Here is a 51,027-nt window from a genome sequence, read left to right as displayed (position 1 = left end):
TTCGACGCCGTGGAGGGCTTCGCCGCGCACTTCCCCTTCCGCGTCCTGGCCGAGGTCATCGGCCTGCCGGCCGACCTGGCCCGGGACTTCGATCGCGACTGGGGCAAGGTCGTCCAGCCCGTCGGCCCGAGCGACCCGCAGCGGCCCCGCTACGAGGGCCGGCTGCGCGCCCTGCAGACGTACATCAAGCGCGTCACGGACACCAAGCGCCGGGAGCCCGGCGACGACCTCCTCAGCACGCTCGTCGCCGCGCACGACGCGGGGTCGCTGACGACCGAGGAGACCGACTCGATCGTCTTCCAGCTGCTGGTCGCCGGGCAGGAGCCGGTCACCAACCAGATCACCACGGCCCTCGTGGCGCTGCTGCGCAACCCCGAGCAGCTGGAGCGGCTGCGGAAGTCCCTGGTCGAGGAGGACGGCGACCCGAACCTGCTCGTCCGCGCCGTCGAGGAACTGCTGCGCTACGACAGCGCCTTCGAGCTGACGACCTGGCGCTTCTTCGCCGAGGACACCTCGTTCCACGGCGAGACCGTGCCCGCCGGGGACTCCGTCATCGTCTCCCTCAGCGCGGCCAACCGGGACCCGCGGCGGTTCCCGGACCCGGACACCCTGGACCTGGACCGCAAGCCGAACCCGCACCTCGCGTTCGGCCACGGCATCCACTTCTGCCCGGGCGCGGCCCTCGCCCGCATCGAGCTGCAGACCGCGCTGCGGACGCTGCTGACCCGCCTCCCGAACCTCCGGCTGGAGGCCGGCTCGGGCGACGAGCTCCCGTGGGTGCACGCCGTGCTCGCCCGCGGCGTGAACCGGCTGCCGCTCAGCTACGCCCCGGACGAGGCACCGCGCTGCCCCTTCGGGCACTGACCACCACGAAGAACCACCACGCGAACCACCACGAAGAACCGACTCGGAGAAGCACCGAGAAGAACCACCACCCGCACCACCGAGCGACCCACCCAGGGCCCGAGACGGCGACCCCGCCCCGGGCCGATCATTCATCAGGAAGCGAGACCACCCATGCCCGCCACCACGTCGTCGGCGACCGCGTCCCTCACCGAGACCGCACATGCCGTCCTGTCCCTGCTCCTGCCGCACCGGCGGACCATCGAGGCGGACCCGGAGAACGACACCACCCACGACTTCCCGCATCAGATACGCCAGATATCCCACCACCTGGAACGTCAGCAGCCGATCCTCTTCAGCCTGCCCGGCTTCCCGTGCAAGTCGCCGAACACCGCCAAGGTGATCAGCCACCTGCCCGACGAGGGCGAGCGGCTGGCGCTGCACTTCCTTCAGGACCTCTGCACCCGTATCGAGAAGATCTATTCGCCCGGCGCGCGGGTCCTCATCTGCTCGGACGGCCACATCTTCGGTGACGTCATCGGTGTTCCGGACGAGCACATCGACGCCTACGGCGACACCCTGCGCACGATGATCGAGGAGGAGGGGCTGGACCACCTGGGCACCTTCGACCTGCGGGACGTGTACGGGCCGGACCTGGACTACGACGAGAAGCGCCGCCTGACGGCCGAGCGGTACGCGCCCACCGTCGAGCAGCTGCGCGCGGAGGTCAAGACCGACGACTCCACCCTCCGCATGTACCGCGGCATCACCCGCTTCCTCGTCGAGGACACCCCGGACTGGACGGGCAGCAAGGCCGCCCTCCAGCGCCAGTCCCGCCAGCGCGCCTACCACGTCATCGCCCGCAGCCGGGCCTGGGCCAGCCTGATCGCGGACTACCACCAGGACACCGTCCGGCTGTCCATCCACCCGCAGAACCGCAACGAGGCCAAGTACGGCATCAAGTTCCTCGACACCAACAACCCCTGGACCACCCCCTGGCACGCCACGCTCGTCGAGCACCCGGACGGGTACCAGCTGCTGCCCCACACCCGGGCCGCGGAGCTGGGCGAGCCGGTGACGGACAAGGGCCGGGTCACCCACTACCGCAGCAGCCTGCCGATGGCGGAGGCGTCGGAGGCGTAACAGGACCGTCCGCCGGGAACTCCGACCGCGGAGAGATCCGTGGCCGGAGTTCTCCGTGGTCGGAGTTCTCCGTGGGCCGGGCGCTACTTGCGCGCGTAGAGCCGCATCGTGACCGGCCCGAAGACCAGCACGAACAGGGCCGACCAGCCCAGCGTCCAGCCGATGTGCGCCGACGGCGTGGTGCCCTCCGTCAGGCCGCGCACCGCGCTGCACAGGTGCGTCAGCGGGCTGTTGTTGACGAACGCCTGGAGCCATCCGGGCATGGTGCGCGGTTCGACGAAGACGTTGCTCAGGAAGGTCAGCGGGAAGATCACCGCCATCGAGACGGCGATCACCGCCTTCTCGGTGCGGAGCAGCAGGCCGAACATCGTCCACAGCCAGGAGAAGCAGAAGCTGAACAGGAGGAGCAGCGCCACTCCCCCGATGACGCCGCCGGCCCCGCCGTGCGGCCGGTAGCCCATCACCAGGCCGATCGCCAGCATCATCACCGAGGCGAGGACGTACCGCAGCATGTCGCCCAGCAGGTAGCCCACCATGACGGAGGGCCGCCACACGGGCAGGCTGCGGAAGCGGTCCAGGACGCCCTTGGAGATGTCGGTGTTGACGGCCATCCCGGTGTACATGGTGATCATCACGACGGACGTCACCATGATGCCGGGCAGCAGGTACTGGAGGTACTCGCCGGTCGAGCCGGCCAGCGCGCCGCCGAACAGATAGGTGTACATCAGCACCAGCATCACGGGGAACGCCGTGACGTCGAAGAGCTGCTCGGGCACGTGCTTGATCCGCAGCATCGCCCGCCAGCCGAAGGCCAGCGACGTCGTCAACGCGTTGGGCCGCGGCGGGCGTTCGCCCGCGACGAGCGCGCCGATGAGCGCGTTCGGGTTCGTCGCGGGGCCGGGCGCGGCGGTCCCTTCCGGTCCGGTGCCCGCGCCGGATTCCGACCCCGTCCCGGGGCCCGTCACCGTGGTCATACCCCCACCTTCCCCGCCGCCCGGTCCGCGCCGGAGCCGTCGTCCGTCAGGGCCAGGAACACCTCGTCCAGGCTGGGCTGGCCGAGGGAGAAGGACTCCACGCCGATGCCCGCCCGGGCGAGTTCCGCCAGGGCCGTGGCGGCCTGTCCGGCCGCGGCGGCGCCGCCACCGCCCAGCCGTACGGTGAGGGCGACCGGGTCGTCCTCCCGCTGTGTGACGCCCGCGAGGCAGGCGTCCAGGACGCCGGCGGCCCGTTCCCGGCTCGCGGGGTCCTCCAGGCGGACGTGCACCGAGCCGGCGCCGACCGACGCCTTCAGCTCCGCCTTCGTCCCCTCGGCGATCACCCGGCCGCGGTCGATCACCGCGATGCGCGACGCCAGCCGGTCGGCCTCGTCCAGGTACTGCGTGGTGAGCAGCACGGTGGTGCCCTGGGCCACCACCGCGCGGACCATCTCCCAGACGTGGTTGCGGCTGCGGGGGTCGAGGCCGGTGGTGGGCTCGTCGAGGAACAGCAGGTCCGGGCGGCTCACCAGGGAGGCGGCGATGTCCAGCCGGCGCCGCATGCCGCCCGAGTACCCCTTGACCTGACGGCCGCCGGCCTCGCTCAGGCCGAAACCCTCCAACAGCGCCGCCGCCCGCTGCCGCGCTCCGCGGCCGCCGTAGCCGAGCAGCTTCCCCAGCAGCACGAGGTTCTCCGCGCCGGTCAGATCGTCGTCGAGCGAGGCGAACTGGCCGGTCAGCGCGACGCGGGCACGGACCCCTTCGGCGTCCTCCACCACATCACGCCCGAACACCCGTACCCGGCCGCCGTCCGGCCGGAGCAGGGTCGCCAGGATTCTCACGAACGTGGTCTTGCCGGCCCCGTTGGGGCCCAGCACCCCGTAGACGCCCCCCGTGGGGACCACGAGGTCGACGCCGTCCACGGCCCGCACCCCGCCCCCGAACACCTTTGTCAATCCCGCTACTTCGACCGCCGCACCGCTGCCGGTCATCATCGCGGCCACCCCCCTTCCGTGTGCAGTAACCGTCCCGAATCCCTCGCTCCGCGCAGGTCCATCCCCATCCTTCCGGCCGGGCCCTCCGAGGATCCGGCTCGCCCAAACTGCCCTTCGCCGCCCGCCAAATCAAGTGTTCGGGACGCGGTCAACGTGCCGGGGCGGAGAGGTGGTTCACGGGAAGTCCACCAGGAACCGACGTGCGCCGCACCCTACACCCCCACTCTGTCAATATGTTGGCTGGAAATACATAGCACACCGACAAGTCCCCTGAGTAGCCTGTCTACTTATGAGGCAGAACGCTGTACGGGGACATCTCGACGGGCTGCTGCTCGCCGTGCTGGAGACCGGCCCGCTGCACGGGTACGCGGTCATCACGGCGGTACAGCAGCGCAGCAACGGCATGCTGGAGCTCCGCACCGGCACGATCTATCCGGCGCTCAACCGCCTGGAGCGGCTGGGGTTCCTGCGGAGCACCTGGGAGGCCGACGGCGAGCGGCGGCGGCGCCGCTACGAGCTGACGGACGCCGGCCGGCACACGCTGGCCGCCGAACGGACCGCCTGGCGCGAGTTCACCACGGCGATCGGCTCCGTCCTCAACCCGGCCGCGCGCCCGGGGCTCGCCTCATGATCGCCGACGACCCGCGGCCCTCCCCCGGCGGCGGCGCGCCCACCGCCCTCGACACGCCCCGCGACCCCGTCGAGGACCACCTCGCCGCCCTCGGCGCGGCGCTCCACGGCCCGCCCGCCGCCAAGGCGCGGCTGCTGGAGGAGCTGCGCGGCGGCCTGCAGGACTCCGTCGCGGCCTACGTCCAGGCGGGCGTGGACCGGGACCTGGCGGCGGAGCTCGCCGTCCGCGACTGCGGCGCGGTGGACGACCTCCTCCCCTCCTGCCAGCACGAGCTGACGATCGCCCAGGTCCGGCAGACCGCCCGCGCCACCGCGACGGCCACCCCGCTCCTGTTCGGCGCCTGGTACCTCCTCCACACCACGGCCCCCTCCGGAGCCTGGCACCTCACGCACACGGCGCACCTGTTGGCCACCCGGCTCACCACCTTCACCGCGCTGGCCGCGCTCCTGGCCTTCGCCGTGATCGCCCTGACCGGCACCCTGGCCCGCTGGATACCGACCCCGTCCCGGCTCCCCCGGACGGTGGCCTGGACGAGCACGGTGGTCACGGCGTCCATGGCGGTGTGCACCCTGGTCCTCGCCACCACCATGCCCCTCACCGACCACTGGCCCCTCACCACTCTGGCCACCCTCCTCACCGCCGCCTCCCACGCCGTCACCGCGGGCCCCGCCCGCGCCAGCCGCCTCTGCGCCCGCCTGCCGGTCCCGGCGCTGCGGCCCTGAAATCCGCCGCGCCGGCGGCCGGGACGGGACTGGGACGGTGAGCGCGAGCCGCCGCCGACCACCGCTCCGGCCCGCCGGCGCGGCGCGCGGGCCACGGCTGACGCGATCACCGTGGAGCGGGCCCGCGGACTCGGGCCGAGGGACTCAGAAGTTGGGCAACACCTTGATCAAGCCCACGTTGACGCCGGCCGGCTTGGACACCGCCCAACTCACGCAGTCGGCCACGTCATCGGCGCTGAGCGGCTGAATCTCCCCATACGCCTCTTCGGCCTTCTTCGCGTCACCGCCGAACCGCACGAGGTTGAATTCCGTGCGCACCAGGCCGGGGGCGATCTCGGTGACCTGAATCGGCGTACCCTCCATCTCCTTGCGGAGGGTATCGGCGACCGCCACTTGACCGTACTTCGCCGACGCGTAGCCCGCGGCGCCGGGATACGTCTGGTACCCGGTCAGCGAGGTCATCACGATGATCCTGCCGTCACCGCTCGCCATCAAGGCGGGAAGCAGCTTCTGCGTGACACGGATCGTGCCCAGGACATTGGTCTCGTACATGCGGAGACAGGCTTCCGGATCGAGATCGGCAATCCGGTCCACGCCCAGTGAACACCCTGCGTTATTCACCAGCACTTTACAGTCGGGCACCGACTCGGTGAACTCCGCGACGGACCGGGCATCCGTGACGTCCAGTCTGACCGCTCGCCCCCCGATCTCCTCCGCCAAGGCTTCGAGTCTGTCAACTCGGCGTGCGGCGACGACGACCTCGAATCCGTCCGAAGCCAGACGGCGCGCGGAAGCAAGCCCAATTCCACTACTGGCACCGGTAACAACAGCTATGGGTTTGGCCATGCCCGTAGATCCTGCCCTACGCATCCGGCATGGCGCCACGGGTCGCCGGCCTCTCCTTAGGTGAAGGGACCGAGCGTCGGGATAAATGGTGGCTTTCCGCGCAGCATGTGGTTTCACCCACCGCAAGAGGCCGCCCTGACCACTTCCATGGACAAGTTCCGGCCACTTGCTTCCCCGGATGCCGGCCTCTTCGGCCACCGGTCCGTCGGCATCCTCACCGCGGGAGCACCGGATCCAACCGGTTGACATTCGGACAAGGCATGACGATACGTGAACCACAGGCGGCCGGTCGGCCACGGAGTGCGGCGGCTCCGCCGTGGCCGGAAACCGACGGGATCTTCTCCCTCGATCCGCAGAAGGACGCAAAAACCGGCCCATCCCGGCCACGACGATCACTGTTGACGACGGTCGTGCGGGATACGTAGGCTCCCGACGGCAAAGCAATGCGTTTCCGCCACACGAAAGGGCTTTCGTGTCAGTGCGTGCAGTTGCTCCGCGGGACCCCTTTCCCATGGCGGCCGGGTCTGGCCGCTGATGGGACCTCGGGGGCGTTTCTCAGTATTTCGTGACCGTGATTTCTCCGTCTTCTTCGCCGGCTACGTCACGTCCAATATCGGCACTTCCATGGCGTCCGTGGCGCTTGCATTCGCGGTTCTGCACAATAGGGGATCCCCCACGGACCTGAGTCTCGTACTCGCCGCCCGCATCGTCCCGATGGTGCTGTTCCTGCTGGGCGGCGGCGTGCTCGGCGACCGGCTGCCGCGACGCGTGGTGATGCTGGTGGCCGACTCCGTCCGCGCCCTCAGCCAGGGGACCCTGGCAGTGCTGTTCTCGGTCGGGTCCGTGCCGTTGTGGGCGGTTCTCGCGCTCGCCGCCTGCGGTGGGCTCGGCGAGGCCCTGTTCCGGCCCTCGTTCGACGGCCTGGTCCCGCAGCTCGCCCCCAAGGACCGGCTGCCGGAGGCCAACTCGCTCCTCGGGATGGCCCAGTCGGCCGCGAGCGTGGGGGGGCCGGCTCTCGCGGGCGTACTCGTCGCGGTGACGTCGGCGGCCACCGTACTGCTGGTCGACACCCTCAGTTACGTGGTCAGCATCGGCGCCTTGCTCCTGTTGCGCGTCGGCGACCGCGCCCCCGGCCTCGGCAACAGCTCCATGGCGGCCGAACTGCGGGCCGGCTGGCGGGCCTTCACGGCCCACACGTGGCTGTGGACTGTCACGCTCCAGTTCACCCTGTTCAACCTGCTCGTCTGGGCGCCCTACCTGGTCCTCGGCCCCGTCTCGGCGGACCGCCACTACGGGGGACCCGAGGCCTGGGGCTTGATCGTCGGCACGTTCGGCGGCGGTTCCCTGCTCGGCGGCCTGTTGCTGCTCGGCCGGCGGCCGTCCCGTCCACTGGTCGTCACCACCCTGATCACCTTCCTGTGGGCGGCGCCCTCGGCTGCCCTCGCGGCCCGCGCGCCGCTGTGGACGGTGTGTGCCGCGGCGCTCTTGGCCGGTGTGTCGAGCGCGGTGTTCAACAGCCTCTGGATGACGACGATCCAGCAGCACGTCCCCGCGGACAGCCTGTCCCGGGTGATGTCGTACGTGACCTTCGGCGCCTACTCGGTGGGGCCGATCGGGCTCGCCCTCGCCGGCCCGCTCGCGGAATCCAGCGGCATCGGGGTGGTACTCGCCGTCGGGGTCGGCTGGCAGGTTCTCGCCAATACGGCCGTCCTGACCCTTCCGGCCGTACGGAACCTGCGTGCGCCGGATCCGGATCCCGATGCGGGCATCGCGGCGAATCCGACCGAATCCGCCGCGTCCGGCACACCGGCGACCTGACCCATCCCTTCTCCTTCCTTCCGCCGCAGCTTTCCGAAACGGGGGATCACGGTGACCGCACAGAGTCCTCTTTGTCATGCCCATTCAAATAAAACGGTGTGGGATCTGATACGTCAGACGAGTGCGCACCAGCCCGACGCGGTAGCCCTGACCGACGGAACGCGCCGGTTCACCTACGCGGAACTGATCGCGGCGGCCGCCCGCGCCGCACGGCTCCTGCGTGACGCGGGCATCCGGCCGGGAGACACCGTGGCGCTGTGCTCGGCCCGTTCCGCGGACCAGGTGCCGGCCCTGGTCGGCATCCTCGCGGCCGGAGCCGCCGTGGCGCCCTTCGACGTGCGCCAGGCCGCCGCGGCCGTACGCGAGAACGTGGCGCGGCTCGCGCCCGCCGCCGTCCTCGCCGACGCCGAGGGAGCGGCGTTGTTCCCTGACGCGCTCCGCCTCGACGGCCTGTCGTCCGCGGACCGGGGCCCGGATCCGGCGGAACCGCCGGGCCCTGGGCCCGAGGACCTCGCGTACGTGCTGCACACCTCCGGTTCCTCGGGACGGCCGAAGCCGGTGCAGGTGCCGCACAGTGCTGTGCAGAATCGTTTCTTGTGGGGGCAGTCGCGCTACCCCATCGGCCCCGACGACACCGTCGTCCACTGGGGATCGCTGGTTTTCGACTGCTCGTTCTGGGTGGTGCTCGCCCCCCTCTGCTTCGGCGCCACCCTGCTCGTCGCCCCGGAAGGCGCCGAGGCCGACCCCCGGGAACTGGCGGCCTTGATGGACCGCCACCGGGTCACCGTGATGCACTCCGTCCCCTCCCTGCTGCGGGAGTTCACGGCCGAGGGCGGGGCCGGCGCCCTGGCGTCGCTCCGCTACCTGCTGATCGCGGGCGAGCGGCTGCCCGGCGACCTGATCCGCCGGGTCCTGGAGCTGACGGGTGCCAGGATCTTCAACCAGTACGGCCCCACCGAGACCTGCATCGACGTCCTCACCCACGAGATCGGCCCCGGGGACGAGGCGCTGGACGCCATGCCCATCGGCCGCCCCCTCGACGGTGTGCACGCCGTGATCGCCGACGAGACCGGCGTTCCGGTCCCGGTCGGTACCCCGGGTGAGCTCCTGATGGGCGGTGCCTGCGTGGCCTGGGGGTACGCGGGAGCGGCCGCCGCGACCGCCGAGCGCTTCGTGCCCGACCCCTACGGTTCCCCGGGCGGCCGGCTCTACCGGACCGGCGACCTGGTGCGTGAACGGCCGGACGGAGCACTTGAGTTCCTCGGCCGAGTGGATCACCAGGTCAAGATCCGGGGGGTCCGGGTGGAGCCCTCCGACGTCGAGCACGCCCTGCTGCTGCACCCCGAGGTCGACCAGGCGGCCGTGGTCGCGGTGGAGGACCCGCGGCGCGGCGGTGTCCGCCTCGCCGCCCACCTGGTGACCGGCGAGCGGACGCCCGACGACGCCGCGCTGCGCCGCTTCCTCGCACAGCGCCTGGTCTCCGCCGCCATCCCCGAGACCTACCGGCGGCACCGGTCGCTCCCCCGGCTGACCAGCGGGAAGATCGACCGTCTGGAGCTGGCCCGGCAGGCCGCCCAGGATCCGCCGGCCCCGGACGGGGAGCCGCCGTACCAGGCCCCGCGCACCGAGACCGAGCGGGCCGTCGCCCGGATCTGGCAGGACCTGCTCCGGGTGGAACGCGTCGGGCGTGACTCCGACTTCCTGTCGCTGGGGGGACAGTCACTGCTCGCCATGCGGATGATCGCGCGGGTCCGGGCCGGGTTCCGGGTACGGCTGTCGGCCCGGACGGTGTTCGACGCGCCGACCGTGGCCCGGTTCGCCGCCGTCGTGGACGCGGCGGTCACCGAGCGGGACGGGGCCGGTGTTGGCTGAGCGACAGGAGCTTCGGATCCCGGCCCGGTACAACGGGCCACCGGACTCCGGGCACGGCGGGTACGTGTCCGGCCGGTTCGCCGCTCTCGCGGCCGCACACCAGGGCGCGACCGCCACCGTGACCCTGGCCGAACCCGTCCCGCTGGAGGAGCCGCTGGCCTTCCGCTCCGGCACCCGCCGGTCGACGGTGACGCACGGCACCCGGCTGATCGCCACGGTCGCGCCCGGCCGCACCCCCGCCGATCCGCCGCCCGCCGTCGACCCGGCCACCGCGCGGCGCGCCTCGGCCCGCTTCACCGGCCGGGCCGGCCACCCGTTCCCCACCTGCTTCGCGTGCGGGGACGGCCGACCCGACCGGGACGGCCTGGGACTGACCCCGGGGCCGGTGGACGGGCTGCCGGGAACCGTGGCCACCCCCTGGACCCCGGCCGACGAGGAGGGGGCCGACGGCGGCCCGGTCCCGGCCGAGCTCGTGTGGAGTGCGCTCGACTGCCCCGGCGGCTGGACGGACGACCCGCTGTCCCGCCCCCGGCTGCTGAGCCGCATGACCGCCGTCGTCCTGCGCCCGCCGCGGGCCGGTGAACCGTGCGTGGTGGTGGCCAGGCGCGGCGCCGCCGACGGTCGGCTGCTCCGGGTGGACAGCGCCCTCTACACCGCCGCGGCGGAGCTGCTGGCGAGCGCGACCGCCACGTGGACCGCGCTCGCCCGCCCCGGCACCGACGTCTCGAACCCGCCAGGAAAGGACACGGCATGAACCAGCACCACGGCCCCGCGGTCCGGGACGACGGCCGGGCCACCGTGCACGGCCGCTTCACGGCCCAGGCTCGCGCGACCCCCCGGGCTCCGGCGCTCAGCTGCGCCGGCACCGTGCTGACGTACGCGCGGCTGGACGCCGCGGCCGACGCGCTGGCCGCCCGGCTCCGCAGCCTCGGCGCCGGACCGGCCCAGCCGGTGGGCGTCCGGCTGGAGCGCTCGCCGGAGCTGGTCGTCGCGCTGCTCGCGGTGTTGAAGACCGGCGGCTTTTACGTGGCGCTGGACCCCGGCGAGCCCGCCGTACGGGCGGCGGCGCTGCTGCGGGACTCCGGTGCCGGATTGCTGCTCACCCGGCCGGAGGCGCCAGCCGAACTGCTCGCCGAGGCGAAGCCGGTGTACGTGGATTCCCTCGACGCCGCGGACCCGCCGGTCGGCACCGCCGCCGTGCCGGCGCCGGTCCCCCCGGGCGGTGACCGGGACCCGGCGTACCTCGCCTACACCTCGGGCACCACCGGGGAGCCCAAAGGCGTGCTGGTGCCGCACGGCGCGGTGCTGCGCCTGGTCCGGGACAGCGACGTGCTGCCGGTCGGGCCCGGGGACGTGGTGCTGCACCTGGCGCCCGCCGCGTTCGACGCGTCGACGCTGGAACTGTGGGCGCCGCTGCTCAACGGCGCGCGGCTGGCGGTGTTCCCGGCCGGCGAGGTGACCCCGGAACGGCTCGCCGAGGTGGTCGAGGCGGAGGGGGTCACCGCGCTGTGGCTGACCGCCGGGCTGTTCCACCTGGTGGCGGAACGTCCCGACCCCCGGCTGGCGGGGGTCCGCAGGCTGCTCGCGGGCGGCGACGTCCTGTCGCCCCGGCACGTGGACGCGATGCTCGCGGCCTTCCCCGGGATGACGCTGGTGAACGGTTACGGCCCCACCGAGAACACGACGTTCACCTGCTGCCACGCCATGACGGAGGCGGTCTCCCCCGGCCCGGTGCCCATCGGACGCCCGATCCCCGGTACCGAGGTGCACCTGCTCGACGAGCGGCTGCGCCCCGTGGCCGACGGCACGGTGGGCGAGCTGTACGCGGGCGGCTCCGGTGTGGCCCACGGCTATCTGGGCCGGCCGGCGGCCACCGCCGTACGGTTCGTCCCGGACCCCTTCTCGGACGTCCCGGGCGCCCGCCTGTACCGCACCGGCGACCTGGCGCTGCGGCGGCCGGACGGGGTACTGGAGTTCCACGGACGGGTGGACGAGCAGGTCAAGATCCGGGGATTCAGGGTGGAACCCGGCGAGGTGGAGGCGGCCCTGCGCGCGCTGCCCGGCGTCGGTGACGCCGCCGTCGTCGCCCGGGCCCGGTCGACCGGAGAGCGCGCCCTCGTCGCCTACCTGACGGGGGACCGGCCGCTGCACCTTCCCGGCGTACGACGCGCCCTGGCCGAACGGCTGCCCGCCCACCTGGTGCCCGGCTCCTTCGTCCGGTTGGACGAGCTGCCGCTCGGCGCGAACGGCAAGGTGGACCGGCGGGCCCTGGCCGCGCGCGAGGAGCGCGCCAGGCCCGAGACCGACACGCCGCTGCGCCTGCCCGAGAGCGAGCTGGAGCAGTGGCTGGCGCAGCTCTGGTGCGACGTGCTGGAGATCGATCAGGTCGGGGTGGACGACGACTTCTTCGACCTGGGCGGGCATTCCCTCGTCGCCGCCGCGATCACCGGGGAGATCGGCAGCGCCCAGGGCGTGTTCGTCACCGCCCGGTCCTTCTACGAGAACCCCACCGTCGCCGAACTGGCCGCACTGATCGAGGAGTTGGGAGAGGTGACCCGATGAGGATCGGCCGACCCGGACACACCGCGGACGTCGAGCTGGACACCGTCGACCTGGCCGACCCCGAGTTGTACGCCTCGGGTGACCCGCACCGCCTCTGGCACGCGCTGCGCGAGCGGGACCCGGTCCACCGGCAGACCCTGCCCGACGGCCGGTCCTTCTGGTCGGTGACCTCGTACCACGACGTCAACGACGTGCTGCGCGACCACACCCGGTACACCTCACAGCGCGGCACGCTGCTGTCCATCCTGGGATCCGCGGACCCGGCCGGCGGCCTGATGATGGCGGCCAGCGACCCGCCCGTGCACACCGCGTTGCGCGAGCCGATGGGCAAGGCGCTGTCGGCCCGCGCCCTCGCGCACTGGGAACCGCGCATCCGCGAGGTGGTGCTGCGGCTGCTGGCGCCGCTGGCCGACGGCGTGCTGGACCTGGCGCAGGCCGGCACGGCCTTTCCCATGGCGTTCACGGGCGCGCTGATGGGCCTGCCCGAGGAGGACTGGGCCCGGCTCGCCCGGCTGACCACGATGGCGATCGCTCCCGAGGACCCGGCGTTCCAGGAGGGCGGCGGGCACACGACCCTGCTCTCCGCCCACCACGAGCTGTTCGAGTACTTCGCGCGGCGGGTGCGCGCCGTCTCGGCCGCGCCCGGTGACGACCTCACCGGTTTCCTGCTCCGGATGAAGGCGGACGGGCGCCCGCTCAGCCAGGCCGAACTGGTCTACAACTGCTACAGCCTGCTGCTGGGGGCGAACGTCACCACCCCGCACGCCCTGGCGGCGACCGTGGTCGCCTTGATGGACCACCCTGACCAGTACCGTCGGCTGCGGTCCGAGCCGGCGCTGGTGCCCAGCGCGGTGGAGGAGGGGCTGCGCTGGTCCTCGCCCGCCAACCACTTCATGCGGTACGCCGTCGCGGACACCGAGCAGAACGGCGTACGCATCGCCCGCGGCGACGCCGTGGTGGCCTGGCTGGGTTCGGCGAACCGGGACGCCTCGGTCTTCCCCGACCCGTACCGCTTCGCCGTCGACCGCAGCCCGAACCGGCACGTGGCCTTCGGCTTCGGGCCGCACTACTGCATCGGGGCACCGCTGGCCCGTATCGCCCTGCGCGTGATGTTCGAGGAGATCGTCCGGCACGTGGCCGAGTTCCGGCCCGCCGGGCCGGTCCGGCACCTGAAGTCCAACTTCGTGGCCGGGATCAGCTCCCTGCCCGTGACGGCCGTCCTGTGCGACGGCGCGGGAGAAGCCCTGGCGGCCCACGCGCCGCTGCCCCGTCCGGAGGTACTCGCATGACCGCGCGGCAGAGCCCGCCGAAGAAGAGGAAGTGGCTGCTGCGCACGCCGAGCGCGGACGCCCCGGCCCGGCTGTTCTGCTTCCCGTACTCCGGGGTCGGCGCGTCGATGTACAACCGGTGGCCCGACCGGGTGGGGCCGGCCGAGGTCTGCCGCATCCAGTTGCCGGGCCGCGAGAACCGGGTGCGGGACGAGCACTTCGGCACCTACGAGGCGCTGGCCGACGGGCTCGCCCAGGCCCTGCTGCCCCACCTGGACCGGCCGTTCGGCTTCTTCGGCCACTGTGGCGGGGCCCTCGCGGCGTTCGCGACGGCGCACCGGCTGGCCGAACTCGGCATGCCTGTCCCCGACCTGCTCTTCGTCTCCTCCCAGGTGGCTCCGCACGAGGGCCCGTACGGCCGCTACCTCACGATGGACGAGGCGGAGCTGCGGATCGAACTGGAGCGCCTCACCCGGATCATGGGCTCGGAGCCGGTGCCGGATCTGATCGATCTGGGACTGGGCGTCATGGTGGCGGACCTCGCGGCGAACCGCGCGTACCGGACCCCCGAGCCGGTCGTCCTGCCCACCCGTATCCGCCTGCTCGGCTGGCGCGACGACCAGGAGGTCGAACCGGAGCGCATGACCGGCTGGGCGGCGTGTGCCCCGGCCGGGCAGTGCGAGCGGACGGTGCTGCCGGGAGACCACCACGCGTTCCTGAGCGCCCCCGGCCCCCTGGTCGACGAGCTCGCCGACGGCATGGCCGGCGCGGTCGCCGCGGCGGCGTCCCACTGAGCACCGAGAGAGCCAGAAGAGAGGAACCCGTGGCTTCCGACCCCTATGTGTCCGGCTCGCTCAAGGAGACCGGCGACCCCGATCCCTACGCCAACTACGCCTGGCTGCGCGAAAACGCCCCGGTCAGCGAGATCTACACCCCGCACCGTGCGGGAACGACCTGGCTGGTCACCACGTACGAGCTGGCCCGTGCCTGCCTGACGGACCCGCGGCTCAGCAACGACGACCGCAACTCGGCGCTCCCCCCGTCCGCGTTCGGCAGCGGCGAGTGGGATCCCGCGCGCGGCCTGCTCGACCTGGACCGGCCCGAACACGCCCGGCTGCGGCGGCTGGTGGCGGGCGCGTTCAGCGCGGGGGCGGTCGAGCGGATGCGGGAGATGATGGCCCGCGTCACCCATGAGGCCGTCGACACCATGGCCGGCCTGGACGGCTGCGACCTCGTGGAGCGCTTCTCGCTGCCGGTCCCGGTGGCGATCATTCACGAGGTGCTGGGGATCCCGCCGGAACAGCGCGAGTCCCCGGCACACTGTCTGGACCTCTTCTACCACACGGGCCTGACCGACCCGCTGGACGTGGACAAGCTGGCCGAGCTGCTGGAGTACACGGCGAGGCTGGCCGCGTACAAGCGGACCCATCCGGGGCCCGACGTCGGCACCCACCTGGTCCGGGGCCTGGAGTCGGGGGAGTTGCGCGACGAGAACGAGCTCGCGGCGATGATCCTGTCCGTGCTGGGCGCCGGGCATGTGACGACCGTGCAGTTCCTGGGTACGGCGGTCTACCGGTTGCTCCAGCACCCGGACCAGCTGGCGGCGATCCGCGCGGGAAGGATCGGCTGGCAGTCCGCCGTGAACGAGCTGCTGCGCTACGACGCCCCGGTCCAGTCCACGGTGTACCGCTACGCCAAGGAGGAGATGGACATCGGCGGCGTGCGGATCGGCAAGGGGGACGCGCTGCTGGTGTCGCTGGCCGCGGCCAACCGCGACCCGGCCCGCTTCACCGATCCGGACGTCTTCCGCGCGGACCGCGAGGGGCCGGGCCACCTCGGCTTCGGCCACGGGGCGCACCTGTGCCTGGGCGCTCATCTGGCCCGGCTGGAGGGCGAGATCGCCCTGGACATCCTCTTCCGCCGGCTCGACGGGATCGAGTTGGCCGTCCCCTTCGACGACGTGGTGTGGACGTACGGGCCCATGCTCCGTGGACCGCGTGCGCTGCCGGTGCTGCTGCCCACCACCACGGCTCGCTGACCCCCCACAACGACGAGATCAAGATCTGGAGTGCGCCATGGCAGGAGAGCAGCAGGCGGCCCCGGGCCGGACGGCCCGGACGGTGCTGGAAGGCTTCGACGTCTGGGCCGCCAAGGCCCCGGACGAGCCCGCCGTCGTCTCGGGTGGCACCACGCTCAGCTACCGGGAGCTGGACGAGGCGGCCGAGTCGCTGGCACGTGACCTCCGGGCGCTGGGGGCCGGGCCCGAGACCGTGGTCGGGCTGTGCGTCCAGCGCGGGACCGGGCTGGCCGTCGCGGTGCTGGGGGTGGTCAAGGCGGGCGCGGCGTACCTGCCGCTGGACCCCGCGCACCCGGCGGAGCGGTCCCGGGCGGTGCTGGCCGACGCGGGGGCGCGGCTGGTGGTGACGGACCGGTCGGTGTCGGCCGGTACGGACGCCGAAGGCTGGGGAGGGGCCCTGGTGTACGAGCTGGACGGCGAGCGTCCGGCGCCGGCCGCCGCGGCCCCGGGCGGTCCGGACGACGCCGGGCCGGCGGGCGAGGCCGACCGGCTGCTGTACGTCATCTACACCTCGGGGTCCACCGGGCGGCCCAAGGGCATCGCCATGCAGTGCGGGCCGCAGATCACCCTGCTCGACTGGTGCCGGGAGCACTACGCCGAGCGCCCGGTCGCCCTCCAGTACTTCCCCGTCACCGCCGACGTGGCATTCCTGGAGCTCATGTCCACCTGGTGGCTGGGCGGTTGCGCGGTGATCGCCACCGAGCTGGAGCGCTACGACGTCGAAGCGCTGGCCGGTCTGGTCGAACGGCACGCCGTGACCAAGGTCCTGCTGCCGGTGGTCGCGCTGGACGAGCTCGCCCGGTACGGCGGGACCGCCCCCGACCGGCTGGCCACGCTCCGCGAGTTGATCACCACCGGCGACCGGCAGGTGATCACTCCGGCCATCCGCGAACTGTGCGACCGGTCCCCCGGGATGTTCCTCGACAACCACTACGGCTCGACCGAGGTGAACGTGGTCACCGCGCCCAGGCTGACGGCGCCGGCCGCCGAGTGGCCCGACCACCCGCTGACGGGACGGCCCATGTCCGCCGCACGGATCTACGTACTCGACGCGAACCTCTCGCCCGTACCGCCGAACGTGCCGGGGGAGATCTACGTCGGCGGGGGGCCGCCGGCCCGGGGGTACGCGGGCCGGCCGGGCCTGACGGCCGCCGCGTTCCTGCCCGACCCGTACGCGGGGGTGCCCGGCGCCCGGATGTACCGCACCGGGGACCTGGGGCGGTGGCGGCCCGGTGGGGTGCTGGAGTACCTGGGCCGGGCCGACTTCCAGATCAAGCTGCACGGCTACCGCATCGAGCCCGGAGAGATCGAGGCCCTGCTGCGCGACCGCCCGGATGTGGAACGGGCCGTCGTGCTCCGGATCGGTGAGGGCCGGGACGCCTACCTGGCGGCGTATCTGATCGCCGACGGAGAACCGCCGGCCCCGAGCGAGTTGCGGGAGTACCTCGGGCTACGGCTGCCCGCGCCGATGGTGCCGAGCGGCTACGTCTTCCTCCCGGAGTTCCCGCTGACCGACACCGGAAAGGTGGACCGCAAGGCGCTGCCGCTCCCGGACGGCGGCGGGCCGCGATGGGTCGCGCCGCGTGACGAGACCGAACGGACCGCCGCGGAGGTGCTGGCCCAGGCCCTGGGCCGGGACCGGATCGGCGTCACCGACGACTTCTTCCGGTTGGGCGGGCATTCGCTGCTGGTCACCCAGGTGGTCCACCGGCTGCGCGCCGCGCTCGGGGTACAGCTCCCGCTCCGGGCGGTCTTCGAGCGCCCGACCGCCGCGGCACTGGCGGAGGAAGTGCGCCGGCTGCGCGAGGAGCGCGGATGACCACGACGGCGGCCGGCGAGCCGGCCGGGCAGCCCGTGCTGTCCTTCGCCCAGGAGCGGCTCTGGTTCCTGGACCAGCTCTCCCCCGGCGAGTCCGGATACCTGACACCCTTCAGCCGCCGGCTGGACGGCCCCGTCGACGCGGACCTGCTGGAGCGTGCGCTGCGGGCCGTGGCGGAGCGGCATCCGGTGCTGCGGTCGCGGATCGACGCCACGGGCGGCCGACCGGTCCCCGTGGCCGAGCCCGCCACGGCGGTGCGGCTGGAGCGTGTCGACCTGAGCGTTGAGCCGGAGCCGGAGCGGGCCGCCGAGGAGGCCGTACGGGCGATGCTGGACACGCCCATGGACCTGCGGGTGGCACCGTGGCTGCGGGCCGCGCTCTTCCGGCTGGGCGAGGGCCGCTTCCTCTTCCACGTCCAGGTGCACCACATCGCCTTCGACGGGGTCTCCCGGGGCATCTTCGAACGGGAGCTCTCGGCGCGGTACCGGGCGCTCGCGGGTGGCCGCCCGGCACCGGCGCTCGCGCCCGGCCCGGACTACGCCACTCACGCGGCCCGGCAGCGGGCCTCGCTCGGGCCCGCCGAGCGGGAGCGGCTGCTGGCCCACTGGCGGGACGCGCTGGACGGTGCGCCGCACGTGCTGGAACTGCCGTCGGACCGTCCGCGCCCGGCCCGGCCCGGCCCTCGGGCGGGGCTGGTGGACTTCCGGATCCCCGAGGAGGTCACCGCCGCCCTGTACCGCGTCGCGGAGGCGCACCGGACCACCCTGTTCTGTGTCGGTCTCGCCGCCTACCAGCACCTGCTGGGCCGGTACGCCGATGTCCGGGACGTCCTGGTGGGAGTGCCGTTCGCGGGCCGTGAGGACCCGGCGGTGGAGCAGGTCATCGGGTTCTTCACGCACTCCGTGCCGCTGCGCGGGGAGTTCGGCGGGTCGACGTCGCTCGACGACCTGAGCCGGCAGGTCAGGGACCGGGTGCTGGAGGCGCTGGACCATCAGGAACTGCCGCTGGACCGGCTCGTGGACGGGCTCGGCGTGACCCGCGAGGCCAACCGCAACCCGTTGTTCCAGCACTGGTTCGACCTGGCGGATCCGGAACTGGACCGGCCGGCGCTGATCCTGCCCGGTGTCCGGGTCCGGCAGGTCCCCGTCACCGAGACCACCACCCGCTTCGACACCGAACTCCATCTGCGGCCCTCCGGGGAGGGGCTGGCGGGGCGGCTGCTGTACGCGGCGGACCTGTTCGACGAGGAGACGGCCGAGAGGCTGGCAGGGCACTACGCCGCGCTGCTCGCCGCGGCGGCCGCGGAGCCGGGCCGGCCGCTGGACTCGATCCCGCTCACCGGGGCCGGGCCCGAGCGCGCGCGGCTGCTGGACCTGGGCACCGGACCCGCCGTGCGGCGCGGTCCGGCGACGGTGGACGCGTACGTGGACCGGACGGTGGCCCGGTTCCCGGACGAGGTGGCCGTCAGCCACGACGGACGACAGCTGACATATCGTCAGCTCGACCGGTGGTCGCGGCGGATCGCCCGCGTGCTCGGGGAGCGCGGGGCCGGGCCCGAGAAGGTGGTCGCGGTCTGTCTGCCGCGCGGGCCCGAGTTGGTCTGCGCCCTGCTGGGCGTCGTCCGGTCGGGGGCGGCCTACCTGCCGGTGGATCCGGACCTTCCGGCCGAGCGGGTCGCGTATCTGCTGCGCGACTCCGGAGCGACGACGGTGCTCGGGGACGCCGTGGCCGAGAAGCTGACGGGGATGGCCGGGGACCGCCTGGTCCGCGTCGACGAACTCCTGGGCGGGGACGGTCCGGGCGGCGGGCCCGAGGGCGGGGCGGTGGAACCGGCGGCCGGACCCGTGGCCGGGGACCCGGCCGCGGCACTCGATCCCGACCGGCTGCTGTACGTCGTCTACACCTCCGGCTCGACCGGACTGCCGAAGGGCGTCGGCGTCACCCACCGGACCTTCACCCGGCTCCTCGACTGGCATCTGGACCGGTACCCGGTGGCCGCGGGCGTGGCCACGGCGCAGACGGCCGGTGTCTCCTTCGACGCCGCGGCCTGGGAGATCTGGCCGGCCCTGGCGAGCGGTTCGCGGCTGGAGGTGTGCTCGGCGGAGGAGGTGCGCACTCCGTCCCGTCTGCTCGACCGGCTGGCCGGCTCGGGCACCGGCACGGCCTTCGTCCCCACCGCGCTGGCGGAATCGCTGATCCGGGAGCCGCTCGACCGGCGGACCCCGCTGCGGCGGCTGCTGACCGGCGGCGACGTGTTCCGGCCGCGCGCCGGCGACTCCCCGGGCGTCCCGGTGTTCAACCACTACGGCCCGACCGAGAACACCGTCGTCGCCACCGCCACGGACGCGCTCGCGCGGCCTTGGCCGGACCGCTCCATCGGCCGTCCGATCGCGGGGGTGCGGGCCTACGTACTCGACGGCCGTCTGAACCTGGTGCCCCGCGGAGTGCGCGGCGAGCTCTGGCTCGGCGGTGCCCTGGTGTCGCGCGGTTACCCGGGACGGGCCGGGCTGACCGCCGAACGGTTCGTGCCCGATCCGTTCGCCACGGAGCCCGGAGCACGGATGTACCGCACCGGGGACCTGGTGCGGTGGTCCGCCGACGGCACGCTGGAGTTCCGGGGCCGGGCGGACGGGCAGCTGAAGATCAGCGGCTACCGGGTGGAGCCGGCGGAGGTGGAGGTCGTGCTCCTGCGCTGCCCGGGGGTCCGGGAGGCGGTGGTGACCGCGGCGGCGGGCCCCGACGGAACCCCGGTACTGGCGGCCTACGTGGTGTGCGGGTCCCCCGGTCCGAGCGACGCGGAGCTGCGCTCCCGGCTGCGCCGGGAGGTGCCCTCGTACCTGGTGCCCTCCGTCTTCGTCCGGCTGGACGGCCTGCCGATGACGGTCGGCGGCAAGGTCGACCGGAGGGCGCTGCCCGCGCCGCCGGCGGCCGGAGTCCGTCCTGCGGTGGCCCCGCGGACCGCGGCCGAGTCGACGGTCCACGGCCTGTGGCGGGAGGTGCTGCCCGGGCGCGCCCCCGGCGTCGAGGACGACTTCTTCGCCTCGGGCGGCACCTCGCTGTCGGCGGCCCGGCTGTCGGTACGGGTCCGGGAGGTCTTCGGGATCGCCTTCCCAGTCCGTGCGGTATTCGATTTCCGCACGGTCGCCGAGCAATGCGCCGCAATCGAGGAACTCGTACTCGAATCGATTTCCCATATGACCGAGAGCGAAATAGACGCCGCCCTGAACCCCTGACACGGCCACCGAAAGAAACCGCCGCGACATCATGTCGCGGCGGTCTCCGGAATGCCTCGGCAATTAATTCAAGAGGCAGTCTTCGCGTACTTCGCCCGCACGCTCAGCGGGGTGATGTCAGTCCAGGTCCGGTCAATGTGGGCAAGGCACTCCGCCCTGCTTCCGGAGACGCCGACAGCCGTCCAACCTGCCGGAATGTCCATCTGAGTGTCCCAGATCGAGTACTGCTCCTCGTGATTGACGACAACCTGGTAGACGCGATCGTCGGCCATTTCGGAACCTCCAGGGCAAGTGACACGGGTGCTTTATCGGCGATGCAGCATAATCAGCCGGCCGATCATTTGTCGAGGGGTATCGAAATCCCTTGTGCTGCTTGTTCGAGCAGAGTACCGTCCGGCATGCCGAATCATCGATCAAAACGGGAGAAGAATGTGACGGGCAATCTCTCGGACGCCGCCCGTGTACTCATGGAGCGGCGGCTGGCCGGGCTCTCGGCGCCCATCCGCGAGGCGCCGGCCCCACGCCCCGAGCGTCCGCCGCTCGCACCGGCCCAGCGCCGGCTGTGGTTCATCCACCAGCTCACCCAGGGCGGTCTGGCCTACAACGTGCCGACCGCGTACCGGCTGCGCGGCCCGCTGGACACCGAGGCGCTGGAACGCGCGGTCCACCTCGTGGTGCGGCGGCACGAGGTGCTGCGCACCTGCTACCCGGCCGACGAGGAGGGCGAGCCGTTCCAGCGCGTGCTGGACGCCGATGCCGACGCCCGCGGCCGGACGCCGGTGGCCCGGCACGACCTCGGCTCGGCGCCCGACCCGGTCGCCGCGGCCCTCCGGCTCGCCGGCGAGGAAGCCGACCACCGGTTCCGGCTCGACACGGAGGGCCCGCTGCGGGTGTGGCTGGCCCGGCTGGGGCCGGACGACCACGTGCTGGGCATCGTGGTGCACCACATCGCGTTCGACCGGGAGTCCCTGGCGATCCTGGCCGGTGAGCTCTCCGCGGCCTACCGGGCCGGGACCGGTGCCGGGGCCCCCGAACTGCCCCCGCTCGAAGCCCAGTACGCGGACTTCGCCCTCTGGCAGAACGGGCTGGCCGGCACCGCGGAGTACGAGCGGGAGCTCGGCTTCTGGCGGGAGGCCCTGGACCGCGTGGCGCCCGTACTGGAGCTGCCCGCGGATCACGAGCGGCCGAAGGAGCCGACGTACCGGGCGGGTGAGGCGGCGATCCTCGTCGACGCGGAGACCGCGGACCGGCTGCGGGCCCTGTCCGCCGAGCGCGGCGCCTCCCTCTTCATGACGTGCCTGGCCGCCTTCCAGGGACTGCTGTCCCGCTACACCGGGGTGACCGGCCTCGCGGTCGGCTGCCCGGTCAACGGCCGGATGAAGGTGGCGTACGAGGGACTCATAGGGTTCTTCGCCAACTCCCTGCCGATCGGCGTCCGGCTCGATGACGACCCGGCGTTCGGCACGATGGTGGACCGGGCGCGGGAGGCGCTGCTGTCGGCCCACGCGCACCAGAACGTGCCGTTCGACCGGATCGTGCGGGAGCTGTCGCCCGTCCGCGACCTCAGCCGCAATCCGCTGGTCCAGGTCTGGTTCGACCTGGACGCGGGCGCCACCGGCACCGCGGCGGACCTCCTCGACCTGCCGGGGGTGAGCGCCGAGTACTTCGCCGAGGGGCGGGTGCGGACCAGGTTCGACGCCGAGACGCACCTGGGGGAACGGGCCGACGGGACGGTCGCGGGCCGACTGCTGTACGCGCGGGACCTGTTCGAGGCGGCGACGGCGGAGGCGTTCTGCGAGCACTACACGAACTTCCTGGCGGCGGTGGCCGCCGACCCGGAGCTCCGGCTGTCACGCGTGCCGATCTTCTCCGCGCGCCAGCGGTCCACCCTGCTGGACGACTGGAGCGTCGGCACCGGGTGACGTGCCGGACGGTACGGACATCGGTCGAGGCTGAACGGAGGCTGTGGTGGAAGGTGCGGGAGCGGAGCGGACCATGAGGCACACGGATACGGCCCCGACGGGTGGGCAGGGCGCTTCCGACGAGGACGCGTACGACGTCCTGGGCGTCGGCTTCGGCCCGGCCGGCCTCGCCCTCGCCGTCGCGCTGCGCGAACATCCGTGGAAGGACGCGAAGGCGGCCTTCCTCGAACGCCGGCCGCGCTTCGGCTGGCACCCGGGGATGCTCATCGAGGACGCCACCATGCAGGTGAGCTTCCTGAAGGACCTGGCGACCCTGCGGAACCCGGTCAGTCCGTACGGCTTCCTGAGCTACCTGCACGAGCGGGGCCGGCTGGTCTCCTTCGTCAACCAGAAGGACTTCTTCCCCACCCGGCTCGAATACCACGACTACCTGGAGTGGGCCGCCGCCAAGTTCTCCGACCTGGTCACGTACGGCACCGAAGTGGTCGGTGCGACGCCGGTCCGGGACGGCGACGAGGTCCGCGCCCTGGACGTGACCGCCCGCGAGGTGGCCACCGGCCGCACCACCACCCTGCGGACCCGCAACCTCGTGGTGGCGACCGGCCTGGTCCCGCGGATGCCCGCGGGCATCACCGCCACGGACCGGATCTGGCACAGCTCCGAGCTGCTGCACCGGCTCGCCGCACTGGACGGCCGGGAACCCGGGCGCTTCGCGGTGGTGGGTGCCGGGCAGAGCGCGGCCGAGGCCGTCGCCCATGTGCACTCCCGCTTCCCCGGGGCCGAGGTCACGGGCGTGATCCCGCGGTACGGGTACAGCCCCGCCGACGACTCGCCGTTCGCCAACCAGGTCTTCGACCCGGACGCGGTGGACGAATTCTACGACTCCCCGCCGGGCGTGAAGGAGCAGTTCTACGCCTACCACGCCAACACCAACTACGCGGTCGTGGACCTGGATCTGATCAACGACCTGTACCGGCGCATGTACCGCGAGTCCGTGCGCGGCCGGCGCCGTCTGACGATGCTCCCGATGAGCCGGGTCACGGAGGCGACCGAGACCCGGGACGGCGTACTGCTGCGCGTCACCCGGGCGATGGCGGACCGTACCGAGGAACTCGCCGTGGACGTGGCGGTGTTCGCGACCGGCTACGGCCCCATGGACGCCGCGGCCGCTCTCGGGCCGGCCGCCGACCTGTGCGAGCGGACCGGCTCCGGTGCTCTGCGCGTCGCCCGCGACCACCGCGTGGAGACCGGCCCCCGGGTACGGGCGGGCATCTACGTCCAGGGCGGTACGGAGCACACCCATGGCATCTCCGCCTCCCTGCTGTCGAACATCGCCGGGCGGGCGTGGGAGATCACCGAGTCGATCGCCGCCGGGCGCCGGCTCCCCGCATCCCGATGACCCGAGCGCGGAAGGATTCCCATGTACGTTCCCGACCACTACCGGCCCAAGGATCCCGCCTGGCTGCTCGACGTCATCCGCGGCAATCCGCTGGCCACCCTGGTGAGCAACGGTCCCGACGGCCCGCTGGCCACGCACCTTCCGGTCATCCCGGACGAGCCCACCCTCGCCCGGGGCACCGGGGACACCGGCCTGGTGGGGACCCGCTTCCACGGCCATCTGAACCGGAGCAACCCGCACTGGTCCGCCCTGGACTCCGCGCTCCCCGCGCTGCTGGTCTTCCGGGGGCCGGGCGCCTACGTGTCCCCCACCGTGTACGACGTCACCCCCGCCGCACCCACCTGGAACTTCGTCGCCGTGCACCTGCGCGGCACGATCACTCCGCTGCCCGGTTCCGACGAGACCCTCGACGTGATCCGGGCCACCGTCCGCGCGTACGAACGCGATCACGGCACCGGCTGGGACATGACCGAGTCCGTCCCGTACTTCGAGCGGATGCTGCCCGGTGTGGGCGCCTTCCGCTTCGACGTCACGGCGGCCGACGCGATGTTCAAGCTCAGCCAGGAGAAGCCGGACGAGACGCGCGACCGCGTGGCGGAAGCGTTCGCCTGTTCGGGCAGTGGGCCGGGGCGCGATGTCGCCGCCGCGATGCGGCACTACAGCTGACCGCGGGCCCCAGCTCATCCGCCGAACAAGGACACTGCCGATGAAGACCGCCCATCCCCTCCTGCCCTTCTGGGACGACCGACTCCCGGACGCCCGGGCCACCATGTTCTGCCTCCCGCACGCGGGAGGGGGTGCCTCGGCCTACCGGGAGTGGGTCAGGGCCTCCCCCACCCTCGACGTCCAGCCCGTCCAGCTGCCGGGACGCGAGCAGCTGATCGGCAGGCCCGGGATCGACCGGATGCCCGAACTCGCCTCCCTGGTGGGGGAGATGATCGCCGACATGGCTCCCCGGCCCTTCGTCCTCTTCGGACACAGCATGGGCGGTGCGATCGCGGCCGAGGTGACCGCCTGGCTCGAGCACGGCGGGTACCCGCCGCCCGCGCTGCTGGTCGTCTCGGCGCGGCCGCCGGTGAACCAGGCACGGCCCGAGCCCGGGGAGTCCGAGGACGAGTGGCTCGTACGGCGCGTCTTGGCCATGGGCGGAACCCCGGCCGGGCTGCTGGAGGACCCCGAGATGCGTGAGCTCTTCCTCGGGGCGATCCGCACCGACATGCGGCTGCTGCGGGACTACGCGCCGGCGTTCGGCCGCCTGTCCGTACCGCTGCTCGCCCTGGGCGGCACGGAGGACGACGTGACCGAATCCCGGCTGGCCGCCTGGCAGGACCACTTCACCGCGCCGATCCGCGTCCGCATGTTCTCCGGCGGCCACTTCTACCTGCGACAGCACCGCGAGGACGTCCTGGCGGCCGTGCAGGACTCCCTCACCGAATCCCTGGCAGGAAGGAAGACGGTTCATGGAACCTGAGCCGACGACCCACGCACTCCTCGCGATCTTCCAAGAGGAGATCGGCTCCGACCTGATCGGACCGGACGACGACTTCTACGCGGTCGGCGGGGACTCCCTCACCGCCGTGCGGGTGGTCACGCGGGCCACGGAGCAGGGCATGCCGCTGCGCCTGATCGACCTGCTGATGAACCCGTCGGTCCACGAACTCGCGGAGCACGTCCGCGCCGCGGCCACGGGCGGCGGGGACCCGGAGGAGGCGGGCGGACCCGGTACCCACTCCGAGAGCGGCCTGGTGGCCCCCGAGGACCGGGCGGCCATGCCCGCCGGGGTGCGGGACGCGCTGCCCGCCTCGGCACTCCAGACGGGATTGATCTTCCAGTGCGAGATGGCCGAGGACCCGGGTCTCTACCACGACCTGATGGGCCTGCGGGTGACGGCGCCCTACCGTGAGGACCTCTTCCGTTCGGCGCTGCGCGAGCTGATGGCTCGCCACCCCGCCCTGCGCAGCTCCTTCGACCTGGGCAGCTACTCGGAGTCGATGCAGTTGTTCTGGGGCGACGTCACGGAGCCGCTGGAGGCCGAACGGGTGGGGACGGCCGCGGAGGCCGACGTGGCCGTGTCCGCCTGGCGGGACGCACAGCTGTCCACCACCCTGGACTGGGAGCGTGCGCCGCTCTTCCGCTGCCATGTGGCCGCGGGGCCGGGTGACACGTTCCGGCTGACGGTCGCGATCCATCACGCGATCATGGACGGCTGGAGTTTCGCCACCGTCCTCGTGGACCTGCTCACCCTGTACGACGCCCTGCTGACGGGCACCGGCCACGGACTGCCGGAGCCGCCCGCGGCCGCGGCCACCGAGTTCGTCCGGCTGGAGCGGGCCGTCGTCGACTCCCCCGAGGCCGCCGCGTTCTGGCGCGCCCAGTGCGACGTGCCGCCGCTGCTGGACCGGGAGCGGTACGGCCGGCCGGCCGACGCGTCCGGGCGGCGCGCCGCGGCGCTGCCGCAGGGCCTGTTCGCGGACCTGCGCGCACGGGCGGCCGAGGCGCGGGTCCCGCTGAAGAGCCTGCTGCTGGCGGTGCACTGCCGGGCCCTGGGCCGGATCGCGGGGCGCACGACCGATGTGGTCACCGGGGTGGTGGTCAACGGGCGGCCCGAGATGCCGGACGCCGACCGGGTCGTCGGACTCTTCCTCAACACCGTTCCGTTGCGCCTGCCCTCCGTCTCCGGAACCTGGGCCGGACTGGCCCGGACGCTGTGGGAGACGGAGATGGCCTCCACGCCCCACCGCCGTCATCCGCTGGCCCTGATCGAGGAGGACCTGGGGCGACGCTCGTTCGACGCGGCCTTCAACTTCACCGACTTCCACGTCTACCGCCGGCTGTCCGCACTCGGGTCGCTCTCCGCCGACGGGTGGTGGGACCGGGACAAGGCGAGCCACCCGCTGTCCTGCGACTTCACCCTGGACTACCCGGGCTTCGGCAGCGGACTGCTCGTCTCCTTCGACCCTGCCCTGGTGACCGAGGAACGGGTGGACGAGTACGTCGCCCTGGCCGTCGGCGGCCTGCGCGACGCGGCCCGGGACGTGCACTCCGCCGGGACGGAGCCCCTCGATGGGTGAACCGGCACCGCTCGCGGTGGCGTACGACGAGGGCGCCGTCTCCCCGGCGGAGATCGCGGTGGGCGTGGCGGGACTGGCCCCGGTGGCCTTCGTCCTGCCCCACTCACCGCACGTGCGCAAGCTGCGGCCGGTCCTGTCCCGGCTGGGCCGGGTGGTCCAGCTGACGGGACGCCCGGAACGGGATGCCGTACTCCTCCGGCGGCTCGCCCCGGCGGGGGTGCTCACCTTCTCCGAGAGCCTGCTGCGGGTCACGGCCGGTCTCGCCCGGACCCTCGGTCTGCCCCACCACACGCCGGAGGTGGCCGAGGTCCTCACCGACAAGTACCGGCAGCGGGAGCGGCTGGCCGCCGCCGGAGTCGACACGGTGCGGTGCCGCCCGGTCCCGGACGTCGCCGCCTGGGAGGCGGCGCTGTCGGCCGTCGGACTGCCCGCGGTGGTGAAGCCGGTGCACGGTCAGGGCAGCCGGGGGACCTTCGCCGTCCACGACCGGGCGGACGCGGACCGCGTGCGGTCACGGCTCTTCGACGGCCCCGAGGACACGTGGGTGGTGGAGGAACTCCTCCGGGGGCGGCCGAGCGGTCCCTTCGGCGACTACGTGTCCGTCGAGACGGCGACCGGCCCGGACGGGACGGAGGTGCTCGCGGTGACCGGCAAACACCCGCTGACCCCGCCCTTCCGGGAGACCGGACAGTTCTGGCCCGCCGCGCTGCCGCACGAGGACCGCGAGGCGGTGTCCGACCTGGCGGTGCGAGCGGTCACCGCGCTCGGTGTGACCACCGGCGTCTGCCACACGGAGGTCAAGCTGACTCCCGGCGGCCCCCGGATCATCGAGGTCAACGGCCGTCTGGGCGGTCACCTCAACGAACTGTCCCGCCGCGCCTGCGGAGTGGACCTCGTCCGGGTTGCCGCGCTGCTGGCCCTCGGCGCTCCCCCTCCGCCCGCTCCGGCACCGCCCGGCCGGGTGTACTTCCAGTTCAACGGCCTGGCCCCGGTCCGTCCCGGCCGCCTGCGTGCGCTGACCGGCGGCGACGAGATCCGGCGCCTGGAGGGCATCACCGGCCATCGGCCCTACGTCCGCCCCGGCGACGACCTCCCCGGTGGTGTGGGCAGCGTCTTCATGGACCTCCTCACCGGCGACGCGCCCGACCATCCGGCCATGGTCGAGCTCCTCGACCGCGCCTTGCCCCTCCTCCGCTACGAGTTCACCGACGGCGCCACCACCTGGGTCGAATCCCCGCGGCGGGCATGCTGACCCGGTGCCGCGGGATCCGCCAGGTGTCACCGCCCACCCCCGGAACGGGTTCCGTTCCCCCGCAGCAGCACTGAATCGCCGCACAGCGAGCACACGTCAGACCATGACGACGCATACGACCACTACGGAGGCGGCCCGGAGCGCCGGGCGGCCGCGGATTCTGATCGTCGGGGGCGGGTTCGCCGGTGTGGAGTGCGCGCGGCGGCTGGAGCGGCGGCTCAGGCCCGACGAGGCGCTGATCACGCTGGTCACCCCGTTCGACTACCAGCTCTACCTGCCCCTGCTGCCGCAGGTGGCCTCGGGGGTGCTCACCCCGCAGTCGGTGGCGGTGTCGCTGCGCCGCGGGCTGCGCCGGACGCGGGTGCTGCCGGGCGGGGCCGTCGGGGTGGACCCGGAGGCCAAGGTGTGCGTCGTACGGAAGATCACCGACGAGGTGGTCAACGAGCCGTACGACGTCCTCGTGCTGACGCCCGGCAGCATCACGCGCACGTTCGACATCCCCGGCCTCACCGAACACGCCCGGGGCATGAAGACCCTGGCCGAGGCGGCCTACCTGCGCGATCACGTCATCGCGCAGCTGGACCTGGCCGACGCCGCCACCGACCCCGCCGAGCGCGAGGCGCGGCTGCGCTTCGTCGTGGTGGGCGGCGGGTATGCCGGGACGGAGACGGCGGCGTGCCTGCAGCGGATCACCACGGCGGCCTGCCGGCGCTACCCGCGGCTGGACCCTCGGGACGTCCACTGGCACATCCTGGACGTGGCGCCCAAGCTGATGCCGGAACTCGGCGACCGGCTGGGCGCCGAGGCGGCGCGTACGCTGCGGCGGCGCGGCATCGAGGTCTCGCTGGGCACCTCGGTGGCCAAGGCCGGGCGGGAGCGGGTGACGCTGACGGACGGCCGGGAGCTGCCGTGCCGGACGCTGATCTGGACGGCGGGGGTGGCCGCCAGCCCGCTGGTCGGCACGCTGGGCGCCGAGACCGTCAAGGGCCGGCTGGCCGTCACCGACCGGATGACCGTGCCGGGTCTCGACGGCGTCTTCGCCCTCGGCGACGCCGCGGCCGTCCCGGACCGCGCCAAGGGCGACGGTGCCGTCTGCCCGCCCACGGCCCAGCACGCCCAGCGCCAGGGGAAGGTGGCGGCCGACAACGTCGTGGCGCGGCTGCGGGGCGAGCCGTTGCGCCCGTACGTCCACAAGGACCTGGGCCTGGTCGTGGACCTCGGCGGCAAGGACGCGGTGTCCAAGCCGCTCGGAGTGCAGCTGACGGGGCTTCCGGCGCAGGCCGTGGCGCGCGGCTACCACCTGCTCGCGCTGCGCACCAACGTCGCCAAGGTCCGGACCGCCACCAACTGGCTGCTCAACGCGGCCGCCGGCGACGACTACGTCCGCACCGGCTTCCAGAGCCGGCGCCCCGCCACCCTCCGGGACTTCGAGTACACGGACGCGTACCTCACGCCCGAGGAGATCCGTTCCCATACCCGTACGCCGTCCGACGCACCGGGCTGAGGCGCCGAGGCGCCGAGGCCGGTCAGGCGTCGCCGAGCCGTACGTGGGTGACGCCGCCGCCGGCGTCCAGCCGGGGGATGCGCCGCTGGGCGACGGCCGCGGCGGCGAGGTAGCGGAGGTCGGGCCGCAGGGCGTACTCGCGCAGGCACGCCTCGGTGAGCTTGATGACGTGTTCGTCGCCGTGTTCGGCGGCCCGGGCGGCCAGTTCGCCGGTCGGCGGCAGTTCCGGCACCTCCTCCCGCCACGCCGCCGTGCCCTCGCCGCGCCGGTCGACGGTCATCGCCAGCAGGAAGGCGGACTGCACCTGCCAGAGCCGGGCCGCCGTCGGCCCGTGCAGCGCGTGCGGCAGGTGGGGCAGGACGAGGCGGACGGCGGCGGGGGCGGTGACGCCGTGCACGAGCGGCACCGGATACACCTCGGGGTGGCCGAGGTAGACGTCGGCGAACTGGCAGGTCATCTCGGTGAGCAGGTGCGCCGCCTCCTCCGGGGCCAGCCACTCCAGCGCGTCCCCGTAGGCCGGGAGCCCGCCGAGGCGCGTGAACCGGCCGGCGACGGTCCGGGCGTCGAGCGGATGGTCCTCCGCCGTTCGTGGCAGGGCCGCGACGGCGGCGGGGACGGTGTGCGTCCCGCCGAGGCGCGGGGTGCCGGGGAGTTCGGTGTAGCGGCCGGCCCAGTAGGCGAGCCCGCGGGCGAGTTCGCGGTGCTGGTACGGGGTCGGGCGGTCGCCCGTCGCGGACAGGCCGCGCACGGCGTGGGCGGTGCGGATCAGGCCGTGGGTCAGGCCGGCGAACAGCCCGGGGAGCAGCCGGGGCCACCACCGGGCGAGGACGTCCCGCCAGGGCGCCTCGGCCAGTTCGCGGACGAAGAGCCCCTCCCAGTCGCCGGCCCGGTCGAAGGCGCCGAGCGCGGGGCGCCAGGAGCTCTCGTCGGCGGCGTCGAGCGGGAAGCGCTCGGACGGGGGTTCGTGATGCTCCATCACCCGCCGGTAGCGGACGACCCAGCGGGCCACCTCGTCCTCGTGGCCGAGCAGTGCGAGCGCCTCCGCTCCCATCGGCCCGTGGTTGGCGAGGTCGACGCCCTTGCCTCGTTCGTAGCCGAGGTCGTCGAGGCGTTCGAGGGCGTCGTTGACGGCGTCGTGATAGGTGACCGGTGACACGTGGGACACCAACCCTTCGGAGTTCCGAATAGTTTGTGAATCCGAACCGTTTACACTCGACAGTATGCAGCAAGCGGAACCACCCCCACACCCGGCCCCCGTCCACGGCCGTTCCGACGACACGCTCGTGGTCGGCCTCGTCCCGCTCCTGGAGCCCTACTTCCGCACGGGCGCGGTGCGCGACCTCATGCCGGCGCCGCTGCGGGACGCCATGGACACGCACGGACTGACGGCTCGTCACGGTGCCGTGCTCCCGCAGCTGCTGGCCGCCGGACCGCTGAGCGTCGGCGAGATCGCCAAGCGGCTGCACGTCTCGCTGCCCACGGCGAGCGAACTCGTCGGCGGGCTGCACCGGGCGGGCGTCGTGGAGCGCGCCGAGGACCCGGCCAACCGCCGCCGCGTCCTGGTGTCGCTGGCCGAGGCGTACCGGGAGCCGCTGGAGACCTTCGTGGTCCGGCGCGGCGGGCCGCTGCTGCGCGCCCTGGCGACGCTCGGACCGGCGGAACGCGCGGGGTTCGTGGCCGGGCTCACGGCATGGGTGCACGAGGTGCAGAGCACCTGAGACGGCGCCGGGCCGCCCGCCGCGACACCGAATTCCGGACATCCGCGCGACCCGTCCCTTTTCGGACCGCTCCCGGCCGCTCCCGCTGACGATCACGCAGCGCACCAGGCGTCACGTCATGTGTCGTTCAGCTGACGGACCGAAGTCGTTCACGCACCCCACCTCGATCGGCCTGTCATCACTGTCCGCAATCCGAACACAACTGACCGGAAATAGCCGCAGTTTTTGACTGAACCCGTCGACGTAGCCAAATCTCTGTCAAATGTTGTCAATGACGTCCGAGAGCGGCGGCGGCCTGTTACGCGGCAGGGGCTTCCGGGACTTCCGGCTGCTGCTGTCCGGCGCGGCGGCGGGTCAGCTGGGCGCGCAGGTGACCCTGGTGGCCCTGCCGCTGGTCGCCGTCGTGGAGCTCGACGCCTCGCCGCTGCAGACCGGGTTCCTGACCGCCGCCGAGACCGCCGCGTTCCTGCTGGTGGGTCTGCCGGCGGGGGCCTGGGTGGACCGGATGCGCCGGCTCCCGGTGCTGATCCGCGCGGACGTCCTCCGTGCCCTGGCCATGGCGGCGCTGCCCCTGGCCGCCTGGGCCGGGGTCCTGACGATGACCCAGCTCTACGTGGTCGCCCTGGTCACCGGCGTCGCCACGGTCTTCTTCGACATCGCGCACCAGAGCTACCTGCCGTCCCTCCTCCCCCGCGAGAAGCTGGTGGCGGGCAACGGCGCCCTGGAGACCGTCCGTTCCTCCGCCCAGATGGCGGGCCCGGGGGTGGGCGGCGTCCTCGTGCAGGTCGCCGGAGCGCCCCTCGCCCTGCTGGCCAACGCCCTGGGCTACCTCGTCTCCGCCCTCTGCCTGCGCGGCATCCGTACCCCCGAGCCCCCGCCCGCCCCCTCCGGCGGCGAGCCGCTGCGGGCCCAGATCGCCGAAGGGCTCGCCTTCGTCTTCCGCAATCCCGCGCTGCGCATGATCGCCTGCTCGACGGCGGTCGCCAACTTCTTCGCCGCCATGCTGACGGCCGTGCAGACGGTGTTCCTGGTCCGGGTGCTCGACCTGCCCGCGAGTGCCGTCGGACTGATGCTGTCGGCGGCGGCCGTCGGCGGTCTCGGCGGGGCGCTGTGCGCGGACGTCCTCGGCCGGGCCGTCGGCAGAGCCCGCGTCATCTGGCTCGCCCCGCTCGTCACCGGGCCGTTCGCCCTGCTCTGGCCGCTGGCCGGGCGCGGCGCCGCGGCGGCCTGGTTCGCCGTCGGCGAGGCGGTGGTCTTCTTCGGCGCCGTGGTCTACAACGTCGCCCAGGTCAGCTTCCGCCAACTGCTCTGCCCCGACGCGCTGCTGGGCCGCATGAACGCCACCCTCCGCTTCGTCGTGTGGGGCATGATGCCCTTCGGCGCCCTGGTCGGCGGGGCCGTCGCCGGGGCGTACGGCGCCCGGGCCGCCGTCTGGCTGTGCGCCGCGGGCTTCCTGCTGGTGCCGCTGCCCCTGCTGCTCTCGCCCCTGCGGCGGCAGCGCGACCTGCCGGCCGTGCCCGTCGCGGGCTGAGGCCCTCCCTTCCCTGCTCCCCTGTCCTTCGAACCGCCGCGCCGCTCCCGGCGCGCGGGAGGTCACCGTGCAGTCCCCCAGCATCACCTCCTCCTACCTCGACCGCTACCGGCGGCTCACCGGCTCCGAGGGCGCCGCCGCCCCGCTGCCCGTCACCGGGGCCCAGCGGAGGTTCCTCCTCGCCCGCCGGCTGGACCCGGCCGGGCGGCCCGCGCTCGTCCCGCTGTTCTTCGCCTTCCCCGCCGGGTCCGTCGACGTCGCACGGCTGGAGGCGGCGGCCGGCCATCTGGCCGCCCTGCACCCGGCGTTGCGGGTCCGCCCGGAGGTGAGCCGGGGCGTGCCCGTGCAGCGGCTCGGCGCGCCCGTGGGGTGGGTCCGGGAGGTCCCGGTCCCGCCGGGGGCGACGGCGGCGGAGGTGCTGCCGCGGGCCCTGGCCGACTGGCCGGCCGACGGGCCGCCGCTGCGGTTCTTCCTCGCCACCGGCGCCACCGAGCCCACCGGAGGCACCGAGCCCACCGGAGACACCGAGGACGTCCTCGCCCTCGTCCTCGACCACGCCGTCTGCGACGAGCAGTCGCTCGGCGGCATCACCGACGGCCTCACCCGCGCCTACGCCGAGGGCCTCGGCCCCCACGACATACCGGAAGCACGGACGACGGCGGGCGCCGCCGCCTACCGCGAGGCCGTCGAGCTCCAACTCTCCGCCGAGGAGCGCGCGTCCGCCCCGGCGGCCCGCGCCTACTGGGCCCGCCGGCTGTCCGGCCTCCGCCCGCCGCCCCCGCCACGGGACCGCCCCGGAGCGGACGGCACCGGGAGCACCCGGCTGCGGCTGCCGCTGCCGGCCGGCGACGGCCGGGCGGCGGCCTTCCCCACCGCGCTCGACGCCTGCGCCCGCGCCGCCCGCACGCTGTACGGCGCGGAGCACGTCCCGGCCCTCGGCTACCCGTGGGGCGGCAGACCGGCCGCCGCCGAGCCGGTGCTGGGCTGCTTCCTCAACACCGTCGCCCACCCGGCCGACGCCGAGGGCCCGGAGGCCCGCACCGCCGCCTGGTGGGACGACCTGGACCACGCCGACGCGCCCTTCGACGAGGTGGTGCACGCCGTCCGCGGCGCCGGCGCCCCCTGGTCCGGGCGGTTCGACGGGCTGCTCACCTTCGAGGACCTCGGCCGCCGGCCGCCGCTGCGGCTCGGCGGCGCGACCGGGCGCGAGACGCACCTCGACGACCGGCCGCTCCAGGCGCCGTTCGCGGTGTCCGTCTCGTACGGCGACGACCTGCTCGTCCGCATGGCGTGGCGGCGTTCGGACGTCGACGACGACCGGGCCGAGGACGCTTTCGCGGCCCTCGTCTCCGTCCTCGCCACCGCCTGACCCACCACTCCCCCACCACCGGCGCGGCGCGCCCGGCCCACCGGCCGGCCGCCGCCCCCGGCGCGTCCCCGCCCACCCGGCGGGACCGCGCCGGCACCTCTCGAATCCGCCTCATCCCCCACCCCTACGGAAAGGCACCACCGTGTTCGCGCTCTCCACCTCGCAGGAGATCGTGTGGCTGCACGAGCAGATGCTCCCCGGCAGCCGCGCCTACAACTTCACCGCCACCCTCGACCTGAACGGCGACCTCGACGAGGACGCCCTGCGGGCCGGCCTCGCCGCCGTCCTCGACCGGCACCCCGGACTCCGGCTGGAGCTCGTGGAGACGTCGGAGGGCCTGCCCGGGCAGCGGATCCGCGAGAGCTGTCCGCCACGCCTGAGGACCGTCGACCTGAGCGGTGAGGACGATCCGGAGGCCGCGTTCGCGCGGCTGCTGCGCACCGAGGCGGAGACGCCGCTGGACGTCCACGAGGCGCCGCTGCTCCGCTGGACGCTGGCCCGGCTGGGCGACGGCCGCCACCGGCTCGTCCACGTCGAGCACCACCTCGTCCACGACGGGCACTCGTTCGCGATCCTGCTCCGCGACCTGTTCACCGTCTACCGGGCGCACGTGACGGGCGAGCCCGTCGTCCTGCCGGAGGCCCCCTCGTACGCCGAGTACGTCGCGGCGACCACCGGGCCGGACCGGGACGAGCGGCGGGCGGCCGGGCTGGCGCACTGGCGACGCGAGCTGGACGGCGCCACCTTCGACCTGCCGCTGCCCGGCCTGACCCGGCCGGGCGCCCGGCGCCGGCACGCGGGCGCGCAGCTGCGGCAGACGGTCGAGCCCGAACTGGCCGAGCGGCTGCGGGAGCACAGCAGGTCCCAGGGCCACACCCCGTTCTCCACGCTGCTGGCCCTCTTCGCGGAGCTGCTGCGGCGGCACGCCGGGCGGACGGACCTGGTGGTCGGCACGGCGGTCGGCAACCGTCCGGCGGGTTTCGAGGAGACCGTCGGCATGTTCGTGAACACCATCCCGCTGCGGCTGCGCCTCGACCCGGAGGCGGGCGCCGACGCCCTGGTGGACGACGTCACCGACGGGCTGATCCGGGCACTGCCGCACCAGGACGTGCCGGTGCAGGTGCTCACGCGCGAGCTGGGCCTGCACACCTCGGGCGCGGACAACCCGCTGTTCGACGTGATGTTCAGCGCGCACGACGCGGTCCTGCCGGAGACCGAGGTGCCGGGTCTCGACATCTCCCTCTTCGAGGGCTTCAACACCGGCACGACCCGCTTCGACCTCGACCTGGTGCTGATCCCGGACGACCGGCGCATGGTCGGCCCGCGGTCGGGGGCCGGCGGGATGACGCTGGTGTGGGACTACGACCGGGACCTGTTCGGCGAGGAGACGGCCCGGCTGCTCTCCGAGCGGTTCCTGCGGCTGGTCCGCGCCTACCTGGACGCGCCGTCGGCGCCGGCCGCCGCGCTCGACCCGGAGCCGGTGCCCGCCGTGGCCCAGGAACCGGCGAGCGACGTCGACGACGTCCTGGACCCGCTCGCCCGGCACGGCGCCGGCCGCGTCGCCCTGCTGAGCGGCGCCCGCAAGCTCACCTACGGCGAACTCCACAGCATGGTGGACGAGTTGGCGGGCCGCCTGGCGGCGGCCGGGGTGCGGCGCGGGCAGCCGGTGGCGGCGGTCCTGCCGCGCGGCGCGCACAGCGTGGTGGCGCTCCTGGCCTGCCTCCGCATGGGCGCGGTGTACTGCCCCCTCTCCCCCAACGACCCGGCGGACCGGCTGGAGACGCTGCTGCGCCGGCTGCGCCCGGCGCTGGTGCTGACCGACCGGGAGAGCGCCCTGTCGCTCCCCGCCGAGGGGCTGCCGCTCGCCCTGCTGGACGGCCCGGACTTCCCGGCCGCCGAGCCGGCCGAGCCGCTGGCGGACGCGGCGTACGTCATCCACACCTCGGGCTCCACGGGCCTGCCGAAGGCCGTCGTGGTCGGCCGGGCCGCGCTGGCGCACCACGCGCGGGTGGCGGCGGAGCGGTACGCGCTGTCGCCGGAGGACCGGGTGCTGGTGTTCGCCCAGCCGTCGTTCGACGTGGCGCTGGAGGAGGTGCTGCCGTCGCTGCTGGCCGGCTGCTGCCTGGTGCTCCCGCAGCGCGAGGTCCCGACGGCGGCGGAGCTGGTTGCCGTCCTCGCCTCGCGGCGGGTGACGGTCGCGAACCTGCCGACGAGCTACCTCCTCGCCACGCGCGCCGAGTTGACGGAGGCGCTGCGCGACGGCATGTGGGCGCCGCGGCTGCTGGTGGCGGGCGGCGAGCGGCTGCCGGCGGCGGCGCTGCGCGAGGTACTGGAGGCGACGGACGCGACGGTGCTCAACGCGTACGGCGTGACCGAGGCGACGATCACGTCCACCGTGCACGAGGTTGTCCGCGAGGGCTTCGACGAGGCGGCGGAGGTGCCGCTGGGCGCCGCGCTGCCGGGCGTCGGGGTGCACGTGCTGGGCGCGGGGTTGCGTCCGCTGCCCGCGGGGGCGGTCGGCCAGCTGGCCGTGTCCGGCGCCTGCCTGGCGGAAGGCTATCTGGGCAACAAGGAGGCCACGGAGGCCCGGTTCACGCACGTGCCCGCCCTGGGCGGCGAGCGCGTCTACCTGACCGGTGACCTGGGCTTCACCGGCGCGGACGGGCTGGTGCGGTTCCTCGGCCGGCACGACAACCAGATCAAGCTGCGCGGCTACCGCATCGAGCTGGAGGAGATCGAGGCCGCGGCCTCGGCCGAGCTCGGCGGCCGGTCCTGCGCGGTGGCGCTGGGCCGTTCGGCGGCCGGCCCCTGCCTCGTCGGCTTCCTCGACGGCGGCGCCGAGCCGGACCAGGTGGCGCTGCACCGGGCGCTGTCCGGCCGGCTGCCGGCCGCGCTGGTCCCGTCCCGCTGGATCCGGCTGGAGTCGATGCCGCTGCTGTCCGGCGGCAAGCCGGACCGGACGGCGCTCTCCCGGATCGCCGAGACCGCCGAGGAGGCGGCCCCGGAGGCGCCGGAGACCGCGGCCGACCCGGCCGTCGAACTGCTCGCCGAGGGCTGGCGGGAGGTGCTGGGCCACGACCGGTTCACCCCGGCGTCCCACTTCTTCCAGGTGGGCGGCCACTCGCTGCTCGCGGCGCAGCTCGCCGCGTGGCTGGAGCCGCGGCTCGGCGGACGCCCGCCGCTGCGCGTCCTGTTCCAGAACCCCGTCCTGTCCGAGCAGGCCCACGCGGTCGCGGAGGCGGTCCGATGAGCACCTCCCCGTCGTCGGTCCTGGAGGCCGACCACCGCGAGATCGTCGACTCGTTCACGTCGTTCGTCCGCCGCGAGCTGGTGCCGCTGGCCGCCGAGCTGCCGGAGAGCGGCGACCTGCCCCCGGCCGAGATGCGGGCGTACGTGCGGCGGCGGTCGGCGAAGCTGGGCTTCTACGCCGCCGACCACCCGGAGGAACTGGGCGGCTCCGGCATGCCGTTCACCGCCGTCGTGCAGCTGCACCACGCGGCGGGGAGCAGCGGCTGCCCGCTGGCGCCGTACGCGCTGGCGGGCTCGGACGGGCCCAGTCCGCTGCTGCGGCAGGGCACGCCCGAGCAGATCGAGCGGTACCTCAAACCGCTGGTGCGCGGCGAGGCGACGCGCTGCCTGGCGCTCACCGAGCCCAACGCCGGGTCCGACGCCTTCCGGCTGACCAGCACCGCCGGCCGGCGGGACGACGGCGGCTGGGTGCTGTCCGGCCGCAAGACGTTCGTCAGCAACGCCGGGCACGCGGACTTCGCGATCGTCGTGGCCCAGGCGGAGGCGGGCGCGACGGCGTTCATCGTCCCGATGGACCACCCGCGGCTTCGCATCGGCCAGTGCTACGCCGGCATGTCCGGCGAGGAGCTGTACGAACTGATCCTGGACGACGTGGAGTTGCCGGCCGACGCGGTCGTCGGCGGCGAGCCGGGGATCGGCGCGGCGCTGGGCCACGGCATCGACAGCCTGTCCCGCGGCCGGCTCGTGGTGGCCGCGATGTGCAACGGCATCGCCGAGTACGCGCTGCGGACCGGCGTCGAGTACGCCCGCGAGCGGCGGGCGTTCGGCGAGCGCATCGGCGCGTACCAGCACGTCCAGGAGCACCTGGTGACCAGCCGGGCGGAGGTCGAGGCGGCCAAGCTGCTGACGCTGGCCTGCGCCCGGCTGGTGGACGACGGGACCGAGGCCCCGGAGAACGCGGCGCTGGCCAAGCTCACCGCCTCCGAGACGGCCGTGCGCGTGGTGGACCGCGCGCTGCGGGTGCACGGGGCGACGGGCTGGGTGCGCGGGCATCCGCTGGAGTTCCTGTACCGGTACGTCCGGATGATGACGATCATCGAGGGGACCTCGGAGATCCAGAAGGTGATCGTCGCCCGGGCCATGGGGCTGGGCTGACCGTTGGCCGCCCACCGAACCTCGCGTCCCTCTTCGTCTCGATCGAGGACATCATGACCACTGCATCTGTCGCGTACGGCGCCGAGCGCGCCGAGCGCGGGCCGGACGACGTCCTGGCCCGCTTCGCGGACCGGGTCCTGCGCGATCCGTCCGCCCCCGCCGTCGAGGACGGCGACCTGACCTGGACCTACGCCGAACTGGACGCCCTGGCCGACCAGACCGCCGACGCGCTGCGCGACCGGGTGCGGCCGGGCGACCTGGTCGGGGTCTGCCTGGACCGCTCCGCGGCCCTGGTCGCGACGGCCGTCGCGCTGGCCCGGCTCGGCGCCGTCTACCTGCCGCTGGGGCCGCGCCCCGGCGAGCGGCGGCTGGCGGCCGTCGCGGACGTGCTCCGGGTGACCTGCCTCATCGGCTCCGCCGACGCGCTGCCGGGCGCCGCCCTGGCGTCCGGCACGCTGCCGCTGCCGCTCCCGGCCGCCGGCGCCAACGTCACCGGGGAGGCCGTCGCGGCGTTCCCCGCCACCCCCGCGGGGACCCGGCGCGGCGCGCCGGAGGGCACCCTGTACGCCGTCCTCACCTCCGGCACCACGGGCGTGCCGAAGGCCGTGGCGGTGAGCTCCGCGGCGCTGGCCGCCCGGCTGGACTGGTACACGGGCCGGACGGGCTGCGGCCCGGGCGACCGGCACAACCTGCTGATCGGCGTGGCCTTCGACCCGCACCTGATGGAGCTGTGGGCGGGCCTGACGTCCGGGGCCGCGCTAAGCGTCGCGCCGGACGAGGTCCGCTGGGACCCGCAGGCGCTGACGGACTGGTGGCGCCGCGCCGGCGTGACGGTGGCGATCCTGCCCACCCCGCTGGCCGAACTCGTCCTCGAACGCCCCTGGCCGCGCGACCTGCCGCTGCGTCACCTGAGCACCGGCGGCGACCGGCTGCGCCGCGTCCCGGGCCCTGACGTGACCGCGCGCGTGGACAACAACTACGGCCCGGCCGAGGCGACCGTCCTGGTGACGGCCCACGCCCTGAACGGCGCCGACGCGTCCGTCCCGCCGCCCATCGGCACGCCGCTGCCGGGCGTCGTCGCCTGCGTGACCGACGCCGACGGGCGGCTGGTGCCGCACGGCGAGCCGGGCGAGCTGCGGGTCGGCGGCGACGGCCTGGCCATCGGCTACCTGGACCCCGAGCTGACCGCGCGGCGCTTCGTACCGCCGCCGGCCGGGGTGACGGGCACCGACCGGGTGTACCGCACCGGTGACCGGGTGCGGATGCGGCCGGACGGGGTGCTGGAGTTCCTCGGTCGGCTGGACGCCCAGCTGAAGGTGCGCGGCGTGCGTATCGAACCGGCCGAGGTCGAGGCGGCGTTCGAGCGGGACCCGCGCGTGCTGCGCACGGTCGTCGCGGCGGACACCGCCGCCGGGGGCGGGGTCCGGCTCGTCGCCTTCGTCCGGCCGGCGCCCGGCGCGGCCTCGCCCTCCGCGGACGAGCTGCTGGCCGCGGTACGCGGCTGGCTGCCGGAGCAGGCGGTGCCGGCGGCGGTGCGGTTCGTGGACGCCTTCCCGGTGGACGTGAACGGCAAGGTGGACCGCGAGGCACTGCTCGCCGGGCGGCGGGAGGGGGCCGCGGCTCCTCAGGCGCCGTCGCCCACCGAGGCTGCCGGGGCACCGTCGCCCGCCCAGGTTCCTCAGGCGCCGTCCCCGACCGAGGACCTGGTCGTCGGCCTGTGCCGCGAGCTGCTGGGCCGCCCCGGCCTGGCGGCGGACGCCAACTTCCTCGCCTCGGGCGGCGATTCGCTCTCCGCGGCGCGCCTGCTGACCGCCCTGGAGGAGCACTGCGGCATCCGGCTCCGGGCACCGGAGGTCCTGCGCCAGCCCGACCTGCGGGCACTGGCGGCGCTGCTCGACGCGCGGCGGGGGCCGGTGGCCGCACCGTCGGCGTCGGTCGCGGAACCGGCGGCGGACCGCCCGGGTGAGACGACGGACCGCACGACCGAGGACCTGGTCGTCGGCCTGTGCCGGGAGCTGCTGGGCCGCCCGGACCTCGGGGCGGACGCCAACTTCCTCAAGTCGGGCGGTGATTCGCTCTCAGCCGCGCGCCTGCTGACGGCCCTGGAGGAGCACTGCGGCGTCCGGCTACGGGCACCGGAGGTCCTGCGCCAGCCCGATCTGCGGACGCTGGCGGCGCTGCTGGACGCGCGGCAGGGGCCGGCGACATCGTCGACGCAGGCGACCGCATCGGCGGGAGCGTCATCCACGCAGGCGGCGGCTCCGGCACAGGCCACATCGCCGGCGCGAGCCGCGTCGTCGGCCGCAGGGCCGGCGGTGAACCACCCGGGCGCGACGCCGGACCACACGGCTCGGGCGACGGGCCACCCGGCCGCGACCACGGCCCACCCGGCGGAGGCGGCGAGCCGCCCGACCGGAGCCACGAACCACCCGGATGAGGCCGCAGGCCGCCCGAGCGGCGTCCTCGGCCGCGTACTGGCGCACGCCGGCACCACGCCGTCCGCCCTCGCCGTGCGGGACGGCGACGACACCCTCACGTACGCCGATCTGACCGACGCCGCCCGCCGCCTCGCGGGCGTGCTGCGCGCACGCGGCGTCGGCCGGGGCGACGCGGTCGGCGTCCTGCTGCCGCACTCGACCGGCGTCGCGGTGACCCAGCTCGCCGTCTGGTGGGCCGGCGGCCACTACGTGCCGCTGGACGCGGCGTACCCGCGCGCCCGGATCGCCGCCATGCTGGCGGACGCCGGCGTGATCCTCACGGTGGGTCGCAAGGACCTGCTGGAGGCAGCCGGGGTGCCGGCGGACCGGGCGCTGGCCGTCTCGACGGGCGGTGCGGCCGACGAGGGCGCGCCGCTCGGGGAGCGGGAGCTGCCGGAGCCGTGCGCGTACGACGCGGACGCCGTGGCGTACACCATGTTCACCTCCGGGTCGACCGGCCGCCCCAAGGCCGTCGCGATCCCGCACCGGGCCGTGGCGGGCCTGGTGACGGAGCCGGAGTTCCTGACGGTGACCCCGCGCGACCGGGTCCTCTTCCACTCGCCGCTCGCCTTCGACGCCTCGCCGTTCGAGCTGTGGACGGCGCTGGCCAACGGCGCCGCCGCCGTGGTGTCCACGGCGGACCGGGAGTCGCTGGACGGCCTGGCCCGGGACGTGGAGCGGCTGGGCGCGACGGTGGCCCTGTTCACCACGGCGCTCTTCCACCACCTCGCGGCCCGCGGCTCGGCCGTCTTCGGCGTGCTGCGGAGCGTGATCGTCGGCGGGGAGGCACTGTCCGGCCGGCTCGCGCACGCCGTGCTGCGCCGCCATCCCTGGCTGGAGCTGGTCAACGGCTACGGGCCCACCGAGGCCACCAGCTTCGCCACCGCCCACCGGGTGCTCCCGGCGGACGGCGAGGAGCCGCCGCCCATCGGCCGGCCCATCGCCGGGGCGACGGCACACGTCCGGGACGAGCACGGCGCGCCGGTGCCCGTCGGGGTCCGGGGCGAGCTGTGGATCGGCGGCTCCCGGCTGGCCCTGGGCTACCTGGGACAGCCGGAGCGCACCGCGGAGGCGTTCGTCGAGGACCCGGCCGACCCCGGGCACGGCCGGCTCTACCGGACCGGCGACCTGGTCTCGGCCCGCCCCGACGGCACGCTGGACTTCCACGGGCGGCTGGACGACCAGGTGAAGGTGCGCGGTTACCGCATCGAGCCGGGCGAGATCGAGCACGCGCTGCGGTCGCACGCCGGGGTGGCGGACGCCGCGGTGACGGTCCTGCGGCCGGACGCGTCCGACGGCGGGAGCACGGTGGACGCGCGGCTCGCCGCCTTCGTCGTCCCCGCCGACGGCGGACGGCCGTCGCCCGCGGCGCTCCGCGAGCACCTGGCCGGGCTGCTGCCCGCCCACATGGTGCCCTCGGCCTGGTCGCTGACGGACCGGCTGCCGGTGACGGCCAACGGGAAGGTCGACCGGGCCGCGCTCGCCGGCCTCCCCCTGTCCGGTCCGGACGCGGCGGACGCGTCGGCCCGCGAACTGACGCCGCTCCAGCAGGCGGTGGCGGCGGCCTGGGCGCGTGCCCTGGACCGCGAGGTCACCGACCCGGACGCCGACTTCCTGGCGCTGGGCGGCCACTCGCTGCTCGCGCTGGGCGTCGTGGACGACCTCCGCGAGGACCTGGGGGTGGAGCTGTCGCTGGCCGCGTTCTTCGCCTCCCCCACGGTGGCGGGCCAGGCCGAGCTGGTGGAACGGGAACTGGCCGCCGCCTTCGGCCCGGACGAGGACGAGACGGAGGCCGGCCGATGACCGCCGCCCAGGACGTGGCGCGGCAGGAGGAGCTGCTGCGCAGGGCCCGCCGCCGCGCCGCCGGCGCCCGTACCGCCCCTGCCCCCGCGCGGGAGGACGCCGGCCCGGCGCCCCTCTCGCACGCTCAGCACCGCATGTGGCTGATGGAACGGCTGGGGCACACCGGCCCGCTGTACAACGTGCCCTTCGCCACCCGCGTCCGCGGCCCCTTCGACCGGGAGGCGTTCGGCCGGGCGCTGGACTGGCTGGTGCGCCGGCACGAGGTGCTGCGCACCCGCTACCGGCAGGCCGACGGCGAGCCGTACCAGGAGGTGCTGCCGCCCGCGCCGGTGCCGCTGCCGGTGGTGGAGGCCGCCGCCGACGCGGCCGGCCCGCTGCTGCGGGCGGAGGCCGAGCGCCCCTTCGACCTGGCCGAGGGCCCGGTCCTGCGGGCGCTGCTGCTCCGGCACGGACCGGAGGACCACACCGTTCTCCTGACGCTGCATCACATCGCGGTGGACGGCGGCGGATTGGAGATCGTCGCGCGGGAGCTCGGCGACCGGTACCGGGCGGTCGTGGAGGGCCGCCCGGACGGTCCCGAGGACCCGGCGCCGCGCTACACCGACTTCGCCCGCCGAGAGCGGTCCGCGCCGGAGGACGAAGAGGGGACCGCGTACTGGACCCGGCGACTGGCGGGGGCCCGTCCGCCCGCGCTGCCCGGCCCGGCGGACGGCGGCTCGCGCGGCTCCCGGGGCGAGGGCCACCTCATCACCGCCCTCCTCCCCGCCGGCACCGTCGAGGGGCTGCGCGAGGCCGGGCGCGCGCACCGGGCCACGCTGTTCACGGTGGTCCTCGCGGCGGCCTTCGGCGCCCTGCTGGAGGCCACCGGCCGGGAGGACCTGGTCGTCGGCTGCGCGAGCGGCCACCGCGACCGGGCCGCCGACCGGAACCTCGTCGGCCTCTGCGTCAACACCCTCCCCGTCCGCCCCGACCTGACCGGCACGGAGGACTTCACCGCGCTGCTGGACCGCGTACGGGACGAGCTGCTGCGGGCGCAGCGGTACCGGCACGTGCCGTTCGACGCGATCGTGCGCCGGCTGGACCCGTCCGCCCGGGACACGGACGGCGGCGCCCTGGTCGGCGTCACGGCGGACGTCGTGTCCGGCCCGGTCGGCCTGCGCCTGCCGGACGCGGAGTGCGTCCCGGTCGACGTCCCGCTGGGCACGGCCAAGTTCGGCCTCGGCTTCTTCCTGGAGGAGGCGACGGAGGAGCGTCCCGCCCGGTGCGTGGTGCAGTACGACGCCGGGCGGCTGGCCGGCGGGGCCGCGCGGGGCCTGCTGGACGGCTTCGCGGCGCTGCTGACGGGTGTGGCCGCGGCCGGGAACGCCGCGCTGCGCCGTCCGGCCGGCCCGCGGGCCGCGGAGGAGGCTCCGGCCCGGCCGTCGGAGCACCTCCCCGGACCGACGCCCGAGGTGGAGGCAGTCTTCACGGACCTGCTCGGCCAACGCCCGGGCCCGGACGGCGACTTCTTCCTCCTCGGCGGCCACTCGCTGCTCGCGGTCCGGGTCGCCGAGCGGCTGCGGGAACGCTTCCGCGCGCCGCTCACCGGCCTCGACGTGCTGGAGCACCGCACGCCGCGGGCGCTCGCCGCGCTGCTCGACGAGCGGACGGCCCGGCGCGAGGCGGCCCGCCCGGCCGCCGGGCGGCCTACGGCCACCCGGGCCGGTTCGGTCCTGGTCACCGGCGGTACGGGCGGCGTGGGCGCGTTCGTGCTGCGCGAACTCGCCGCGCGCGGGCGCCCGGTGCGGGCGCTCGTCCGGCCGGAGTCGGCGCACCTGGTGCCCGACGGTCCCGACGTCGAGATCGCCGAGGGCGACCTGACCGACCAGGACAGCCTGCGGGCCGCCGCGCGCGGCGTGGACGCGGTCATCCACTCCGCCTGCACGTTCACCTCACCCGAGGTGGACGTGGCGGCGATGCGGGCGCTCCTCGACGGCCGGCGGCCGGGGCCGTTCGTCTTCGTCAGCAGCGTCGACGCGTACGGCTCACCGTCGGTGGCCGACGTCGCGGAGGGCGCGCCCTCCGAGGAGCCGCTGAGCGCGTACGGGCAGGGCAAGCTCGACTGCGAGCGCCTGCTACTGGAGGCCGCGGGCCCCGGGGGCGGGGCGAGCGTGGTGCGGGCACCCATCGTCTGGGGTGATCACCCGCGGCTGCGCGACCAGTTGCGCTGGGGCGCGACCGGCGACCTCTACCAGGCGGCCCGGGCGGGCGGCCCGGTCGTCCTGCCGGCGGCCGGCGCCGTCCCCGCCTCGGGTGATTCCTGGGCGGGCGCGCCGTGGATCCACGCGGCGGCTCTGGCTCGGGTGTTGACGCACTGTGTGGAGCGGCCGGTCGACGGGGTCGTCAACGCTATCGGTGGGCACGTCGCGTGGTCCGACTTCGCCCAGGAGCTCGTCCGGCTCCTGGGCACCTCGGGCCCCGTCGTTCCCGCGGACACTTCAGCCCCCGGGCTCCGTCATCGGCACCGCTACCGGGCGGAGGCGCTCGCCGAGTTGCTCGTGCCGCGGGCGGGAGAGGGGTGGCGGGAGGTGCTTGGCGCGATGCTGCGGGGCTGACGCGGGAGGGTTGCCCCGGTCCCGCCCCTTCGCCGATTCCTGGGGGCAAGCCCCCAGACCCCCTGAAACCGCGCTTCGCGCGGTTGTCCTCAAACGCCGGACGGGCTGGATTGGGCCTGAGCGCCCACTTTCAGCCGGTCCGGCGTTTGAGGACGAGCGGCGGAGCCGCGAACAGGGGGTCTGGGGCACAGCCCCAGGAAACGGCGAAGGGGAGGGACCGGGGCACCCCCAACTCCCCACCACCGACCACGCACCGTAACCTTCGAACACCCCACTCGAAACCCCCACCGTAATCTCACTCACTTGTGTGAGGATACGACCACGCTCCGCGTTGGTAAGTCTTCCCGAGGTACACCGATGCCACTGCCAAGCAACCCGGGAAGGCACGCACATGTCCGTAGGCGAAGAGATCCGCACCGAACAAGACCGTCCGCAGCAGAGCCTCGGAACGGCCGCGGCGCGGAATCTGGCCACGACCACCAAGTCCGAGCCGCAGATGCAGGAGATCACCTCCCGCTGGCTCTTGAAGATGCTGCCGTGGACGCAGGTACAGGGCGGTACCTACCGGGTGAACCGACGACTCACGTTCACGGTCGGCGACGGCCGCGTCACGTTCGTGAAGACCGGCGACCGCGTCGAGGTCATCCCGGCCGAACTCGCCGAACTGGCGGTGCTGCACGGGTTCGAGGACCAGGAGGTGCTCACCGAGCTCGCCCGCCGCTGCGAGCAGCGCGAGTACGGGGCGGGCGACATCCTGGCCACGAAGGGCGAGCCCGTCGACGGGGTGGTGCTGCTCGCGCACGGCCGCGTGGAGAAGGTCGGCGAGGGCCCGTACGGGGACGACGCGGTGCACGGCGTGCTCGCGGACGGCGCGCACTTCGGCGGCGACATGCTGCTCGCCTCGGACGCCACCTGGGAGTACACCGCCCGCGCCGCGACCGCCTGTACGGTCCTGGTGCTGCCGAAGCTCGCCTTCGACCAGGCGGTGGAGCGCTCGGAGTCGCTCCGCGGCCACGTCGAGCGGATGCGCGCGCTGCCGGCCCAGCGGACCAACAAGTACGGCGAGAAGGAGATCGAGCTCCGCGCCGGCCACCGCGGCGAGGCCGACATCCCGGGCACGTTCGTCGACTACGAGGAGCACCCGCGGGAGTACGAGCTGAGCGTGGCGCAGACCGTCCTGCGCATCCACACGCGCGTCGCCGACCTCTACAACCAGCCGATGAACCAGATGGAGCAGCAGCTCCGGCTCACGGTGGAGGCGCTCAAGGAGCGCCAGGAGCACGAGCTGATCAACAACCGGGAGTTCGGGCTCCTCAACAACTGCGAGTACGACCAGCGGCTCCAGCCGCACGACGGCGTCCCCAGCCCGGACGACCTGGACGAACTGCTCAGCCGCCGCCGGGGGTCGAAGCTGTTCCTGGCGCACCCGAAGGCCATCGCGGCGATCGGGCGCGAGTTCAACAAGCGCGGGCTGGTGCCGGAGACGATCGACATGGGCGGCCACCGCATCCCGACCTGGCGCGGGGTGCCGATCTTCCCGTGCAACAAGATCCCGGTCACCGAGGCGCGGACGACCTCGATCATCTGCATGCGTACCGGCGAGGCCGAGCAGGGCGTCATCGGCCTGCGGCAGGCCGGCATCCCGGACGAGATCGAGCCGAGCCTGTCGGTGCGGTTCATGGGCATCAACGAGCAGGCGGTCATGTCGTACCTGGTGACGGCGTACTACTCGGCGGCCGTGCTGGTGCCGGACGCGCTCGGGGTGCTGGAGAACGTCGAGATCGGCCGGTGGAGCTGACCGTCCGGGGCCCTGGGGAGGCGGCTCTCCCGGGCCGCTCCCCCGCCCGCCCGGGCGCCGCCCGGTGACGCACCGGTCCGCAAGTCCGAACACCGGTGCCGCAAGGCCGAGGAGTCGCCGACGGCCTCCCGGCCCGTCGGCATCAGGAACGCGCCGGCCGCCGCCACGACGCGGACCGGACGAGGAGTCTCGCAGTGACCCAGCCCTTCACCCTGCCCGCCTTCTACATGAACCACCCCGCCCGGCTGAACCCGCACCTGGAGGAGGCACGCGCCCACGCACGGGAGTGGGCCCGCGGCATGGGCATGCTGGAGGGGTCGGGCGTGTGGGACCAGGCGGACCTGGACGCGCACGACTACGCCCTGCTCTGCGCCTACACGCACCCCGACTGCGACGGCCCGGCGCTGTCGCTGGTCACCGACTGGTACGTGTGGGTGTTCTTCTTCGACGACCACTTCCTGGAGCTGTTCAAGCGGACGCAGGACCGCGAGGGCGGCCGCGCCTACCTGGACCGGCTCCCGGCGTTCATGCCCATGGACCCCGGCGCCGCCGTGCCGGAACCGACGCATCCGGTGGAGGCGGGTCTCGCGGACCTGTGGGCGCGCACGGTCCCGCACATGTCCGTCGGCTGGCGGGAGCGGTTCGCGGAGAGCACCAGGAACCTGCTCAACGAGTCGCTCTGGGAGCTGTCCAACATCAACGAGGGGAGGATCGCCAACCCGGTCGAGTACATCGAGATGCGCCGCAAGGTGGGCGGCGCGCCCTGGTCGGCGGGGCTGGTGGAGTACGCGGCCGGCGCCGAGGTGCCCGAGTCCGTGGCCGGTTCGCGCCCGATGCGGGTGCTGTCGGACACCTTCGCCGACGCGGTGCACCTGCGCAACGACATCTTCTCGTACCAGCGCGAGATCGAGGACGAGGGCGAGCTCTCCAACGGGATCCTGGTACTGGAGACCTTCCTCGGCTGCGGGACGCAGGAGGCCGCCGAGGCCGTCAACGACCTGCTGACGTCGCGGATGCAGCAGTTCGAGCACACCGTCGTCACCGAACTGCCGTCCCTCTTCGTGGAGAACGCGCTCGGCCCGGAGGACTGCCGTGCCGTGCTCGCCTACGCCAAGGGTCTCCAGGACTGGCAGTCCGGCGGCCACGAGTGGCACATGCGCTCCAGCCGTTACATGAACAAGGAGGTGCGCCAGGAGACGGGCCTGCTCCCCGGCCCCAGCGGGCCCGGCACGTCCGGCCTCGACCTCAGGCACCTGTTCGCGTCGGCGGCCGCACAGCGCCTCCGCGCCCACACCCACGTCCCCCACCAGCGGGTCGGCCCGTCCGAACTCCCGGACTTCGACGTGCCGTTCACCCTGCGGCTGAGCCCGCACCTGGACCGCGCCCGGCCGAACACCGTCGAGTGGGCCCGGGAGATGGGCATGCTCGCCCCGCAGCCCGGGATCCCGGCGTCGCACATCTGGGACGAGCGCAAGCTGTACGGGTACGACTTCCCGCTGTGCGCCGCCGGCCTCCACCCGGACGCCACGCCCGACGAGCTCGACCTGGCCTCACAGTGGCTGACCTGGGGCACCTACGGCGACGACTACTACCCCGTGGTCTACGGCCGGCCCCGCGATCTGGCCGGCGCCCGGCTGACCCACGCCCGGCTGCTCGCCCTGATGCCGCTCGACCTGACGGAGGCGCCGGCGGCCGTCCCCCTGTCCGCGCTGGAGCGCGGCCTCGTCGACCTGTGGGAGCGCACCGCCGGGCCGATGGACGCGGCGGGGCGGTCCCAACTGCGGGACGCCGTCGAGGTGATGTGCGAGAGCTGGCTGTGGGAGCTGCGGAACATGGCCGAGCACCGCGTCCCGGAGCCCGTCGACTACATCGAGATGCGCCGGGCGACCTTCGGCTCCGACCTGACCATCGCCCTCTGCCGGGTCGGGCACGGGCGCGCGGTGCCGGACGAGGTCTACCGCAGCGGCACGGTCCGCTCCCTGGAGAACGCGGCGATCGACTACGCGACGCTGCTCAACGACGTGTTCTCGTACCAGAAGGAGATCGAGTACGAGGGCGAGGTGCACAACGCCGTCCTGGTGGTGCAGACGTTCTTCGGCTGCGACCGGCACGCGGCGCTCCGCATCGTCGACGACCTGATGCGCGGCCGGATGAGCCAGTTCCGGCATGTGGCCGCGCACGAGCTGCCGGTGCTGTGCGAGGACGCCGGGCTGGGGTCGGAGGCGCGGGCGGCGCTGGAGGGGTATGTGAAGGAGCTGGAGAACTGGCTGTCGGGGATCCTCAACTGGCACCGGGGGTGCCGGAGGTACCGCCAGGAGGACCTGGAGCGGAACTTCCGGTTCCTGCCGGTGGCGGAGCCGTCCGCGTACCTGCCCGCCGTCCCCTGGGGGGCCGCACGCTGACCGGGGGCGGGGGCGGGGCGTCCGCACCGGCGCCCCGCCCCCGCCCGCGGTTCACACCCGGTCCACGATGCCCACCTTCCCGGCCTCCCGCGCGCAGTGGGCGCCGCAGTACCACTGCCCGCCGGCCTCCACGCCGTGTCCGATGACCCGGACGCGGCAGTGCTCGCAGATCGGGGCCATGTGGTAGATGGCGCAGGAGAAGGAGTCGAAGGCGTGCCGGGCGCCGTCCTGGGTCTCGACGTAGAACGCCATGTCGTAGTCGTTGCCGCAAACTTCGCATCGTGCCATGCGCCGCATGCTCCGGAGTGCGGCGGACGCTGGCAAGCGCCCGCCGGGCGCGTCGAACGGGCTGCACCCGCCCGGCGGATCGGCGGCCGCGTCCGGGCCGTGGACCGGCCGGGGCTCACAGCTCCAGCCGGTACCGGTACCACCGCCCGGTCCGCCGCAGGCCCGCCGCGGCCAGGGCCTCGGCGGTGACCGGATCGCCGTGCTCCTGGACCTCCAGCGCGGCGGCCCCCGGGTGGTCACGGCGCAGCCGGGCGACGAGTTCGCCGAGCAGGCCGGAGACGGCGGCGCCGTCGGCCACGGCGCCCCGGAAGACGACGTCGACCATTGCCTCGTTGCCGGCGATCACGGCCGTGACCTGGGCGGCCGTGCGGCCGGCGGCGGTGAGGAGGTCCAGGGTGAGGTGCGGGAGCGGCGGGAGGTCGCGCAGCACGGCGGCGGCCTCGCGCGGGGTGTACGGGCGTCCGGTGACCTCGGAGTAGAGGCGGGCGTGCTCGGCGAGCAGGCCGGCGGCGGCCGGGACGGTGACCTGGCGGACCGTCACCGGCGGGAGCCCGGCGGGCCGCCGCCAGTCGGCCAGGGGGGCGGCCGTCGTCCAGCGGCCGCCCGGTTCCTCGTACGCGGCGGCGCCCAGGTCCGCGGCGGCGCCGTCCCCGTCCGCGCCGGTCCACTCCAGGGCCGGGAGCCCGGCGGCG

36 protein-coding genes are annotated in these 51,027 nt (G+C 74.1%); 29 read left to right on the top strand and 7 right to left on the bottom strand.

Annotated features, from left to right (window positions below; translation table 11 throughout):
• On the top strand, positions 1-864 hold an 864-nt coding region (locus JNW98_RS18390; RefSeq protein ID WP_223769342.1), incomplete at its 5' end, for a cytochrome P450.
• A gap of 153 nt (positions 865-1,017) precedes the next feature.
• The gene (locus tag JNW98_RS18385; RefSeq protein WP_223769341.1) at positions 1,018-1,986 is read left to right on the top strand and encodes an L-tyrosine/L-tryptophan isonitrile synthase family protein; all 969 of its coding nucleotides are present in this window, start codon (positions 1,018-1,020) and stop codon (positions 1,984-1,986) included.
• A gap of 83 nt (positions 1,987-2,069) precedes the next feature.
• On the opposite strand, the gene JNW98_RS18380 is transcribed toward JNW98_RS18385, so the two are convergent.
• Together JNW98_RS18380 and JNW98_RS18375 are read right to left on the bottom strand one after the other, a co-directional pair.
• Positions 2,070-2,960 carry an ABC transporter permease gene (locus tag JNW98_RS18380; protein WP_223769340.1) on the bottom strand — a complete coding sequence of 297 codons (891 nt, stop codon included), beginning with the start codon at positions 2,958-2,960 and terminating at the stop codon, positions 2,070-2,072.
• Positions 2,957-3,955 carry an ATP-binding cassette domain-containing protein gene (locus tag JNW98_RS18375; RefSeq protein ID WP_223769343.1) on the bottom strand — a complete coding sequence of 333 codons (999 nt, stop codon included), beginning with the start codon at positions 3,953-3,955 and terminating at the stop codon, positions 2,957-2,959. The genes JNW98_RS18380 and JNW98_RS18375 overlap by 4 nt, the downstream gene beginning before the upstream one ends.
• Positions 3,956-4,244: 289 nt before the next feature.
• On the opposite strand from JNW98_RS18375, the gene JNW98_RS18370 reads away from it, so the two are divergent.
• Both JNW98_RS18370 and JNW98_RS18365 read left to right on the top strand, forming a co-directional pair.
• Positions 4,245-4,586 carry a PadR family transcriptional regulator gene (locus JNW98_RS18370; protein WP_223769339.1) on the top strand — a complete coding sequence of 114 codons (342 nt, stop codon included), beginning with the start codon at positions 4,245-4,247 and terminating at the stop codon, positions 4,584-4,586.
• A complete protein-coding gene (locus JNW98_RS18365; RefSeq protein ID WP_223769338.1) occupies positions 4,583-5,308 on the top strand; it encodes a permease prefix domain 1-containing protein in 726 nt (241 codons plus the stop codon). Before JNW98_RS18370 ends, JNW98_RS18365 begins: the two co-directional genes overlap by 4 nt.
• A 144-nt stretch (positions 5,309-5,452) precedes the next feature.
• Here JNW98_RS18365 and JNW98_RS18360 read toward each other — a convergent pair whose 3' ends face one another.
• Complete coding sequence (locus JNW98_RS18360) at positions 5,453-6,154, bottom strand: SDR family oxidoreductase (protein WP_223769337.1); 702 nt, start codon at positions 6,152-6,154, stop codon at positions 5,453-5,455.
• Positions 6,155-6,688: 534 nt separating this feature from the next.
• Between JNW98_RS18360 and JNW98_RS18355 the strand changes: the two genes are divergently transcribed.
• The 9 genes from JNW98_RS18355 (at position 6,689) to JNW98_RS18315 (ending at position 20,803) form a co-directional block, all read left to right on the top strand.
• On the top strand, positions 6,689-7,972 hold the full coding sequence (locus JNW98_RS18355; RefSeq protein WP_223769336.1) for an MFS transporter: 1,284 nt from the start codon (positions 6,689-6,691) through the stop codon (positions 7,970-7,972).
• Positions 7,973-8,068: 96 nt separating this feature from the next.
• Positions 8,069-9,844 (top strand): non-ribosomal peptide synthetase, encoded by a 1,776-nt coding sequence (locus tag JNW98_RS18350; RefSeq protein WP_223769335.1) that lies wholly within the window; start codon positions 8,069-8,071, stop codon positions 9,842-9,844.
• Positions 9,837-10,598: a hypothetical protein gene (locus JNW98_RS18345; protein WP_223769334.1), complete on the top strand. Its 762-nt coding sequence runs from the start codon at positions 9,837-9,839 to the stop codon at positions 10,596-10,598. Before JNW98_RS18350 ends, JNW98_RS18345 begins: the two co-directional genes overlap by 8 nt.
• Positions 10,595-12,406 (top strand): non-ribosomal peptide synthetase, encoded by a 1,812-nt coding sequence (locus tag JNW98_RS18340; RefSeq protein WP_223769333.1) that lies wholly within the window; start codon positions 10,595-10,597, stop codon positions 12,404-12,406. The genes JNW98_RS18345 and JNW98_RS18340 overlap by 4 nt, the downstream gene beginning before the upstream one ends.
• The gene (locus tag JNW98_RS18335; RefSeq protein ID WP_223769332.1) at positions 12,403-13,695 is read left to right on the top strand and encodes a cytochrome P450; all 1,293 of its coding nucleotides are present in this window, start codon (positions 12,403-12,405) and stop codon (positions 13,693-13,695) included. The genes JNW98_RS18340 and JNW98_RS18335 overlap by 4 nt, the downstream gene beginning before the upstream one ends.
• Complete coding sequence (locus JNW98_RS18330) at positions 13,692-14,468, top strand: thioesterase II family protein (RefSeq protein WP_223769331.1); 777 nt, start codon at positions 13,692-13,694, stop codon at positions 14,466-14,468. The genes JNW98_RS18335 and JNW98_RS18330 overlap by 4 nt, the downstream gene beginning before the upstream one ends.
• A 29-nt stretch (positions 14,469-14,497) precedes the next feature.
• On the top strand, positions 14,498-15,712 hold the full coding sequence (locus tag JNW98_RS18325) for a cytochrome P450 family protein (protein ID WP_223769330.1): 1,215 nt from the start codon (positions 14,498-14,500) through the stop codon (positions 15,710-15,712).
• Positions 15,713-15,749: 37 nt separating this feature from the next.
• Positions 15,750-17,570, top strand: coding sequence for a non-ribosomal peptide synthetase (locus JNW98_RS18320; RefSeq protein ID WP_223769329.1), 1,821 nt, complete (start codon positions 15,750-15,752; stop codon positions 17,568-17,570).
• Complete coding sequence (locus JNW98_RS18315) at positions 17,567-20,803, top strand: non-ribosomal peptide synthetase (RefSeq protein ID WP_223769328.1); 3,237 nt, start codon at positions 17,567-17,569, stop codon at positions 20,801-20,803. Before JNW98_RS18320 ends, JNW98_RS18315 begins: the two co-directional genes overlap by 4 nt.
• A gap of 68 nt (positions 20,804-20,871) precedes the next feature.
• On the opposite strand, the gene JNW98_RS18310 is transcribed toward JNW98_RS18315, so the two are convergent.
• Positions 20,872-21,075, bottom strand: coding sequence for an MbtH family protein (locus JNW98_RS18310; RefSeq protein WP_223769327.1), 204 nt, complete (start codon positions 21,073-21,075; stop codon positions 20,872-20,874).
• Between the two features lie 159 nt (positions 21,076-21,234).
• On the opposite strand from JNW98_RS18310, the gene JNW98_RS18305 reads away from it, so the two are divergent.
• The 7 genes from JNW98_RS18305 to JNW98_RS18275 all read left to right on the top strand — a co-directional run bounded on the left by JNW98_RS18305 (position 21,235) and on the right by JNW98_RS18275 (position 29,951).
• Positions 21,235-22,725, top strand: a complete 1,491-nt coding sequence (locus JNW98_RS18305) for a condensation domain-containing protein (RefSeq protein ID WP_223769326.1) — start codon at positions 21,235-21,237, stop codon at positions 22,723-22,725.
• Between the two features lie 73 nt (positions 22,726-22,798).
• Complete coding sequence (locus JNW98_RS18300) at positions 22,799-24,124, top strand: lysine N(6)-hydroxylase/L-ornithine N(5)-oxygenase family protein (protein ID WP_223769325.1); 1,326 nt, start codon at positions 22,799-22,801, stop codon at positions 24,122-24,124.
• Between the two features lie 21 nt (positions 24,125-24,145).
• On the top strand, positions 24,146-24,790 hold the full coding sequence (locus JNW98_RS18295; RefSeq protein WP_223769324.1) for an FMN-binding negative transcriptional regulator: 645 nt from the start codon (positions 24,146-24,148) through the stop codon (positions 24,788-24,790).
• A 40-nt stretch (positions 24,791-24,830) separates the two neighbouring features.
• Positions 24,831-25,595, top strand: a complete 765-nt coding sequence (locus JNW98_RS18290; protein WP_223769323.1) for a thioesterase II family protein — start codon at positions 24,831-24,833, stop codon at positions 25,593-25,595.
• Positions 25,585-27,195, top strand: a complete 1,611-nt coding sequence (locus JNW98_RS18285; RefSeq protein WP_223769322.1) for a condensation domain-containing protein — start codon at positions 25,585-25,587, stop codon at positions 27,193-27,195. Before JNW98_RS18290 ends, JNW98_RS18285 begins: the two co-directional genes overlap by 11 nt.
• Positions 27,188-28,447 (top strand): ATP-grasp domain-containing protein, encoded by a 1,260-nt coding sequence (locus tag JNW98_RS18280; RefSeq protein WP_223769321.1) that lies wholly within the window; start codon positions 27,188-27,190, stop codon positions 28,445-28,447. The genes JNW98_RS18285 and JNW98_RS18280 overlap by 8 nt, the downstream gene beginning before the upstream one ends.
• A 103-nt stretch (positions 28,448-28,550) precedes the next feature.
• Complete coding sequence (locus JNW98_RS18275; protein ID WP_223769320.1) at positions 28,551-29,951, top strand: NAD(P)/FAD-dependent oxidoreductase; 1,401 nt, start codon at positions 28,551-28,553, stop codon at positions 29,949-29,951.
• 22 nt (positions 29,952-29,973) lie between these two features.
• On the opposite strand, the gene JNW98_RS18270 is transcribed toward JNW98_RS18275, so the two are convergent.
• A complete protein-coding gene (locus tag JNW98_RS18270; RefSeq protein WP_223769319.1) occupies positions 29,974-31,116 on the bottom strand; it encodes a questin oxidase family protein in 1,143 nt (380 codons plus the stop codon).
• Between the two features lie 55 nt (positions 31,117-31,171).
• Between JNW98_RS18270 and JNW98_RS18265 the strand changes: the two genes are divergently transcribed.
• The 9 genes from JNW98_RS18265 (at position 31,172) to JNW98_RS18225 (ending at position 50,047) form a co-directional block, all read left to right on the top strand.
• Positions 31,172-31,669, top strand: coding sequence for a MarR family winged helix-turn-helix transcriptional regulator (locus JNW98_RS18265; protein ID WP_223769318.1), 498 nt, complete (start codon positions 31,172-31,174; stop codon positions 31,667-31,669).
• Positions 31,670-31,940: 271 nt separating this feature from the next.
• The gene (locus tag JNW98_RS18260) at positions 31,941-33,200 is read left to right on the top strand and encodes an MFS transporter (protein ID WP_223769317.1); all 1,260 of its coding nucleotides are present in this window, start codon (positions 31,941-31,943) and stop codon (positions 33,198-33,200) included.
• 67 nt (positions 33,201-33,267) lie between these two features.
• Entirely contained in the window at positions 33,268-34,569 is a 1,302-nt protein-coding gene (locus JNW98_RS18255) for an amino acid adenylation domain-containing protein (RefSeq protein WP_223769316.1), read from the top strand.
• A gap of 142 nt (positions 34,570-34,711) precedes the next feature.
• Positions 34,712-37,819, top strand: coding sequence for a non-ribosomal peptide synthetase (locus JNW98_RS18250; RefSeq protein ID WP_223769315.1), 3,108 nt, complete (start codon positions 34,712-34,714; stop codon positions 37,817-37,819).
• Positions 37,816-38,973 carry an acyl-CoA dehydrogenase family protein gene (locus JNW98_RS18245; protein WP_223769314.1) on the top strand — a complete coding sequence of 386 codons (1,158 nt, stop codon included), beginning with the start codon at positions 37,816-37,818 and terminating at the stop codon, positions 38,971-38,973. Before JNW98_RS18250 ends, JNW98_RS18245 begins: the two co-directional genes overlap by 4 nt.
• Before the next feature lie 53 nt (positions 38,974-39,026).
• The gene (locus JNW98_RS18240; protein WP_223769313.1) at positions 39,027-43,253 is read left to right on the top strand and encodes an amino acid adenylation domain-containing protein; all 4,227 of its coding nucleotides are present in this window, start codon (positions 39,027-39,029) and stop codon (positions 43,251-43,253) included.
• The gene (locus JNW98_RS18235) at positions 43,250-45,847 is read left to right on the top strand and encodes a condensation domain-containing protein (protein WP_223769312.1); all 2,598 of its coding nucleotides are present in this window, start codon (positions 43,250-43,252) and stop codon (positions 45,845-45,847) included. Before JNW98_RS18240 ends, JNW98_RS18235 begins: the two co-directional genes overlap by 4 nt.
• A 391-nt stretch (positions 45,848-46,238) precedes the next feature.
• Positions 46,239-47,645, top strand: coding sequence for a family 2B encapsulin nanocompartment shell protein (locus tag JNW98_RS18230; RefSeq protein WP_223769311.1), 1,407 nt, complete (start codon positions 46,239-46,241; stop codon positions 47,643-47,645).
• Between the two features lie 194 nt (positions 47,646-47,839).
• A complete protein-coding gene (locus tag JNW98_RS18225) occupies positions 47,840-50,047 on the top strand; it encodes a terpene synthase family protein (protein ID WP_223769310.1) in 2,208 nt (735 codons plus the stop codon).
• Between the two features lie 51 nt (positions 50,048-50,098).
• On the opposite strand, the gene JNW98_RS18220 is transcribed toward JNW98_RS18225, so the two are convergent.
• Entirely contained in the window at positions 50,099-50,335 is a 237-nt protein-coding gene (locus JNW98_RS18220; protein ID WP_223769309.1) for a metallothionein, read from the bottom strand.
• A gap of 115 nt (positions 50,336-50,450) precedes the next feature.
• The coding region (locus JNW98_RS18215) for a hypothetical protein (protein WP_223769308.1) at positions 50,451-51,027 on the bottom strand (577 nt) is incomplete at its 5' end.

Origin of the sequence: Streptomyces huiliensis (genome assembly GCF_020037025.1) — a bacterium.
Taxonomy (GTDB): domain Bacteria; phylum Actinomycetota; class Actinomycetes; order Streptomycetales; family Streptomycetaceae; genus Streptomyces; species Streptomyces huiliensis.
This window is presented reverse-complemented; position numbering and strand designations above follow the sequence as displayed.

What these genes read in the sequence shown, in the direction of transcription:
- JNW98_RS18385 (WP_223769341.1), top strand. Translation starts at nt 1,018, where the DNA reads ATGCCCGCCACCACGTCGTCGGCGACCGCGTCCCTCACCGAGACCGCA.
- JNW98_RS18380 (WP_223769340.1), bottom strand. Translation starts at nt 2,960, where the DNA reads ATGACCACGGTGACGGGCCCCGGGACGGGGTCGGAATCCGGCGCGGGC.
- JNW98_RS18375 (WP_223769343.1), bottom strand. Translation starts at nt 3,955, where the DNA reads ATGATGACCGGCAGCGGTGCGGCGGTCGAAGTAGCGGGATTGACAAAG.
- JNW98_RS18370 (WP_223769339.1), top strand. Translation starts at nt 4,245, where the DNA reads ATGAGGCAGAACGCTGTACGGGGACATCTCGACGGGCTGCTGCTCGCC.
- JNW98_RS18365 (WP_223769338.1), top strand. Translation starts at nt 4,583, where the DNA reads ATGATCGCCGACGACCCGCGGCCCTCCCCCGGCGGCGGCGCGCCCACC.
- JNW98_RS18360 (WP_223769337.1), bottom strand. Translation starts at nt 6,154, where the DNA reads ATGGCCAAACCCATAGCTGTTGTTACCGGTGCCAGTAGTGGAATTGGG.
- JNW98_RS18355 (WP_223769336.1), top strand. Translation starts at nt 6,689, where the DNA reads ATGGGACCTCGGGGGCGTTTCTCAGTATTTCGTGACCGTGATTTCTCC.
- JNW98_RS18340 (WP_223769333.1), top strand. Translation starts at nt 10,595, where the DNA reads ATGAACCAGCACCACGGCCCCGCGGTCCGGGACGACGGCCGGGCCACC.
- JNW98_RS18335 (WP_223769332.1), top strand. Translation starts at nt 12,403, where the DNA reads ATGAGGATCGGCCGACCCGGACACACCGCGGACGTCGAGCTGGACACC.
- JNW98_RS18330 (WP_223769331.1), top strand. Translation starts at nt 13,692, where the DNA reads ATGACCGCGCGGCAGAGCCCGCCGAAGAAGAGGAAGTGGCTGCTGCGC.
- JNW98_RS18320 (WP_223769329.1), top strand. Translation starts at nt 15,750, where the DNA reads ATGGCAGGAGAGCAGCAGGCGGCCCCGGGCCGGACGGCCCGGACGGTG.
- JNW98_RS18315 (WP_223769328.1), top strand. Translation starts at nt 17,567, where the DNA reads ATGACCACGACGGCGGCCGGCGAGCCGGCCGGGCAGCCCGTGCTGTCC.
- JNW98_RS18310 (WP_223769327.1), bottom strand. Translation starts at nt 21,075, where the DNA reads ATGGCCGACGATCGCGTCTACCAGGTTGTCGTCAATCACGAGGAGCAG.
- JNW98_RS18300 (WP_223769325.1), top strand. Translation starts at nt 22,799, where the DNA reads ATGAGGCACACGGATACGGCCCCGACGGGTGGGCAGGGCGCTTCCGAC.
- JNW98_RS18295 (WP_223769324.1), top strand. Translation starts at nt 24,146, where the DNA reads ATGTACGTTCCCGACCACTACCGGCCCAAGGATCCCGCCTGGCTGCTC.
- JNW98_RS18290 (WP_223769323.1), top strand. Translation starts at nt 24,831, where the DNA reads ATGAAGACCGCCCATCCCCTCCTGCCCTTCTGGGACGACCGACTCCCG.
- JNW98_RS18285 (WP_223769322.1), top strand. Translation starts at nt 25,585, where the DNA reads ATGGAACCTGAGCCGACGACCCACGCACTCCTCGCGATCTTCCAAGAG.
- JNW98_RS18280 (WP_223769321.1), top strand. Translation starts at nt 27,188, where the DNA reads ATGGGTGAACCGGCACCGCTCGCGGTGGCGTACGACGAGGGCGCCGTC.
- JNW98_RS18275 (WP_223769320.1), top strand. Translation starts at nt 28,551, where the DNA reads ATGACGACGCATACGACCACTACGGAGGCGGCCCGGAGCGCCGGGCGG.
- JNW98_RS18265 (WP_223769318.1), top strand. Translation starts at nt 31,172, where the DNA reads ATGCAGCAAGCGGAACCACCCCCACACCCGGCCCCCGTCCACGGCCGT.
- JNW98_RS18260 (WP_223769317.1), top strand. Translation starts at nt 31,941, where the DNA reads ATGACGTCCGAGAGCGGCGGCGGCCTGTTACGCGGCAGGGGCTTCCGG.
- JNW98_RS18245 (WP_223769314.1), top strand. Translation starts at nt 37,816, where the DNA reads ATGAGCACCTCCCCGTCGTCGGTCCTGGAGGCCGACCACCGCGAGATC.
- JNW98_RS18240 (WP_223769313.1), top strand. Translation starts at nt 39,027, where the DNA reads ATGACCACTGCATCTGTCGCGTACGGCGCCGAGCGCGCCGAGCGCGGG.
- JNW98_RS18235 (WP_223769312.1), top strand. Translation starts at nt 43,250, where the DNA reads ATGACCGCCGCCCAGGACGTGGCGCGGCAGGAGGAGCTGCTGCGCAGG.
- JNW98_RS18230 (WP_223769311.1), top strand. Translation starts at nt 46,239, where the DNA reads ATGTCCGTAGGCGAAGAGATCCGCACCGAACAAGACCGTCCGCAGCAG.
- JNW98_RS18220 (WP_223769309.1), bottom strand. Translation starts at nt 50,335, where the DNA reads ATGGCACGATGCGAAGTTTGCGGCAACGACTACGACATGGCGTTCTAC.